Annotated in this window: 54 protein-coding genes, 1 tRNA gene and 1 riboswitch (1 of these 56 cut by a window edge); of the genes, 30 read left to right on the forward strand and 25 right to left on the reverse strand. The window is 68.8% G+C overall.

Translation table 11 applies throughout. The features are described 5' to 3' along the window. On the reverse strand, positions 1-134 hold the 5' end (the start) of the coding sequence (locus NF4_RS17595; protein WP_063128421.1) for an XdhC family protein. Its footprint begins 979 nt before the window's first position; the window shows 134 of its 1,113 coding nt (coding positions 1-134); the start codon lies at positions 132-134; the stop codon falls past the left edge of the window. Positions 135-626: 492 nt separating this feature from the next. Here NF4_RS17595 and NF4_RS37810 point away from each other — a divergent pair, with 492 nt between their 5' ends. The 4 genes from NF4_RS37810 to NF4_RS17610 all read left to right on the forward strand — a co-directional run bounded on the left by NF4_RS37810 (position 627) and on the right by NF4_RS17610 (position 3,491). Beyond that, positions 627-785 carry a hypothetical protein gene (locus NF4_RS37810; RefSeq protein ID WP_157120410.1) on the forward strand — a complete coding sequence of 53 codons (159 nt, stop codon included), beginning with the start codon at positions 627-629 and terminating at the stop codon, positions 783-785. Between the two features lie 151 nt (positions 786-936). Beyond that, positions 937-1,671, forward strand: coding sequence for a DUF7873 family protein (locus NF4_RS17600; RefSeq protein WP_063128422.1), 735 nt, complete (start codon positions 937-939; stop codon positions 1,669-1,671). A 280-nt stretch (positions 1,672-1,951) separates the two neighbouring features. Continuing rightward, positions 1,952-2,024, forward strand: a tRNA-Glu gene (locus NF4_RS17605). Positions 2,025-2,270: 246 nt separating this feature from the next. Then, positions 2,271-3,491 (forward strand): styrene monooxygenase/indole monooxygenase family protein, encoded by a 1,221-nt coding sequence (locus NF4_RS17610; RefSeq protein WP_063128423.1) that lies wholly within the window; start codon positions 2,271-2,273, stop codon positions 3,489-3,491. A 51-nt stretch (positions 3,492-3,542) separates the two neighbouring features. Here the strand turns inward: NF4_RS17610 and NF4_RS17615 are convergent, their stop codons facing one another. Next, positions 3,543-4,787 (reverse strand): cytochrome P450 family protein, encoded by a 1,245-nt coding sequence (locus NF4_RS17615; protein ID WP_063128631.1) that lies wholly within the window; start codon positions 4,785-4,787, stop codon positions 3,543-3,545. Positions 4,788-5,139: 352 nt separating this feature from the next. Beyond that, positions 5,140-6,054, reverse strand: coding sequence for a LysR family transcriptional regulator (locus NF4_RS17620; protein ID WP_232330528.1), 915 nt, complete (start codon positions 6,052-6,054; stop codon positions 5,140-5,142). A gap of 141 nt (positions 6,055-6,195) precedes the next feature. On the opposite strand from NF4_RS17620, the gene NF4_RS17625 reads away from it, so the two are divergent. Genes NF4_RS17625 through NF4_RS17635 form a run of 3 tightly spaced genes read left to right on the forward strand, consistent with a single transcriptional unit; the run spans position 6,196 to position 10,337 of the window. Further along, the gene (locus NF4_RS17625; protein ID WP_063128425.1) at positions 6,196-7,596 is read left to right on the forward strand and encodes an MFS transporter; all 1,401 of its coding nucleotides are present in this window, start codon (positions 6,196-6,198) and stop codon (positions 7,594-7,596) included. Beyond that, a complete protein-coding gene (locus tag NF4_RS17630; RefSeq protein WP_063128426.1) occupies positions 7,593-8,339 on the forward strand; it encodes a 3-hydroxybutyrate dehydrogenase in 747 nt (248 codons plus the stop codon). The genes NF4_RS17625 and NF4_RS17630 overlap by 4 nt, the downstream gene beginning before the upstream one ends. Before the next feature lie 39 nt (positions 8,340-8,378). Beyond that, positions 8,379-10,337, forward strand: coding sequence for an acetoacetate--CoA ligase (locus tag NF4_RS17635; RefSeq protein ID WP_063128427.1), 1,959 nt, complete (start codon positions 8,379-8,381; stop codon positions 10,335-10,337). 119 nt (positions 10,338-10,456) lie between these two features. Here NF4_RS17635 and NF4_RS17640 read toward each other — a convergent pair whose 3' ends face one another. Beyond that, positions 10,457-11,026 (reverse strand): YceI family protein, encoded by a 570-nt coding sequence (locus tag NF4_RS17640; RefSeq protein ID WP_063128428.1) that lies wholly within the window; start codon positions 11,024-11,026, stop codon positions 10,457-10,459. A gap of 89 nt (positions 11,027-11,115) precedes the next feature. On the opposite strand from NF4_RS17640, the gene NF4_RS17645 reads away from it, so the two are divergent. Beyond that, on the forward strand, positions 11,116-11,586 hold the full coding sequence (locus NF4_RS17645; RefSeq protein ID WP_063128429.1) for a MarR family winged helix-turn-helix transcriptional regulator: 471 nt from the start codon (positions 11,116-11,118) through the stop codon (positions 11,584-11,586). A gap of 162 nt (positions 11,587-11,748) precedes the next feature. Here NF4_RS17645 and NF4_RS17650 read toward each other — a convergent pair whose 3' ends face one another. From NF4_RS17650 to NF4_RS17660, 4 genes are all read right to left on the reverse strand, one after another. Next, the gene (locus tag NF4_RS17650; RefSeq protein WP_063128430.1) at positions 11,749-12,285 is read right to left on the reverse strand and encodes a 2-phosphosulfolactate phosphatase; all 537 of its coding nucleotides are present in this window, start codon (positions 12,283-12,285) and stop codon (positions 11,749-11,751) included. Positions 12,286-12,378: 93 nt separating this feature from the next. Further along, on the reverse strand, positions 12,379-13,374 hold the full coding sequence (locus NF4_RS17655) for an AraC family transcriptional regulator (protein ID WP_232330529.1): 996 nt from the start codon (positions 13,372-13,374) through the stop codon (positions 12,379-12,381). 185 nt (positions 13,375-13,559) lie between these two features. Next, positions 13,560-13,760 (reverse strand): hypothetical protein, encoded by a 201-nt coding sequence (locus NF4_RS37815; protein WP_157120414.1) that lies wholly within the window; start codon positions 13,758-13,760, stop codon positions 13,560-13,562. 135 nt (positions 13,761-13,895) lie between these two features. Further along, positions 13,896-14,318 carry an Hsp20/alpha crystallin family protein gene (locus NF4_RS17660; RefSeq protein ID WP_084533234.1) on the reverse strand — a complete coding sequence of 141 codons (423 nt, stop codon included), beginning with the start codon at positions 14,316-14,318 and terminating at the stop codon, positions 13,896-13,898. Positions 14,319-14,437: 119 nt separating this feature from the next. Between NF4_RS17660 and NF4_RS39800 the strand changes: the two genes are divergently transcribed. Continuing rightward, complete coding sequence (locus NF4_RS39800; RefSeq protein ID WP_269749639.1) at positions 14,438-14,569, forward strand: hypothetical protein; 132 nt, start codon at positions 14,438-14,440, stop codon at positions 14,567-14,569. Positions 14,570-14,840: 271 nt separating this feature from the next. Here NF4_RS39800 and NF4_RS17665 read toward each other — a convergent pair whose 3' ends face one another. Beyond that, on the reverse strand, positions 14,841-15,563 hold the full coding sequence (locus tag NF4_RS17665; protein WP_232330530.1) for a GNAT family N-acetyltransferase: 723 nt from the start codon (positions 15,561-15,563) through the stop codon (positions 14,841-14,843). Between the two features lie 163 nt (positions 15,564-15,726). Between NF4_RS17665 and NF4_RS17670 the strand changes: the two genes are divergently transcribed. The 5 genes from NF4_RS17670 to NF4_RS17690 all read left to right on the forward strand — a co-directional run bounded on the left by NF4_RS17670 (position 15,727) and on the right by NF4_RS17690 (position 21,959). Continuing rightward, entirely contained in the window at positions 15,727-17,043 is a 1,317-nt protein-coding gene (locus tag NF4_RS17670) for a ferredoxin reductase family protein (RefSeq protein ID WP_063128432.1), read from the forward strand. 212 nt (positions 17,044-17,255) lie between these two features. Further along, positions 17,256-18,791 carry an ABC transporter substrate-binding protein gene (locus NF4_RS17675; protein WP_063128433.1) on the forward strand — a complete coding sequence of 512 codons (1,536 nt, stop codon included), beginning with the start codon at positions 17,256-17,258 and terminating at the stop codon, positions 18,789-18,791. Next, positions 18,788-19,717, forward strand: a complete 930-nt coding sequence (locus tag NF4_RS17680) for an ABC transporter permease (RefSeq protein ID WP_063128634.1) — start codon at positions 18,788-18,790, stop codon at positions 19,715-19,717. Before NF4_RS17675 ends, NF4_RS17680 begins: the two co-directional genes overlap by 4 nt. 26 nt (positions 19,718-19,743) lie before the next feature. Beyond that, positions 19,744-20,517, forward strand: a complete 774-nt coding sequence (locus NF4_RS17685) for an ABC transporter permease (protein ID WP_232330531.1) — start codon at positions 19,744-19,746, stop codon at positions 20,515-20,517. Further along, positions 20,514-21,959 (forward strand): ABC transporter ATP-binding protein, encoded by a 1,446-nt coding sequence (locus NF4_RS17690; RefSeq protein WP_063128435.1) that lies wholly within the window; start codon positions 20,514-20,516, stop codon positions 21,957-21,959. Before NF4_RS17685 ends, NF4_RS17690 begins: the two co-directional genes overlap by 4 nt. A 22-nt stretch (positions 21,960-21,981) precedes the next feature. On the opposite strand, the gene NF4_RS17695 is transcribed toward NF4_RS17690, so the two are convergent. The 3 genes from NF4_RS17695 to NF4_RS17705 all read right to left on the reverse strand — a co-directional run bounded on the left by NF4_RS17695 (position 21,982) and on the right by NF4_RS17705 (position 26,047). Then, complete coding sequence (locus NF4_RS17695; protein WP_063128436.1) at positions 21,982-23,448, reverse strand: aldehyde dehydrogenase family protein; 1,467 nt, start codon at positions 23,446-23,448, stop codon at positions 21,982-21,984. A gap of 179 nt (positions 23,449-23,627) precedes the next feature. After that, on the reverse strand, positions 23,628-24,809 hold the full coding sequence (locus NF4_RS17700) for a 4-hydroxybenzoate 3-monooxygenase (protein WP_063128437.1): 1,182 nt from the start codon (positions 24,807-24,809) through the stop codon (positions 23,628-23,630). Then, the gene (locus NF4_RS17705) at positions 24,806-26,047 is read right to left on the reverse strand and encodes an MFS transporter (RefSeq protein ID WP_063128438.1); all 1,242 of its coding nucleotides are present in this window, start codon (positions 26,045-26,047) and stop codon (positions 24,806-24,808) included. Before NF4_RS17705 ends, NF4_RS17700 begins: the two co-directional genes overlap by 4 nt. Before the next feature lie 124 nt (positions 26,048-26,171). On the opposite strand from NF4_RS17705, the gene NF4_RS17710 reads away from it, so the two are divergent. Continuing rightward, a complete protein-coding gene (locus tag NF4_RS17710) occupies positions 26,172-27,080 on the forward strand; it encodes a LysR family transcriptional regulator (protein WP_063128439.1) in 909 nt (302 codons plus the stop codon). 25 nt (positions 27,081-27,105) lie between these two features. On the opposite strand, the gene NF4_RS17715 is transcribed toward NF4_RS17710, so the two are convergent. Together NF4_RS17715 and NF4_RS17720 are read right to left on the reverse strand one after the other, a co-directional pair. Further along, the gene (locus tag NF4_RS17715; protein ID WP_063128440.1) at positions 27,106-27,762 is read right to left on the reverse strand and encodes a CoA transferase subunit B; all 657 of its coding nucleotides are present in this window, start codon (positions 27,760-27,762) and stop codon (positions 27,106-27,108) included. Further along, positions 27,759-28,505, reverse strand: a complete 747-nt coding sequence (locus tag NF4_RS17720) for a CoA transferase subunit A (protein WP_063128441.1) — start codon at positions 28,503-28,505, stop codon at positions 27,759-27,761. Before NF4_RS17720 ends, NF4_RS17715 begins: the two co-directional genes overlap by 4 nt. A gap of 148 nt (positions 28,506-28,653) precedes the next feature. Between NF4_RS17720 and pcaH the strand changes: the two genes are divergently transcribed. From pcaH to NF4_RS17765, 9 genes are all read left to right on the forward strand, one after another. Then, entirely contained in the window at positions 28,654-29,376 is a 723-nt protein-coding gene (gene pcaH / locus NF4_RS17725; RefSeq protein ID WP_063128442.1) for a protocatechuate 3,4-dioxygenase subunit beta, read from the forward strand. Beyond that, the gene (gene pcaG, locus NF4_RS17730; protein WP_063128443.1) at positions 29,369-29,995 is read left to right on the forward strand and encodes a protocatechuate 3,4-dioxygenase subunit alpha; all 627 of its coding nucleotides are present in this window, start codon (positions 29,369-29,371) and stop codon (positions 29,993-29,995) included. Before pcaH ends, pcaG begins: the two co-directional genes overlap by 8 nt. Before the next feature lie 9 nt (positions 29,996-30,004). Then, on the forward strand, positions 30,005-31,357 hold the full coding sequence (locus NF4_RS17735) for a lyase family protein (protein ID WP_063128444.1): 1,353 nt from the start codon (positions 30,005-30,007) through the stop codon (positions 31,355-31,357). A gap of 42 nt (positions 31,358-31,399) precedes the next feature. Next, complete coding sequence (gene pcaDC / locus NF4_RS17740) at positions 31,400-32,632, forward strand: bifunctional 3-oxoadipate enol-lactonase/4-carboxymuconolactone decarboxylase PcaDC (RefSeq protein ID WP_063128445.1); 1,233 nt, start codon at positions 31,400-31,402, stop codon at positions 32,630-32,632. After that, on the forward strand, positions 32,629-33,408 hold the full coding sequence (locus NF4_RS17745; RefSeq protein ID WP_063128446.1) for an IclR family transcriptional regulator domain-containing protein: 780 nt from the start codon (positions 32,629-32,631) through the stop codon (positions 33,406-33,408). The genes pcaDC and NF4_RS17745 overlap by 4 nt, the downstream gene beginning before the upstream one ends. 18 nt (positions 33,409-33,426) lie before the next feature. Next, complete coding sequence (locus NF4_RS17750) at positions 33,427-34,638, forward strand: acetyl-CoA C-acetyltransferase (protein ID WP_063128447.1); 1,212 nt, start codon at positions 33,427-33,429, stop codon at positions 34,636-34,638. Between the two features lie 176 nt (positions 34,639-34,814). Beyond that, a complete protein-coding gene (gene ligD / locus NF4_RS17755) occupies positions 34,815-35,840 on the forward strand; it encodes a non-homologous end-joining DNA ligase (RefSeq protein ID WP_369690939.1) in 1,026 nt (341 codons plus the stop codon). Positions 35,841-35,932: 92 nt separating this feature from the next. Then, on the forward strand, positions 35,933-36,679 hold the full coding sequence (locus NF4_RS17760) for a histidine phosphatase family protein (RefSeq protein WP_198165362.1): 747 nt from the start codon (positions 35,933-35,935) through the stop codon (positions 36,677-36,679). A 68-nt stretch (positions 36,680-36,747) separates the two neighbouring features. Continuing rightward, positions 36,748-36,913: riboswitch (FMN riboswitch) on the forward strand. 77 nt (positions 36,914-36,990) lie between these two features. Further along, the gene (locus tag NF4_RS17765) at positions 36,991-37,437 is read left to right on the forward strand and encodes a 6,7-dimethyl-8-ribityllumazine synthase (RefSeq protein ID WP_063128449.1); all 447 of its coding nucleotides are present in this window, start codon (positions 36,991-36,993) and stop codon (positions 37,435-37,437) included. A 201-nt stretch (positions 37,438-37,638) separates the two neighbouring features. Here the strand turns inward: NF4_RS17765 and NF4_RS17770 are convergent, their stop codons facing one another. Further along, positions 37,639-38,742 (reverse strand): spore photoproduct lyase family protein, encoded by a 1,104-nt coding sequence (locus NF4_RS17770; protein WP_063128450.1) that lies wholly within the window; start codon positions 38,740-38,742, stop codon positions 37,639-37,641. 164 nt (positions 38,743-38,906) lie between these two features. Between NF4_RS17770 and NF4_RS17775 the strand changes: the two genes are divergently transcribed. Next, the gene (locus NF4_RS17775) at positions 38,907-39,365 is read left to right on the forward strand and encodes an SRPBCC family protein (RefSeq protein ID WP_063128451.1); all 459 of its coding nucleotides are present in this window, start codon (positions 38,907-38,909) and stop codon (positions 39,363-39,365) included. Between the two features lie 231 nt (positions 39,366-39,596). Here the strand turns inward: NF4_RS17775 and NF4_RS17785 are convergent, their stop codons facing one another. The 3 genes from NF4_RS17785 to NF4_RS17795 all read right to left on the reverse strand — a co-directional run bounded on the left by NF4_RS17785 (position 39,597) and on the right by NF4_RS17795 (position 42,537). Further along, a complete protein-coding gene (locus tag NF4_RS17785; protein WP_063128453.1) occupies positions 39,597-40,508 on the reverse strand; it encodes a D-alanyl-D-alanine carboxypeptidase family protein in 912 nt (303 codons plus the stop codon). Positions 40,509-40,628: 120 nt separating this feature from the next. Then, positions 40,629-40,994, reverse strand: a complete 366-nt coding sequence (locus NF4_RS17790; protein ID WP_063128454.1) for a hypothetical protein — start codon at positions 40,992-40,994, stop codon at positions 40,629-40,631. Between the two features lie 349 nt (positions 40,995-41,343). Continuing rightward, positions 41,344-42,537, reverse strand: a complete 1,194-nt coding sequence (locus NF4_RS17795; RefSeq protein WP_063128455.1) for a cytochrome P450 family protein — start codon at positions 42,535-42,537, stop codon at positions 41,344-41,346. Positions 42,538-42,844: 307 nt separating this feature from the next. On the opposite strand from NF4_RS17795, the gene NF4_RS17800 reads away from it, so the two are divergent. Then, positions 42,845-43,831, forward strand: a complete 987-nt coding sequence (locus NF4_RS17800) for an AraC family transcriptional regulator ligand-binding domain-containing protein (protein ID WP_063128456.1) — start codon at positions 42,845-42,847, stop codon at positions 43,829-43,831. Positions 43,832-44,123: 292 nt separating this feature from the next. After that, entirely contained in the window at positions 44,124-45,311 is a 1,188-nt protein-coding gene (locus tag NF4_RS17805; RefSeq protein ID WP_063814619.1) for a phosphotransferase, read from the forward strand. Positions 45,312-45,384: 73 nt separating this feature from the next. Here the strand turns inward: NF4_RS17805 and NF4_RS17810 are convergent, their stop codons facing one another. Further along, positions 45,385-46,389: a helix-turn-helix transcriptional regulator gene (locus NF4_RS17810; protein WP_084533235.1), complete on the reverse strand. Its 1,005-nt coding sequence runs from the start codon at positions 46,387-46,389 to the stop codon at positions 45,385-45,387. Between the two features lie 63 nt (positions 46,390-46,452). On the opposite strand from NF4_RS17810, the gene NF4_RS17815 reads away from it, so the two are divergent. Continuing rightward, a complete protein-coding gene (locus NF4_RS17815) occupies positions 46,453-48,699 on the forward strand; it encodes an ATP-binding cassette domain-containing protein (RefSeq protein ID WP_063128457.1) in 2,247 nt (748 codons plus the stop codon). Between the two features lie 86 nt (positions 48,700-48,785). Here the strand turns inward: NF4_RS17815 and NF4_RS17820 are convergent, their stop codons facing one another. The 3 genes from NF4_RS17820 to NF4_RS17830 form a co-directional block, all read right to left on the reverse strand. Continuing rightward, positions 48,786-50,150 (reverse strand): serine hydrolase domain-containing protein, encoded by a 1,365-nt coding sequence (locus NF4_RS17820; protein ID WP_063128458.1) that lies wholly within the window; start codon positions 50,148-50,150, stop codon positions 48,786-48,788. 111 nt (positions 50,151-50,261) lie between these two features. Further along, positions 50,262-50,765 (reverse strand): GbsR/MarR family transcriptional regulator, encoded by a 504-nt coding sequence (locus NF4_RS17825; protein WP_063128637.1) that lies wholly within the window; start codon positions 50,763-50,765, stop codon positions 50,262-50,264. Between the two features lie 344 nt (positions 50,766-51,109). Then, complete coding sequence (locus NF4_RS17830; RefSeq protein ID WP_063128459.1) at positions 51,110-51,718, reverse strand: TetR/AcrR family transcriptional regulator; 609 nt, start codon at positions 51,716-51,718, stop codon at positions 51,110-51,112. A gap of 96 nt (positions 51,719-51,814) precedes the next feature. Between NF4_RS17830 and NF4_RS17835 the strand changes: the two genes are divergently transcribed. Beyond that, positions 51,815-53,017 carry an MFS transporter gene (locus NF4_RS17835; RefSeq protein WP_063128638.1) on the forward strand — a complete coding sequence of 401 codons (1,203 nt, stop codon included), beginning with the start codon at positions 51,815-51,817 and terminating at the stop codon, positions 53,015-53,017. Positions 53,018-53,963: 946 nt separating this feature from the next. Here NF4_RS17835 and NF4_RS17840 read toward each other — a convergent pair. Together NF4_RS17840 and NF4_RS17845 are read right to left on the reverse strand one after the other, a co-directional pair. Beyond that, positions 53,964-54,272 carry a 4a-hydroxytetrahydrobiopterin dehydratase gene (locus NF4_RS17840; RefSeq protein WP_063128460.1) on the reverse strand — a complete coding sequence of 103 codons (309 nt, stop codon included), beginning with the start codon at positions 54,270-54,272 and terminating at the stop codon, positions 53,964-53,966. A gap of 16 nt (positions 54,273-54,288) precedes the next feature. Continuing rightward, positions 54,289-55,584 (reverse strand): NsdA family TPR-like regulatory protein, encoded by a 1,296-nt coding sequence (locus tag NF4_RS17845; RefSeq protein WP_157120418.1) that lies wholly within the window; start codon positions 55,582-55,584, stop codon positions 54,289-54,291. Between the two features lie 167 nt (positions 55,585-55,751). On the opposite strand from NF4_RS17845, the gene NF4_RS17850 reads away from it, so the two are divergent. Continuing rightward, positions 55,752-56,099, forward strand: coding sequence for a hypothetical protein (locus NF4_RS17850; RefSeq protein ID WP_063128462.1), 348 nt, complete (start codon positions 55,752-55,754; stop codon positions 56,097-56,099). Positions 56,100-56,242: 143 nt separating this feature from the next. Here the strand turns inward: NF4_RS17850 and NF4_RS17855 are convergent, their stop codons facing one another. Continuing rightward, a complete protein-coding gene (locus NF4_RS17855; protein WP_198165363.1) occupies positions 56,243-57,049 on the reverse strand; it encodes a DUF3048 domain-containing protein in 807 nt (268 codons plus the stop codon). Positions 57,050-57,054: the final 5 nt, after the last annotated feature.

Raw genomic sequence — 57,054 nt, forward strand, 5'->3', positions numbered from 1 at the left:
CGGCCCGCCGCGGAGACCGCCATCGCCGTTCCCGGCGCCCGGGGTCCCGCGGCGGAACTGTCCACCACGCGGGCCAGGGCGGCGCGGGTGCCGTCGGCCGACCACCGATGCACCGCCTCCCATACCGCGGTCATCGGGCGGGCCGCCGGGGTGCGGAAGCAGATCGCACTGGCTCGACTCCGATGGCCGATGCGGCGGGTTTCGCCTCGTCTGTCATGCGCTGCGCGTACCCGGCGGGGCCGCCGGTATGCGTCGCCCCGGCGGCGGGCCTTCTGGCGGTCACCACAGCTCGGGCCGCGCCCGCGAAGCCCACGAGCAGCCCGGCCGCGAATCGCGCGTCGCGAGCCCGGTCCTCTGCCAGGCACCGACCGGCCGGCAACCCGGCGGCCTCCCGGCCGATGCCTGTGGTGTTCGCTCGTTACCGGTTGCCCGTTCGGGAACCGCCGGGGTGAGTCCGGCCCGATTCCCGCACAGCCCGTTCGGCTTTCACGGCGAGTGGCGACCGTCACTGAGATCCGGCGTCCCGCGGACGTTTCGCCGCCCGGGCGTGGGTATGTCCCGGCAGGGCGGTGACGCAGTGCGGCGTACCGGCCCAGCAGTTCCCGTCGCGTGCTCCAGGAGGGCCTGTGTCTTCGTTCCTTTCGTTCCTTTCGCTGATGCTCGTCCTGCCGGGACTGGCGGCCGCCGCCGCGTACGGGGCCGTGGCGGTGAGTATGTGGCTCGAAAAGCGTCACGGCGCCGGTGATCCCGGCCCCGCCCCACACCGTGCCACCGGCCGGGCCTGACCGGACGCCGCCCGGCAGGGCGCGAGACCCACGGTCGCGACCGCCGCACGGCCCGGGGTGTGTCGCGCGCTGGATATTCGGTGGCATGCTCCGGCCTCGCTCGGTTACGGTTCTCCCCGGTCGCGACGAGGTGACCGGAGGAGGGAAAGCATTGTCCACCAAGCTGAATCAGCTCATCGCCATCGAGAAGGGCGCGAAGTCGCAGGCGAACGCGGATGTGACCGCCGCCTATCAGCGCGTGGGCAAGGCCGACCTGCTGGCCGGTATCTCGCGCACCTACCGTCCGCTCGACGATATGGGTGAAGAGCTGCCGTCGGAGTCCAAGCGGGTGCAGGTGCGAACGCGCGAGGTGATCGCGGATGTGAAGAGCACCCTGACACGGTTGTTCGACGTGACCGCGACGAAGGATACGGCCAACTGCTCGGCGAAGGCCGACGTGACCGTCGACGGCGTCACCGTCGCCCGGGACCTGCCGGTCACCTACCTGCTGTTCCTGGAGAAGCAGCTCAGCGAACTGAAGAAGTTCGTCGCCAAGCTGCCCACCCTGGATCCGGCGGAGTCGTGGTCGTTCGACGAGGTCAGCGATTGCTACGCCACCCAGCCGTCGCAGACGGTGCGGACCAAGAAGGTGCCGCGCAACCACGTGTTGGCCCCGGCCACCGATAAGCACCCGGCGCAGGTGGAGGTGTATCACGAGGACGTCGTGGTCGGCCGCTGGACCACCACGAAGTTCTCCGGCGCGCTGCCGGCGAAGGAAGTCGGTGATATCGACGACCGGCTCGGCAAGCTGCTCGACGCGGTGCGCGTCGCCCGGGAGACGGCGAACGCGACACCCGTGACCGATGTCGAGCCCGGCCGGGCCATTCTCGACTACCTGTTCGGATAGTCGGGACCACAGACTCCCCCTGCGGGGGGATGGAGCACAATCTGAGACTTAAATTCATACTCACACAGCGCAGGCGCTGCCAGGGCCTGCCGAGAAACTCAGCTTCTTGCTCCAAGCTCAACAATTTCATCGATCGCTCGACGGGCGGATGTGCGCGATGCACCCCCGAGATCCGGGTTCGATTCCCGGTGGCGGCTCTCCCTGCCGCTGTGGCGTAAAGGAAACGCGCGGGGTTACTCACCATGACCCACACCCGCGTATTCGGCGATCACAGGTGGAACGAACGATAGCTCATCCGGTAGAGCATCGGACTCTCATTCCGACGGTAGTGGGTTCGAATCCCACTCGTTTATCAGGAGGGGCCGGGAAGGGTATTCCCGGCCCCTCCGCCTGTCTCGACCACCCCGAGCCGGGCGCGCAGCTCGGCGGCGCCGCCGAGCGACCGGGCGATCTCGGTGGCACACTCCTCCCGGAGCCCGCCCGCCGTACGGGCGGAACCGTCGCGGATCCCCTCGCTGGTACCGATGCGCGACTCCCACCTATGCGCCGAGGATCGTCTGGTCGGAACCGGCCGAATCGGTCAGAGGAAAGGGCGCGCGATGGGACATATCCGGATTCTGGGGGCGGGCGAATGCGGGCTTCCGCTGGCGCATCGGCTGTTACGCGCGGGTCGCCCGGTCACGCTGGTGGCGGCCCGCGAGGCCGCCGACGTACTGAACGGCACAGTGACCAGCACCCAGGTCAAGTTCCCGGCGACACTGGACCTGGAAAGCGCGGCCGGACTGGGGCACTGGCGGTCGGTGGCGCCCGAGATACGCGGTATCCGGCTGGCCGCGGTGATGGACGGCCAGCGGATACTGGGCTGGACCGGCCGGTTCACCCGGCCGGCGCAGAGCGTCGATCAGCGCACCGTGTTCGCGCGCTGGCTCACCGAATACATCGACGCCGGTGGGGATCTGGAGATCGGCGATCCGCCGGTGGCCGAAGTCGACCGGCGGGCCGGCGAGTACGACCTGACCGTGGTCACCCGCGCCTCCGGTGAGCTGGCCGCCTGCTTCCCCGCCGATCCCGGCTGGCCGACGCCCGGCCGCCCCGCCCGGCAGCTGGCTGTGCTCTACCTCGAGGGTGCGACGCCGGACCCGGACGACCTCGGAATCTACGTATCGCTTCCCGGCCTGGGGGAAGTGATCTCCTACCCCGGGCTCACCGGTGCGCCGGGCGAGGAGCGGCGATGCGAGATGCTGCTGATCGAGGCGATCCCCGGCGGCCCCCTCGATGTCTTCGATCCGCACGACCCACCGTCCGAGCAGTTGCGCCGGGCCCGGCGTCTGCTGGAAACCCATCTGCCCGCCGATCTGGCGGACCGCTATCGCGCGGCCGAATTGACCGATGCCCGTGCCACGCTGACAGGCGCGGTGAAGCCGGCGGTACGCCGGCCGGTGGGGACACTTCCCTCCGGCCGGCCGGTGCTCGGGGGCGGTGATGTGGTGTGCCGGATGGACCCCGGTGGCGCCCAGGGCGCGAACAACGCCGCCCACTGCGCCCGGTCCTACGCTGCCGCGATCCTGGCCCGCCCGGACGGGCCGTTCGACCGGTCCTGGATGGAGTCCGCCGCCACGCCTTGGCTTACCGGCACCGCGCACCATGCCGCGCGGTGGACGGCGGCGGTACTCGACCCGCCGGCCGAGATGCAGCAGTTCATGCTGGCCGCACAGCACGACCCTGCGCTGGCGAACGCCTTCGCCGACACCTTCGCCCGGCCGGCCGATATGGTGCGCTTCACCGCCGCCCGCAACGCGGACACCGCACCGCTCGGGTGAGCGGGCCGGCGCCGGTGTCCCCGGCCGGGCCTGCTGGGGCCGGCGCGGGTCTCAGAGAATGCTCTGCTGTGGGCACGGCGGGAATTCCACCGGCAGATCGGCCAGGGCCCGGTGGAACGGCCCGGGCCGCCGCGTCAGCGCGTCCGCGGGTACGGCCAGTCGCAGATCGGGTAGGGCGTCCAGCAATTGATCGATGGCGCCCTGGGCGATCAGGTACGCCGCGGATCTGGCCGGACAGCCATGCGGGCCCGCGCCCCAGGCGAGATGGGACCGGTTGCCGGTATGGTCGCCGGTGCTGATCGCGGGGTCGTTGTTGCACCCGGCCAGGCTGATCACCACGGGTTGGTTCGCGGGCAGCCAGACGTCGTCGATCAGGATCGGCTGCCGCGGGTAGGTGACACTGAAATTCGCCATCGGCGGGTCCTCGAACAAGACCTCGTCCAGCGCGTCCCGGGTGGACAGCGCGCCGCCGAGGAGACTGCCCGCGAACCGGTCGTCGGTGAGTATCAGCAGCAGGGTGTTGATGATGAGGTTCTGCAGCGGCTCGATCCCGGCACCGTAGAGGACGACGATCTGATGGATGAGTTCGGCTTCGTCGAGATTCGCGGGATGCGCGAGCACCCGCGAGGTGATGTCGTCACCGGGTTCGGCCCGCTTCAACTCCACCAGTTCGAGCACCGCGGCGCTGAGCATCTGGTTGCCGCGTTCGGCGTCCACACCGTCGAAGACCGTGTGCGTGGCTTCCGCGACCTTCCGGCCGATCTCGGGTGGGCAGCCCAGCATCGCGTTGATCGCCTCGAACGCCAGCGGGAACGCGTACTGGGTGACGAGATCGGCGGCCCCCGTCTCACAGAAGGCATTGATCAACGGGACGGCGATCCGCCCGACGACACCGTGCAGGGCGTGCAGATCGACGCCGTCGATACCGGCGGTATTGACCCCGCGGTAGCGGGCGTGCTCGGCGCCCGCGCTGCGGATCGCGCTCGGCCGCCACTCCAGGACCGGCAGCACCGGGCAATCGGCGGGGATACTGCGCTGCCAGGCGCGCGGATCGGCGGGAAAGCGCTCGGGGTCGTTGAGAATACGCAGGGCGGCGCGATATCCGACCACCAGTGTGGCGGGCACCCCGGGCGCTAGTTCCACGGGAACCAGCGAGCCGTATCGGTCGCGCATCCGGCGGTAGGCGGCGTGCGGATCGGCCGCGAACTCGGCGGCGTACAGCGGGACGCGGGACTCGTCGCGACCGGCGGGCGAAGCGTGTTGGCCGGTGAGGGCCGAGGGTATGGGCAAGTGGATGACTCCAGCGACAGGACGGTGCTCATCGGTGCATGGCTGCGCCCGCGGCCGCCGGGCTGTCGCACGGTCGCGGGCGGACCAAGAATCGCCCAGTAGGTAGATCGACGACATCGGTAGGTCCGCCGGAGATTCGGCCTCGCGACAGCCGCAACGGCCGCCACCGCGCGCCGAGGTACCGGTCGCCGCTGTACCCACGGAATGGGAGCGGCCGACCGCCGCGCGCGAGCCGGTAGGTACCGCACGGCCGGCGAGCCCGGCCGACCGCGGACCGGATACGCCGTCCGCACAATCGGGCGGCACCCTGCATCGGCCGAGCGCGTTCCCCGGCACGCGCACCCCCCCGGGCATGATCTCACCCGGCGCCGAGAAGCGTGTCGCGCTGCTCGTCGAGCACGGACCGCATCGCGGCGACCACCGCGGCGACTTCCGGACGACGCAGGGTCTCGGTGCGGGCCACCAGCCAGTAACCGAGGGTCACCGCCACCGAATCGGCCAGGACCCGCACCAGGTCCGGGTGGCGATCGGCCATGAAACAGGGCAGCAGGCCCAGCCCGGCGGACGCGCGGGTGGCCTCCACGTGCACGAAGACGTTCGTGGAGGTCACCGATTCCCGCATGGTGGGGACATGACCGGAGGCCAGGTCGAGATCGTCGACCTGGAGCATGGAATCGATGAAGTACACCAGCGGATACCGGGCGAGATCATCGATTGTCGCCGGGGCGCCGTGTTCCCGCAGGTACGCGCGCGAACCGTAGAGGCCCAGGCGGTAGTCGGCCAGATGCGTCGCCGTGGCGCGGCGTACCCGCGGTTCGCCGACGACGACCTCCAGGTCGAGCCCGGAGCGCTGTTGCGACGCCCGCCTGGTGGTCGCCACGAGCTCGACCGCGATATCCGGATGCCGCCGGCGCACCGCCGCTGCGGCGGGGGCAGCGATATAGGCGCTGAAGCCGTCGGTCGCCGACAGCCGGACCACGCCTGCCAGCACCCGGTTTCCGCCCGCGTCCGCCGCGAGTGATTTCACCGCCGACTCCACCGCCTCGGCCGCGGCCAGGGCTTCTCTGCCGAGGTCGGTCAGTTCCCAGCCGCCGGTCACCCGCGTGAGCACTCGCCCGCCGAGAGTCTGCTCCAGTGCGGCGATCCGGCGGGAGATGGTGGTGTGGTTGAGGCCGAGTTGCTCGGCCGCGGTGACGAATCGTCCCGAACGACCGACGGCCAGTAGGACGAGAAGGTCGTCCGCGCTGGGACGACCTGGAAAGGCCGCACTCATATCTGCATTTTCGCACATCTGTACTGCAGTAATGGTCATTGCGGGGCGCTCGGTCTGCACCAATACTCGATGCAGCCGAGCAATGTGGGGCCCGTCACATCAGGAGAGGTGACGTGGCCCCGGGCACGAAGGAGAAGTGCGATGAGGGAGCACAGCGCCGGACCGGATCCGGCGGCATCGAAGGACGCCGGATCCGGTGGAACGGCCGCCGGCCTACGGCGCGTGGTGGCCGCGTCGATGGCGGGCACAGTCGTGGAGTGGTACGAATTCTTTCTCTACGGCACCGCCGCGACGCTGGTGTTCAGCAAGGTGTTCTTCGCTGCGGGCACCAGCGACCTGGACGCGATCCTCGCCGCGTTCGTCACCTACGCGGTCGGTTTCGCGGCCCGCCCACTGGGCGGCGTGGTCTTCGGACACTACGGCGACAAATACGGTCGCAAGAAACTGCTGCAGTTCAGCCTCGTCCTGGTCGGCAGCGCCACCTTCCTGATGGGCTGCCTGCCGACCTTCGGCCAGATCGGTTACTGGGCACCGGCCCTGCTGGTGGCGCTGCGCTTCATCCAGGGTTTCGCGGTCGGCGGCGAATGGGGTGGCGCGGTACTACTGGTCGCCGAGCACAGTCCGAGCAGCCGCCGCGGTTTCTGGGCGAGCTGGCCGCAGGCCGGCGTACCCGCGGGCAATCTGCTGGCCACGGTCGTCCTGCTGGTGCTGACCACGACCCTGTCCGACGAGGCGTTCCTCGGCTGGGGCTGGCGGGTGGCGTTCTGGCTGTCGGCGGTGGTGGTGCTGGTGGGGTACTACATCCGCACGAAGATCACCGACGCGCCCATCTTCGTCGCCGCACAGCAGGAGGCCGAGGAGATCAAGGCCACCTCGCTCAGCGTCGTCGAGGTGCTGCGCCGCTACCCCCGGGGTGTGCTCACCGCGATGGGGCTGCGGTTCGGCGAGAACATCATGTACTACCTGGTCGTCACCTTCACCATCACCTATCTGAAGGTCGAGGTGCACGCCGACACCTCGGTGATCCTGTGGTGGCTGCTCGCCGCGCACGCCGTGCACTTCGTCGTCGTTCCGCTGGTCGGCGGCCTGTCCGACCGTATCGGCCGCCGGCCCGTCTACATGATCGGCGCGCTGACGGCGGCCACCTGGGGTTTCTTCGCCTTCCCGATGATGGACAGCGGTAACAACCTGATCATCGTGTCCGCCATCATCATCGGGTTGGTCTTCCATGCCTTCATGTACGCCGGGCAGCCCGCGATCATGGCCGAGATGTTCCCGACGCGCATGCGCTATTCCGGTGTGTCCCTGGGCTATCAGGTGACCTCGATCGTGGCCGGATCCCTCGCGCCGATCATCGCGGTCCGGCTGCTCGATATCTACGGGTCCGCGGTGCCGATCGCCTGGTATCTGGCGGGTGCGGCGGCGGTCAGCGCGATCGCCGTCCTGGCCGCACGGGAGACCAAGGGGCTCGACCTGGAGAGCATCGATCGCGCCGACGCCGAGAGCCTGACCCCGCGCGCCGCCGAGGTGTCCGCGCGATGACCGATCTGGCGGGACGCAATGCCCTGGTCACCGGCGGCGCGAGCGGTATCGGCGCGGCATGCGCCCGGGCGCTCGCGGCGCGCGGCGCCACGGTGACGGTGGCCGATATCGACGCCGCCGGTGCCGCGGCTGTCGCCGGGGAACTCGGCGGCGAGTCCTGGGCGGTCGATCTGCTCGACGTCGCGGCGCTGGAGGGATTGGAACTGCGCACCGACATCCTGGTGAACAACGCCGGGGTGCAGCACATCTCCCCCATCCAGGAGTTCGCACCGCAGCGGTTCCGCGACCTGCTCGCGCTGATGGTCGAGGCGCCGTTCCTACTGGTGCGCGCGGCCCTGCCACATATGTACCGGCAGGGCTGGGGGCGGATCGTCAATATCTCCTCGGTACACGGTCTGCGCGCCTCTCCCTACAAGGTCGCCTATGTGACGGCCAAACACGGGCTGGAGGGGTTGTCGAAAGTGACCGCGCTGGAGGGCGGCCCGCACGGCGTGACGAGCAACTGCGTCAATCCCGGCTACGTACGCACTCCCCTGGTCGACGAGCAGATCGCGGATCAGGCCGCGGCACACGGCATACCCGAACAGGAAGTACTGGAGAAGGTTCTGCTCACCGAGAGTGCGATCAAACGCCTCGTCGAGCCGGACGAGGTCGCCGCACTGGTGAGCTGGCTGGCCGCCCCGGAAGCCGGGATGGTCACCGGTGCGGCATACACGATGGACGGCGGCTGGAGCGCGCGATGAGGGCGCGCTCCGGCCGACCGGCCCGGCAGGAGAAATAGGATGCAACCACTGTGGGTGCCGACCGAACAGGACGTCACCGAGGCCGCCCTCACCGACTTCGCGCGATTCGTCGCGGAACGTACCGGTGTGAACACCGCCGATTATCACGCCCTGTGGCGCTGGTCGGTCGAGGACCTCGAGGGGTTCTGGCACGCGCTCTGGGACTATTTCGCACTCGGGGACATCGCGGGCGAGGTGCTGGCGGATGCGCGGATGCCGGGCGCGCGGTGGTTCCCCGGAACCCGGCTCAACTATGTCGACCAGGTGATCCGCCGGGCGCGCGCCGACCGGCCCGCGATCAGAGCGGTCGGCGAGGACGCCCCGGTCCGCGATATCTCCTGGGCCGAACTGCTCGACCACACCGCCGCTTTCGCCCGGACGTTGCGTACCCTGGGCGTCCGGGCCGGTGACCGGGTGGCCGGATATCTGCCGAATATCCCGGAGACGATCGTCGCGTTCCTGGCCACCGCGAGTATCGGTGCGGTGTGGAGCGCGTGCGGACAGGACTACTCGCCGAAAGCCGCGCTGGACCGGCTCGGACAACTCGAACCCACCGTCCTGGTCACCGCCGACGGTTACCGATTCGGCGGCCGGGCCCACGACAAACGCGCCGATATCGCCGCGTTGCGCGCGGGCCTGGACTCGGTACGCGGCACGGTCGTGATCGGACGTCTCGGGCTCACGGTGCCGGATGCGATCTCCTGGGACGACGCGATCGGCGGCGCCGGGACACCGCCGCGGGAGCTCGCCACGGAACCCGTGGATTTCGACCATCCGTTGTGGATCGTGTTCTCTTCCGGCACGACCGGCCCGCCCAAGGGCATCGTGCACGGCCACGGGGGCGTAGTGCTGGAACACCTCAAAGCCGTGGCGCTGCAATCCGATATCGGCCCCGCCGATACGTTCTTCTGGTACACCAGCCCGAGCTGGATGATGTGGAATTTCCAGGTCGCCGGCCTGCTGACCGGGGCGACCATCGTCACGTACGAGGGCAGCCCCACCGCGCCGGCCCCGGACGCGCTGTGGCGGATCGCCGCCGACGTCGGCGCCACCGTCCTGGGTATCAGCCCCGGTTACGCGCTGGCCTGCATCAAGGCGGGCTCGGTTCCGCGCGCCGATCACGACCTGTCGGCACTGCGCACCGTCGGCGTGACCGGCTCCGCGCTACCGGCCTCGTCGGCGCGGTGGCTGAGCGAGCACGCCGGCGACCACGTCCGGGTGTCCTCGATCAGCGGCGGCACCGACGTGGTGTCGGCGTTCCTCGGCGGCGCGCGCACCGTACCGGTGTGGCCGGGCGAACTGTCGGCGCCCTTCCTCGGTGTCGCGCTGGACGCCTACGACCCGGCCGGACAACCGGTGCGCGGCGAGGTGGGTGAACTCGTGATCACCGCGCCGATGCCGTCGATGCCGGTCCGCTTCTGGCGGGACGACGACGGTAGGCGGTATCGCGACGCGTATTTCGACACCTTCCCCGGTGTCTGGCGGCACGGCGACTGGATCACCGTCACCGAGCGCCACAGCGTCATCGTGCACGGCCGCTCCGATTCCACCCTCAACCGGCACGGTATCCGGATGGGCAGCGCCGATATCTACCAGGCGGTCGAACGGTTACCGGAGATCGCCGAGGCGCTGGTGATCGGCGTCGAACAACCCGACGGCGGCTACTGGATGCCGCTGTTCGTGGTCCCGGCGCCCGGCGCCGAACTCACCGACGAGCTCGAGGCGCTCATCGCCACCACCATCCGCACCGAGGTCTCGCCCCGGCACGTGCCGGACGAGATCATTCCCGCCCCCGGCATCCCGCACACCCGCACCGGCAAGAAACTGGAGGTACCGATCAAGAAACTGTTCCAGGGCGCCGCCCCGGGCCGCGTCGTGGACCGCAACGCGGTGGACCGTCCGGAGCTACTCGACTGGTACCGCACGATCCGGCCGGGCGGTGGCCGCGACCCGAGGTGATCTGCCGGTTTCCCGCATCGTCCGACGGGCAAGGCGTTTGCGCAGAGGCCCGAGGGCCGTGTCGCGGTGGAGGCGTGGCCACGCCCCACCGCGCTCTGTCTGCTCCCCTCCGGCCGCGGTCAGTTCGTCGCGGCGTCCTGCTTGATCGCCGAGACCTCGAATTCCAGGACGACCTTGTCGGCGACCAGCACACCGCCGGTTTCCAGTGCCGCGTTCCAGGTGATGCCGAAATCCTTGCGGTTGATGGTGGCCGAACCTTCGAAACCGACCCGGACATTGCCGAACGGGTCGGTGGCCTGGCCTTCGAACGTGAAGGGGACGGTCACGGACCGGGTGATGCCCTTGATGGTGAGGTCGCCGGTGACGTCGAACGCGTCCGGACCGGTCGGCGTGATCGCCGTGGAGCGGAAGGTGATCTCGGGGTATTCGTCCAATCCCAGGAAGTCGAGTCCGCGCAGATGCTTGTCGCGGTCGGCATTGCGGGTGTCGATGCTGGCCACCTGGATCGTCACCTCCCCCGAGGAGTTGGCCGGGTTGTCGCCGTCGAAGTACGCGCTACCGGTGAATTCGTTGAACGCACCGCGCACCTTGGTCACCATCGCGTGCCTGGTGACGAAACCGACCCGGGTGTGGGTCGGGTCCAGTACGTAGGTTCCGCTCAGCTCGTTCACGTTCGTCGCGGTCGTCATCCTGTGCCTCCGAGTCCTTGTTGTTGATGTGTCATATAAATCCTGCGCCCTGATTGGTGATATGTCAACTACTGGGTTACGCTGGACATATGACCGAGACGCGATGGCTCGACGAGCGCGAGCGCCGGGCCTGGCGGGGCTACCTGACGATGCACGCCCGGTTGGTCGCGCACCTGCACCGGCAGCTACAGCAGGACTCGGGCCTGTCACTGGCCGATTTCGACGTCCTCGTCCAGCTCACCGACCGGCCCGAGCCGCGGATGCGGGTGGGCGAACTGGGGCAGGCCCTGCAATGGGAGAAGAGCCGGCTGTCCCACCACGTGGGCCGGATGCAGCGACGCGGCCTGGTACTGCGCGAAGACTGTCCGGACGACGCCCGCGGCGCCTACATCGTGCTCACCGAGCAGGGCCGCGCCGCGATCGAACAGGCCGCGCCGAGACATGTCGACACCGTGCGCGAGCTGGTCTTCGACGCACTCACCGACGACCAGGTGGACGCCCTGGCCTCGATCGCCGACCGCATCCTCGACAAACTCGACGACGCGGACCAAGGCAGATGATCCCTCGGCAGGGCACGCCCTCCACTCCCGGCAGGCGGGCGCCCAATACCTCGCCTCGCCTCGTCCGGCGGGTACGGCAGCCGCTGCCCTCAGAATTTCCCGGCACCGACCCGGGCCGACGCCCCCCGGGATTTCCTCCGGATGGACTGCCCACCGAAGGAATCATGCCCTCGGCGGCCGGAACTCGCCCCGCGCACCCTCTTCCGCCGCGGTGAAGACCCCGTCCGTCCGGACCGGAACCGCGGTGCCGGCGTCGATCTCCACGGCGATCGCCACATCTTCGGCGAACCCCGCCGCAGCCAGCTCCCGTCCCGACGCACAGTCGGTGACGTATCGCGCCACATCGCCGATGCCGTGGTGGAGTGCCGCCGCGGCCGCCGCTTCCGGCGACAGCGGTCCCGCGCCCGCCGCGGCCAGGGCGGAAACGACCGCACCGGCTCCGATCCAGTCCTCCGCCGCGGGCCGCAGGGTGTCCGCGCCGGGCCACCGCTCACCGGCGGCGATGATCGATATGGCCGGTCGGCCGACCCCCAGCCCTGCCGGGTGAGCCAGGCGGCCACCGCGGAGGCGTTGCGCAGGCACGCCGCCACCACCGGCGTCCCCGTGACCGATGCGGTGATCGCCGAGCCGTTCGGCGAGGGCAGTACCAGCCGCCGCGGCACCGGCGCCCGCCGCAATGCGGCCGAAGACAGCGACCACGGCCGCTCCGGTGATACCGCCCGCCGCCCCACCGCGAACACGGCGCCGTGCCGTGCCGCGAATGCCTGCACCGTTCGCATCCGGCGCCGCGACTCACCTGCTGTGGCGCAGGATCTCGGAGGGGGTGTGTCCGTAACAGCGGTGGTAGGCGGCGGCGAAGCGCCCGGGGTGGGCGAAGCCCCACGCACGGGCGACGGAGGCGACGGTCTGTCCGTCCCCGGGGGCCGCTGCGAGGAGTTGTTCGTGCGCGCCCGCCAGCCGTAGCCGCCGCAGGTAGCGCAGCGGGGTGGTGCCGAGGTGGCGGCGGAAGGCCAGTTGCAGGGCCCGCGGGGTGACGAAGGCCGCCGCCGCGACCGCCGCGACGGTGATGTCCTCGTGCACATGAGATTCCAGGTAGGCGATGGCGCGGCGCACCACGCCGGGGTGGGCGTCGCGGCGGTCGGCCGCGTCCGGTGCGGTGACCGCGGTGGTGGGCACGGTCGCCAGTACCGTCGCGGCCAGATAGTCCGTGGCGGTGGCGATCAGTAGTGGATTGCCCGCGGTGGTGGGGTCGGCGGCGAGATGCTTCAGATGTGTGACCGCCTCGGTGAGCCGCCGGGCCGCGGCCGGGGTACGCGGCCCGGACGCGGTGATCCGCACGGACGCTCCGCCCTCGCCGACGGCCAAGCGGTCCAGCAGTGCCGAATCGAACAGTGTGAGGTCGTAGCGTCCGGCGCGCACGATTCCCGACGACGGGAGCTCGTCGGCACCGAGCAACCCGACCCGGCCGGGCCTGAGGTCCTCGGTTCCACCGCCGGGACCGCTGTGCTCGATCACACCGGCGTGCACGCTCGCCACACACAGCGTGCCCGTCCGCTCGACGCCGTAGGAGAGGTCGAACCCGAGAGCGATCCGATCCAGGGTGACGGGGCCGAGCACATCGCGGCGCACGCCCACCGAGGTGTGCCGGGGGCCGGTATGGCCGATCAGCACCCCGGGGTAGGCGGTACGGAGAAATGCCTCGATCTCACCGAGGTTTTCACTGTGGAACACCGGATAGCGCACCGCCTCGAATTTCTGGGGACCCTCGGCCGCCGGTTCGGCGGACACCGACCGGGACACTGCGCTCTCGGTGAGGGACCCGGGTAATGGACTCGGGTAGTCGGATATGCGGATTCGATCCGGCACCGGCTGTCCGGTGGCCGGCCGCTGCCGCGGCGCCGGGCCCCGGACGACCCGGAGCGCCGTCATGCGCATATCGCCGCGGCTCGACCTGTCTTCGGGACAACAGCGGGTCAGGCGACCCTGCGCGAGTGGGGCATCGAGACGCCGTCCATGATCTCGGTCCACCAGCTCTGCAGCGGGCTGGGGTCGGGCCATTGCACGTCTGCGGCGCCCGGGACGACCTGAGCCGGCGACGAGTCGCCGGCGGTGACGGGCCCGGTGGTCACGGAAGCGGCAGCAGTGGTGGTCGTAACAACATTCCTGGCTGACATGCGGGTGACTCCTGGGTAGCGGGGCCGGGACCGGCACATTGCGGGGTCCGGTCGCCGGCGGGGGTAGGACAGTTCGGAGACGCGGCGCCGGCCGGACCCTCTCGCGCTCCTCGGCACGACGCTCGGGCCGGACTGTCAGGCGGTGATCGCCTGGGGCTCGCCGTCGTGGCGCGCGACCTCGATCTTGCGCGGTTTGGCCTTCTCCGAGACCGGGATCACCAACCGCAGGACGCCGTCGCGGTAGTCGGCCCGGATCGCCTCGGTATCGAGGTTCTCGCCGAGGAACAGCTGCCGGCTGAACACCCCGCGGGTACGTTCGGCCGCGATCATGGACCGGTTGGAGTTCAGCTCCGGCCGCGACGCGCGCACCGTCACCACGTTGCGTTCGACATCGAGGTCCAGTGAATCCGGGTCGATCCCGGGCAGGTCCAGTTCCACGAAGAATTCGTCGCCTTCACGCCAGGCGTCCATCGGCATCACTGCCGGGCGCGCGGGCGTACCGAACACCTGCTGGGTCAGGCGGTCCAGGTCGCGGAAGGGATCGGTGCGCATCAGCATGGTCGCCACCTCCAGTTCACTCCATTCACTGCCGAAGGGAAGCAGATTATCTGTGTCATCTGACAGAGATAATTTTTAGCACTCTCCACAGGACAGTGCAAGTGGTGTAGGTAGAAAATATGACGCTCAGAACAGCCGAAGCAGCCTGGCGGAACGGGCTGTGGCTCTGGTTCGGCGGGGCGCGCGACTGGAGGGCCGCCGCCTCCTCGAACACCGGCGGCTCCGCGAACGGGTTCGACGAGACCGGGTAGCTCTCGCCCGGCCGCGTAGCGCCGGCCGCGCGACCCTCCGGACGCCCATCACCGCGGCGGGGAACAACTCCTCGCCCGCCTCCGGACCGGACGGACGCACCGCGGGAACGCAGTGCCTCCGACGACGGTCGCGACGGACCGCGTTTCGATGGTGTCCCGCGCGGCCCCCTGGCGAGCAGCATGCCGCCGGATCGAACGACCGGGGCGGCGGCCCCGGCACGACCTACCCGAGCAACCCCGGCCAGGCACAACGCGCGCGGAGCTGCGGCGGCTACGGGATGCGATACCCCCGGAAAGTCACGGATACGCGGGTCCGGAAGCCGAGCCGCTCATAGAGGGCGATCGCGCCCGTATTCCCTTCCGCGACATGCAGAAAAGGACGTTCGCCGCGGTCCTCGATACGGGCGGCGAGCGCACGGACCAGGCGGGCCGCATGGCCCTGCCCCCGCGCCTCGGGGGCGGTACAGACGGCGCTGATCTCGGTCCATCCCGGCGGCCGGAGCCGTTCACCCGCCATGGCCACCAGCCGGCCGCTGTCGCGGATACCGAGATAGGTGCCGAGTTCCCGGGTGCGCGGGCGGAACGGACCGGGCCGGGTGCGCGCGACGAGGTCGAGCATGTCGGGCACGCTGTCCGCACCCAGTTCGACCATCCCGCGATCGGGCCCGGGCGCCGGCAGGCCGGCGCCGGAGAAGATCATCTGCCGGCCCGCCAGCGTGAAGACCTCTTCCCAGTCCGACGGCGGCGGTGCCGCACAGCTGAACATATCGGCGAGTTCGCCCGGCCCGAGCAGCCGCGCGAGATCCGCCCAATCCCCCGGTTCCGGATCCGCACCGACCGCGGCGAAGGTCGCGACTTCGGGCAGGTAGGTGCCGGCCCGGCCGATCCGGCGGGCCAGATGCGCATGGTGTCCGCGCAGCGATTCGCCCACCGGGTCGTCCAGTACCGCGCTGTCCGGGACCACCGCGGTACCGCAGATCTCGTCGTTCGCCACCTGCCGAGTATGCCGGGCGGCTCTCACCACGCCCGTGGGGTGCCCCGCCGGGCGTCCGGACACGCAGAGGAGCCGGAAGACCCGGGGTCGGTTCCCGAGCCGGGCTAGCGTGGGACGACGTGCCGGCCGGGCACAGCGAAGCGCCCTTCGACGGGAGGTAGCGGTGTCTGTGGTGGTTCGGGGGATCGGATGGATCGCGTTGTACGTGGCGGTGGCGGTGGTGCCGCTGGTGTTCGCCGTCATCGGACCCGTCGAGGGCGGCCGGGGATTCTGGGTGGAATTCTCGGTGGCACTGGGCTTCGTGGGAATGTCGATGCTCGGCGCGCAGTTCGCGTTGGTCGCCCGATTCCGGGCCGTCGCGGCACCTTTCGGCGAGGACGCCCTGGTGCAGTTCCACCGCCAGATCTCCTATGTGGCACTGGCGTTCGTTCTCGCCCACCCGATCCTGCTCCAGATCGGGGGCGTCGACATCGTGGCGCTGCTGAACCTCGCCGAGGCGCCGTGGCGGGCCCGCTGCGCGGTGGCTTCCACAGTGCTTCTGCTGATCGTGGTGGCGACTTCGGTGTGGCGGCGGCGCCTGCGGATCCGCTACGAGGTGTGGCACCTGCTGCACGGCGTGCTCTCGGTGGCGGTGGTGGCTCTGGCGCTGGCACATATGCTGCTGGTCGGCTACTACCTGGACGCCATCTGGAAGGTGTGGTTGTGGACGGTGATGACCGTCGCGCTGGTCGGGCTCCTGGTGTGGGTGCGGGTCGTCGCACCGATCCGGCGACTGTGGCGGCCGTGGCATGTCGAGCAGAACACCGCCGAACGTGGGGATGCCCGGACCCTCACTCTTGCCCCGGCCGGGCACGACGGTCTGCGGTTCCGGCCGGGGCAGTTCGGATGGCTGACCGTCGGTCGATCCCCCTTCGCCGTCACGGCCCACCCCTTCTCGTTCTCCTCCAGCGCCGAAGACCACGGCCGCGTCCGGATCACCATCAAAGCCCTCGGCGATTTCACCTCCGCCGCCGGCGACATCGCCCCGGGCACCCGCGCCTTCCTCGACGGCCCCCATGGCGTGTTCACCCCCGATCGCCACGAAGGCCCTGGGTTCGTGCTGATTGCGGGCGGCGTCGGCATCACGCCCATGATCTCGATTCTGCGCACCATGGTCGACCGCGGCGACCGTCGCCCGTTTCTGCTGATCTATGCGGTGCGGACCATGGACGAACAGACCTTCGACGACGAGATCGTCAGAGTGTCCCGACGCCTGGATCTGACCGTCGTGCCGGTTCCCCAGGACCCGCCACCGGATTGGGAAGGGGAGAGCGGGTTCGTCGACCGCGCACTGGTGCAGCGCCACCTGCCCGACCGATATCGACACCGGCAGTACTTCATCTGCGGACCCACACCCATGGTCACCGCCATGGAGGACGCCCTCGCCGCCCTGAACGTACCGGCCGACCGCGTCCATACCGAACGCTTCACCTTCGTCTGATCCGGAGGCCCGACTGTGCGACACACCTACACGACCCGCGCCGTATGGGCGATCACCCTAGTCCTGCTCGCCGCCTGCGCCTGGTTCGCTGTGGCACTCGCCTGAGTCCGCACCGACCGGCCACAGCTGTTGTCCCGATGTGCACAGCACGATAACCTCAATCGAGTTAGCAGAGGCTAACCTCTGATCGGGCAAGCGGACGAGGTCGGGTAGTGGATATCAACAGGCGCCGATTGCTCCGAGCCGGCCTCGGTGTGAGCGCGATACTGGCCCTCGCGGCGTGCGGAAACGGTTCTCCCGGTTCGAGTGACGGCGCCAGTGGCCCGCCCAGACCCGGCGGAACGCTGCGCGTCGGGGCGCTGGGTAAGTCGTCGAAGATCGAGCGCGACCCGCACGCCACGCTGAGCAACGACAGCGATTTCCTGATCATGTCGCTCCTCTACGATCCGCTGACCGTGCCCGGCGCCGACCCCAATGTGGCTCCACGACTCGCGGCGCGGTGGGAGGCGGACAAGGATCAGCGGAATTGGACCTTCACTCTCGCCGACGGTGCGAGTTTCCATGACGGCCGGCCGGTCACCTCGGCGGATGTGGTGTGGTCGCTTCGCCGGCTGCGCGAGATGGCCGGGGAAACCAAGGTTCCGGTGTCCTCGGTGGCCGATATCCGGCCGGCGGGCCCGAATGCGGTGGTGCTCACCTGCGCCGCGCCGAACAGTCAGCTGCCGTTGCTGCTCCGAATGATGACATTCGTGGTACCCGAGGGCACCACCGATTTCGCCGAAGGTGTGGGCAGCGGACCGTTCCGGCTCGAATCCTTCGACCGCGGCAACGCGCGGCTGGTGCGTAACGAGACCTGGCACGGCGGCCCGCCCCTGCTCGACGCGATCGAGGTCACCTTGTTCGAGAGCCCGGAATCCATGTCGAACGCGATCATGGCCGGTCAGATCGATCTGGCTTCCAGTGTCGGCGCGGTAGCCGGGCGCACCGCGGAAAGCCGGGGTGATCTGAAGGTCGTCCGGCGGCCCGACGATGTCGCGGTGGCCATCGCGATGCGTACTTCCGACGGGCCGTTCGCCGATCCGCGGGTGCGGGAGGCGCTGCGTCTCATCGTCGATCGTGACGCGATGGTGGCCCAGGTCCTGTCGGGTTACGGGACGGTCGCCAACGATGTTCTCGGTACCGCGGATCCGAGCTTCGACCGCTCCCTGCCGCAGCGCACGCGCGATATCGACCGGGCGAAGGCGCTACTGGCGGAGGCCGGATTCGACACGTCGAAGACCTACCAACTGGTGACCAAACAGGAGGCCGCCGGCGAAGTCGAGTCCGCCCGGGTTTTCGCCGCCCAGGCCGGAGATGCCGGTCTGAAGATCGAGGTCGTCGTCCAGGAGGCCAATGACTTCTACGACCGGACCTGGCTGCGGGCGCCCTTCTACACGGTCAACTGGGGTACCAACGACTCGGTGGTGTTCTTCGCCAGCAAGGTCATGACATCGCAGACCGCGTGGAACGAGACGGATTTCGCGGATCCTGCCTTCGACAAGGCCTACGCCCGGGCCCTCGCCGCGCCCGCCGGCGCCGAGTTCGTCGAGGCCAGCCGAGAGATCCAGCGGATCCAGTACGACCGCGGCGGTTACCTCGTGTGGGGCATGGCCGACGGTATCGATATCGCCGCCGCCTCGGTACAGGGGCTGCCCGACCTCGGCGGGTACGGCCGGGTGCAACTCGAACGAGCGTGGTTGTCGAGTTGAGGAAGGTCGCCGGTCTGGTGGCGCGCCGGCTCGCTCTGCTGTTCGTCCTGCTCGCCCTGGTCTTCCTGGTGGTCGATCTGCTGCCGGGCAATGCCGCACGCGCCGTGCTCGGGCGAGACGCGCCGGCGGATCGAATCGCCGCCAAGGAACACGAACTGGGTCTCGACCGCCCGCTACCGGAACGCTTCTGGTCCTGGTTCACCGGTGCCGTGACGGGTGATTTCGGTACCACCGCTCATGGGCAGTCGGTGAACGAGCTGCTGGCCGAGAACTTCCCCCAGACGCTGCTGCTGGCCTCGATCGCCATGCTGGTCACCGTGGCGGCCGCGCTGCTGTGCGGGATGTGGTGGGCGGCGCGGCCCTCCGGTCTCGCGGCCCGGGTACTGCAACCGGGTACGGCCTTCGCCACCGCGATTCCGGAGTTCGTCGTAGCGATCGTCCTGGTATTGGTGTTCTCGCTGTGGCTGGGTGTTCTTCCCTCGGTGACCTTCACCGATCGATCGGGCTATCCGGCGAGCCCGGAAATGCTGGTGCTGCCGGTCGTCGCGCTGGCGGTGCCGCAGGCAGCCTGGAACGCGCGCGTCGTCCGGGGCGCGGTGCTCGACGCGGCGACGGCTCCCCATGTCGACAACGCCCTCTTGAACGGACTACCGGAGCGGACGGTCCTGCTCCGGCATGTGGTTCCGTTCGCGCTCCCGGCCATCGCGGCGTCTTTCGCGACCTCGGTGGGCACCCTGTTCGGCGGTGCTCTCGTGGTGGAGACGATATTCAACTACCCGGGCGTGGGGGCGCTGATCGCCGGTTCCGTCTCCGACCGCGATACGGCGCTGGTCGCCGCGATCGTGGCGCTGACCGGCACCACGATCATGGGTGTCCTGCTGGCGGCCGACGGCATCCGCATCTGGGCGAACCGGGGCCGGCGATGACGCCCGTGCTCATTCACCGTCGCGTGGTGGCGACCGTGTCCCCCGCCGTCCTGATCGCCGCGGTCGCGGTGGCCGGTCCCTTCCTCGCGCCGCATCCGGTCGACTATCCCGTGGGCATCGCGTTCGAAAAGCCCAGCGGCAGAGCCTGGTTGGGTGGCGACCGGATCGGCCAGGATGTCACGAGTCAGCTGTTGCACGGCGGCTGGGGGTTGCTGGTGCTCGCCGCGGTCATCGCCGGGCTGGTCACCACCTGCGCGGCCCTCCTGGGTTCGACGGCAGCGTTGTACACACGAGCCGGCGCGTGGATCGAACGCGCCGCGGATCTGTGCATGCTGCTGCCGCCGGTGCTGGCGATTCTGCTGTTCATGCTGTCCTGGCCCGAGTCCGGTACCGCCGGCCTGATCACTGTCGCGGTCGTTGTGGGAACCCCGTATTCGGCACGCGTATTCGCCGCGGCCGCGAGTGGTGTCGCGCGAGCGGGCTTCGTCGAGGCCGCCCGCGCGCGTGGAGAACGACCGGGCTACCTGGTGTTCCGCGAATTGCTGCCGAATCTGCGTCACACCCTGCTCACCCAGCTCGGCCTGCGGTTCGTGGAAGCCATCTACATCGTCAGCACGGTGTCGTTTCTGCAGTTGCCCGCCTCGCTGGGCGCCGCCAACTGGGCGGTGATGGTCCGGGAGAACGCGTCGGGAATCCTGCTCAATCCGGCGGCGGTGCTGGCCCCGAGCCTGGCCATCGGCCTGCTGGCGGTGAGCGTCAACAGTGCCGTGACCGCCTTCGCCGGGGAACGGCCGATATGAGCGGCGGCGTAGTCGTCGACGAGCTGTCGATCCACGCACTGTCCGGTGCCGAACTACTGGCACCGATATCCCTGCGGGTACCGCCGGGAACCATGGTCGCGTTGACCGGGCCCTCCGGGACCGGCAAGACCACGCTGATGCGGGCGCTGCTCGGACACCTGTCGCCCGGTGCCACCCGAACGCGCGGCACCGTGCACGTCGCCGGACAGGATGTCTTCACCCTGAGTCCTGTCGCGCGGCAGGACTTCCGGCGGCGCAACATCGCATTCGTCGATCAGGACCCCGGCGCCGCACTCAACCCCGTCATGCGCGTACGCACCCTCCTCGAGGAAGCAGCGTCCCGGCCGAGCGACAGTATGCTCCGCGCCGCCCTCGCCCGGGTGGACCTGCCCGAATCCTTCCTGCGCCGGCGGTCCGGCGAATTGTCCGGCGGCGAACAGCGGCGCGTCGCGCTCGCTGTCGCCCTCGTGCGCGAGGTGGGCGTCCTGGTGGCCGATGAACCACTGGCCGGTCTGCACGGAAATCTGCGCAATACGATCGCCGACCTCCTGCGCTCGCTGGCCACCGAGGACAAGCTCGCGCTGGTGGTCTCCGGGCACCACACCGAAATCCTGCACGGCCTCGCCGACGAGGTCGTCGAACTGGGTGAATCACGGACCGCGCTGGCCCGGCTCGCCGCACGCGCCACGGAGCCACCGAGCACCGGGCGGCCCGCGTTGGACGCCGCCGCGATCTGCGCGACGGCCGGGCGCACCCGCCTGCTCCACTCCGTGGATCTCAGAGTCCCGGCCGGAGGCTCGGTGGCATTGGCCGGGCCGTCCGGGGCCGGAAAAACCACCCTGGCGCGGGTGCTCACCGGAATACACACCGAGGCCACCGGCACCCTCGTGGTCGACGGCCGTCCACTGGCCGTCGGCCGGGCCCGCCGAACCCGGCGCGACCGGCGCCGCGTCCAATTGATCCCGCAGAACCCGCTGTCCACGCTGAACCCGAAACATACGGTCCTGCAAGCCCTGTCGCGACCGCTACGCCTGGCCGGGAACACCCCCCGTTCCGAGGTCACCGAGCGCGCGGCCGACCTGCTACGCAGCGTCGACCTCGCGCCCGATCTACTGCACCGCTACCCCGGCGCGCTGTCCGGCGGCCAGCGCCAGCGCGTCGCCGTCGCGCGCGCACTCGGTGCCGAGCCCGACATCCTCATCTGCGACGAGATAACCTCGGCGCTCGACGACCGGACCGCCCGGTCGATCATGGACCTGATCGAGCGCACCCGGCACACCCGCGGTATCGGCACCCTCGTCATCAGCCACGATATGGCCGTGATCGCCGCCTACTGCCCGCAGATCGTGGTCCTCGGCAATGGCGCCGTCGTCGAACAGGGCCGCACCGCGGAGGTGTTGACCGCCCCGCACGCGGTGGAGACCAAGGCGCTGCTCGCCTGACCCCGCGGTGGGCGCGGCCGGGTCAGAACGGGTACCGCTGGATCTCGGATTGCACAGTGATCCACTGGGTTTCGGTGAACGTGTCGAGGTTGGCGGTCGGCCCGCCGAACCGGCCGCCGACTCCGGAGGCCTTCAGACCGCCGAACGGGATCGGCGCCTCGTCGTCCACGGTCTGATCGTTGATGTGCACGGCGCCCGAGACGATCCGGTCGGCGAGTTCGTAGGCCTTGAACGCGTCGCCGGTGAGGATGCCCACGGACAGGCCGTACTCGGAGGCGTTGATGATATCCACGGCCTCCTCGACCGTGTCGTAGACCAGGACCGGCGCCACCGGGCCGAAGATCTCCTCGGTCCAGGCGGGATTGTCGGGAGTGAGTCCGGTGAGAACGGTCGGCCGATAGAACAGATCCGTGAACTGCCCGCCCGCCGCCACCGTCGCGCCCGCCTCGACGGCCGCGGTGACCAATCCGTGGACCCGATCGCGCTGGCCGGCATCGATGATCGGACCCAGCGCGTTGCCCGGGTCGGTGGGATCGCCCACCGGAATGTGCCGCGCTGTGTCCGCCAGGGCGGCCACGTACTCCTCGGCGACGGACCGGTGCACGAGATGCCGGCCGGTGGTCATGCAGATCTGCCCCTGGTGCAGGAAAGATCCCCAGGCGCCCGCCGACGCGGCCGCCTGCACATCCGCATCGGGTAGTACCAGCAGTGCATTGTTACCGCCCAGCTCGAGATGCAGTTTCTTGAGCAGCGGCCCGGCCGCCGCGGCGATCCGCCGGCCGGCGGCCGTGGAGCCGGTGAACGACAGGCACGGGATCCGCGGGTGTTCGACCATCGCCGCACCCAGTTCACCGCCGCCGGGCAGCACGTGCAGCACCCCGGCGGGCAGCCCCGCCTCCCGCAGCAATTCGGCCAGGGCCAGACCACCCGAGATCGGGGTCCGCGGATCCGGTTTGAGGATGACCGCGTTACCCAGGGCGAGTGCCGGGGCGACCGACCGCATCGACAGAATGGCGGGGAAGTTGAACGGCGAGATCACACCCACGACCCCCACCGGAACCCGGCGGGCCATCGACAGGCGCGGTTTCCCGGAGCGGAGCATCTCCCCGTACGGGTGTGCGGCCAGGGCCGCGGACTCCTGCAGTTCACTCTTCACCAGGCCGACTTCGAAGGCCGCCTTACCCTGCCCCGAACCCGCTTCCGCGACCAGCCAGGAACCGAGCCGGTCCGGGTTCTCGCCCAGCAGCTGGGCCGCGCGCAGCAGGACGGCCACTCGTTCGTCGTAGGTACGGGCCGCCCAGTCCTGTTGCGCCGCCGTCGCCGAGCGCACCGCTGTCTCCAGTTCGGCGGTCCCGGCTTCGCCCACGGTGTCGAGCACCGCGCCGGTGGCCGGCGAGACCACGGTCAGGGTGCGGGAGACGCCACGGAAGGCGCCGTCGAACAGTGCGTCGCGCCAAGCGGTGGTGGCCGAATCGGCGGTGGTGGTCATCGGGGAACTCCTGACGTGCGGTGTGGTGCGTAGAAGGGAGGGAGGGGCCGCGAGGACGAGTATCCTCGCCGCACCCGCCGGCTGTGTCGTTTGCGCCGCATCCGGCGGCGCGGATCGGGACCGGCCCTGCCCTCGCGCGGATATCCGGCAGCCGCGGCCGGGTGGGCGAGCGGTCGCGGTCAGGCCGCCTGCTGCCATCCGGTATAGGCCTCCGCCAGATAGGCGGCGCCGTGCCGGGAACCGGTGACCAGCGCCAGTTCGCCGCGCTGCCGTGCGATATCGAACGGAGACGCTCCCTCCACGGAGTGGAGCATGGTGGTCATCCAGTAGGAGAAGTGCTGGGCCTTCCACACCCGGTCGAGAGCCCGGTCGGTGTATCGCTCCAAGGCCTCGTCCCCGGCGCCGGCGAGGAAGTCGGTAATCGCCTCGTGCAGTACGCGGACATCGGCGAGCGCCAGGTTGAGCCCTTTGGCGCCGGTCGGCGGTACGGTGTGCGCGGCATCGCCGGCGAGCAGCAACCGGCCGTAACGCATCGGGGCGGTGACGAAGGAGCGGAACGGCAGCACCATCTTCGCGCTGATCGGCCCCTCCTGGATCTCGAAACCGTTCCCGTTCACCCGGCGGCGCATCTCCGCCCAGATGCGGTCGTCGTCCCAGTCCTCGGGCCGCTCGCCGGGTGAGCACTGGAAATACATCCGCTGCATCGTGGGCGTGCGCTGGCTCACCAGCGCGAAGCCGTGCTCGGATTGCGCGTAGATCAGTTCCGGATGCGAGGGCGGCGCCTCGGCGAGGAACCCGAACCAGGCGAACGGGTATTCGCGGAACCATTCACCGCGGGTCCCGGCCGGGAAGGCTTTGCGGCAGATGGACCGGGAGCCGTCGGAACCGACGACCAGTTCCGCCTCGATCCGGCCGGGGCGGCCGTCGGAATCGATGAAGGACACCACGGGCCGTCCGCCGGAGGTGTCGACCGCGGTATCGGAGACGCCGTAGCGCACATCGCCCCCGTCTGTCTCCCGGCGGGCCGCCAGGTCGACGAAGACATCGTTCTGCGGGTACAGCCAGACGGATTCGCCGACCAGTTCCTGGAAATCGATGCGGTGATTCTCGCCGCCGAACCGGAACACCACACCGTCGTGCCGGTCGCCGTCGGTGATCACCCGATCGGACACTCCGGTGTCGACCAGGGTCCGCACCGATCCCGCTTCGAGGATTCCGGCGCGGATCGTGGTGGCGATCTCGTGCCGGCTGCGGATATCGAGGACCACCGAGTCGATTCCGCAGCGATGCAGCAGGTGGGAGAGCAGCAGCCCGGCCGGGCCCGCCCCGACAATCGCTACCTGGGTCCGAGTGGTGGTCACCGTGCGTACTCCTTCGTATCGTCGGGTCCGGTGATCGGTGCCGGCGCCGTGGGTTCCGCGTGCCGGGCGGCCAGACGTGGAACCGTCGCCAGCGCGAGCAACCCGACCGCGGCGACCACCGCGAAGAAGTAGAAGCCCCACGGATGGGCGGAACCGGCCACGATGAGCGCACCGGTGATACTCGGCCCGAAGATGGCGCCGAGGCGGCCGACCGCGGAGGCGAGGCCGAGCGCGGTGGCGCGGACCTCGGCCGGGTAGGCCTGGGTCACATAGGCGTAGACGAGCACTTGGGCCGAGAAGACGAAGATGCCGGTCACCAGCACCAGGGCATTGAGCAGGAATGTGTTGGGCACCTTGATGCTCAGCAGAGCGAGCAGCACCGCGGCCGCGCCGAACCAGACCAGGATGGTCGGTTTGGTGCCGCGTCGGTCGGCCAGGGTCCCCGCGACGATCAGGCCGATGATGGCGCCGACGTTCAGCACCAGCAGCAGGGTCAGCGAGGTCGACATGTTGTATCCGGCGTCGCGCATCAGTTTCGGCAGCCAGGTGTTGAGTCCGTAGACCAGCAGCAGTCCCATGAACGAGCCGACCCACACGCCGAGTGTCGTGCGCAGGTACTGCGGCTGCAGGACCACGGTGGGGCCGACGCGTTCGGTTGTGCCCTGGACCGCCAGATAGGCATCCGATTCGGGCAGCTTCCACCACATCAGCGGTAGCAGCAGGAATCCGGCGATACCGCCGGCATAGAACAGGATCTCCCAGTTCGGCACGAGCCAGAGCGCGAACAGCGAGGCCAGGACCGCGCCGAAGTGGTAGCCGGTCATGGTGAAGGTGCTGGCGAAGGCCCGGCGCGAGGCGGGCATGTGCTCGGCCATGAAGGTGAGCGCGGTCGGCATACAGGCGCCGAGGCCGAGCCCCGCGAGCAACCGGAAGGCGCCGAACACGGCCACCGATCCGGCCCACGGCACCGCGATGGTGAACACCGAGAACAGCGCGATCGAGGCCAGCAGGACCGAGCGGCGGCCGTAGCGGTCGGCGAGCGGACCGACTCCGGCGGCGCCGATGGCGACGCCGACCAGAGAGATGGTCGCGGCGAAGGTCGCGCCCGACGCGGTGAACCCGGCGTGGTTCTCGTCGATCAGGGTCGGAATGACCGCGCCGAGGACGACGAGGTCGTACCCGTCGAGAAGCACGGTGAGCCAGCACAGCGCGGCCGGCCACGACAGCAGTTTGTTCATGATGGGGGTTCTCTTCTGATCTTCGGGTCGGACGACGCGACCCGGTCTGTGACGGCACTCACGCTAAGCTCCACTTCATCAGAAATCCAATAGATGATTTTCTGAAGTGGAATAGAGGAGATCTATGGCATCCGAGGTGGACCTCAACCTGGTCCGGACATTCGTCCTGCTCTACGAGACGCGCAGTGTCACCGCCGCGGCCGATCTGCTGGGCGTCACTCAGCCGACCGTCAGCTACGGGCTGGGCAAATTGCGTAGGCGGCTCGACGACGAACTGTTCGTCCGCGGGCCCGGCGGCCTGGTTCCGACCTCGGAATCCGAACGGCTGTACCCACCGCTGCGCGCCGCACTGGCGGAGGTCACCGAAACACTGGGCGCGACCACGGACTTCGATCCGGACCGGCCCACCCGCTTCACCCTCGGCCTCTCGGATCTGGGTGAGGTGACGGTACTGCCGCTGGTCCTGGCCGAACTGGCGGCCCAGGCGCCGCAGGCGGGTCTGCGGGTCCAGGCGTTCGACCTGGACACCGCGACCGATCGGCTGGCACGCGGCGAGATGGACGCCATCGTGGCCAGCCCGGTCCTCGATTCGCCCCGGCTGCGCCGGACCCCTTTGTTCACCGAGGGGTACGCGGGGATGGTCGCCGCCGACCATCCGCGGCTGGGCACCCGCACCCCGACGCACGCCGAGCTCGAGCGGGAGCGGCATGTGGTGGTGGACGGCGGCAGCGGCCATCTGGGTCCACGCCGGGCCCTGATCGAACATCGGCTGGAAAGCCGCATCGCGGTCCGGGTCACCCGGTTCGCGACACTGCCGTACGTGGTGCAGGACAGCGAGCTCGTCGCGATCGTCCCGGAGCGGGTCGCCCGCGCGCTGGCCCGGACCCATTCCGTGCGGATCTTCGCGCTGCCCTGGCCCATCGAACCGGTCGAGGTGGCCGCCTATACCCGGCACGCGCCCGGACGCAGCGCGGCGCAGCGTTTCTTCCTGGAGGTGATCCGGACGGCCATGGACAAGCTGCCGGTCCTGTGAACAGGCCGAATTCACGGCATCGCCCTCAGCCGACCCGTTCGGCCAGGGCGTCGTAGACCTCGACGGCAGCCCCCGTGGCCGCCCGGACCTCGGCGACAGTCACAGCGGGAGCAGTTTCCACCAGCACCAGTCCTCGCTCGGTCACGTCGAGCACGGCCATATCGGTGATGATCCGGTCCACACAGCCCAGGCCGGTCAGCGGCAGGGTGCACTCTCCGACGATCTTGGGCTCCCCCGACCGCGAGACGTGGTCCATCATCACGATCACCCGCCGGGCGCCGTGCACCAGGTCCATGGCGCCGCCCATCCCCTTGACCATCTTGCCCGGAATCATCCAATTGGCCAGATCGCCGCGAGCGCTGACCTGCATCGCGCCCAGCACCGCCACATCGACCTGGCCGCCGCGGATCATGCCGAAGGACTGCGCGGAATCGAAGAATGAGGCGCCGGGCAGCACGGTGATGGTTTCCTTGCCGGCATTGATCAGTTCGGGATCGAGTTCGTCCTCGGTCGGATACGGGCCCACCCCGAGGACACCGTTCTCCGAATGCAGCACGACAGTGATGTCACCGGGCAGATAGTTGGGCACCAGCGTCGGCATCCCGATGCCGAGGTTGACGTACTGGCCGTCTTCGAGTTCGGCGGCGACCCGGGCCGCCATCTGTTCGCGGGTCAGCGTCATGCGCGCACCATCCTGTTCTCGATTCCTACTTCGACCTTGCCGACGGGTATGACCCGCTGGACCTGGATCCCCGGGGTGTGCACCTGATCGGGGTCCAGTTCGCCGGGTTCCACCAGGTGTTCGACCTGGGCGATGGTGATCCGGCCCGCCGCGGCCGCGGGCGGGTTGAAGTTGCGGGCGCTGGCGCGATAGACGAGGTTGCCGTGCCGGTCGCCCTTCCAGGCGTGGACCAGCGCGTAGTCGGTGACGATCCCCCGCTCGAGCACATAGGTGACACCGTCGAACACCCGGGTCTCCTTCGGCGGGGAGGCCACCGCGATCCCACCCGCGCCGTCGTAGCGCAGCGGAAGTCCGCCCTCGGCGACCTGGGTTCCGACGCCGGCCGGGGTGAAGAAGGCCGGAATCCCGGCACCCCCGGCCCGCATCCGCTCGGCGAGGGTGCCCTGCGGAGTCAGCTCGACTTCGAGTTCGCCGGACAGGTACTGGCGGGCGAATTCCTCGTTGGCGCCGACGTAGGAGCTGATGGTGCGGCGGATCCGGTGGGCCGCGAGCAGCACACCGAGACCGAAGCCATTGGTGCCGCAGTTGTTGCTGACGACCTCCAGTTCGGTGGCGCCCTGTTCGAGCAGCGCGTTGATCAGTAGTTCCGGGATCCCGACCAGCCCGAATCCGCCGACGGCCAGGGACGCGCCGTCGGGGATATCGGCGACCGCTTCGGCGGCTGTGGCAATGACTTTGTCCATCACGCGCTCCACAGTAACCAGATTTGTGCGGAATGTGAACTCATGTGCGTATAGTGAACCGCGCGCACGGCGATTGATCCGGCCCGAGTCGGGTCCTATGCTGTTCGCATCCCGTAGCAATGTCCACATCCCGAACCTGAGGTCGCGCATGCTCCAACTGCCCCCGCGGTACCGCAGTATCGACAAGGACGAGGAAGCACCGCTCGACTTCGCCGATTACCGCACCACCGCCCTCCGCCACCCGAAACAGCCGCTGATCCTGCTCCCCCAGCGACTCGGCGAACTCACCGGTCCGGTGCTCGGCGAAGGCCGGATCACCGAGGCGGACGCCGACCTGACACTGGCCCGCGGTGGCGAGGCGGCCGGACAGCGCATCGTCGTGCACGGCCGGGTCCTCGACAGCGATCGCAAACCGGTACCGAACACACTGGTCGAGGTCTGGCAGGCCAATGCCGCCGGGCGCTACCGGCACCAGGGCGATCAGTGGCCGGCCCCGCTGGACCCGCATTTCGACGGCGTCGGCCGGGTACTCACCGACCGCGACGGACACTACTCGTTCACCACGATCAAGCCGGGCATCTATCCGTGGCGCAACCACCACAATGCGTGGCGCCCCGCCCATATCCATTTCTCGCTGTTCGGGCGTGCCTTCACCCAGCGCCTGGTGACCCAGATGTATTTTCCGGACGACCCGATGTTCTTCCAGGACCCGATCTACAACTCGGTCCCCGACGGCGCCCGCCAGCGCATGGTGAGCGCATTCGACTACGAGGCCACCACCGACAACTGGGCGGTGGGCTTCCGGTTCGACATCGTGCTGCGCGGCCGCGACGCGACCCCGTTCGAGGAGGACGACGACCACGATGAATGACACCGATTTCGCCCCCCGCTATCCGCTGACCAGCGGCGATTTCACCACGGTGGAGTTCGGCCCCACCCCGTCGCAGACCGTGGGCCCCTTCCTCCACATCGGACTGCCCTGGCCGGACGGCCCCGACGTGGTGGCCCCGGGCACGGACGACGCCATCACCGTCACAGTGACGGTGAGCGACGGAGCCCGGACCCCGATCGCGGACGCGCTCGTCGAGGTCTGGCAGGCCAATCGTGACGGCGTATTCGAGCATCCGGACGACCCGCGACCGCAGACCGACCCCGCTTTCCGCGGTTTCGGCCGGTGCCCCGCCGACGCGACCGGCACCGTCCGGTTCACCACGGTGAAACCCGGGGCCCTGGTCGGTGGCGATGGAGAAACCGAAGCACCGCATCTGAACGTGTCGATCTTCGCGCGCGGCATGCTCAACCGGCTGGTCACCCGGCTCTACTTCGCCGACGAAGAGTCCGCCAACGCCGCCGATCCCGTCCTGGCCGCACTGCCGGCGGCCCAGCGGCACAAGCTGATCGCCACCGCCACCGCCGAGGGCTACCACCTCGACATAGTCGTACAGGACGCCGACCCGGACGGCGCCGAGACGCCGTTCTTCCACTTCTAGGAGATCCGAGTGCCGCGTGGAGAGCTGTTCGATCCGCTTTTCGGGGCGGCCGAACTCGGCGCCACCCTGTCCGACCGTGCCTGGATCACCGCACTGATCCAGGTCGAGTGCGCGCTGGCCCGCGCCCAGGCCGCCACCGGGGTACTCGACGAGGAATACGCGAACGCCATCGACGCGGCCGGACCGGAGCTGGCCCGGCGACTGGACCCCGAGCAGCTCGGCGGTGCCGCGGTGGCCGGCGGTAACCCGGTCATCCCGCTCGTCGGCGAATTGCGTCGGGCCTGCGCCGCGGCGAATGTGCCACCGGCAGCCGTCCACAAGGGCGCCACCAGCCAGGACATCCTCGACAATGCCCTGTCGCTGCTGGCCCAGCGGGCCGGCGCGCTGGTCGTCGACGACCTGCGCGCCGCGGCGGACTCCGCCGCGGCGCTGGCCCGAGACCACCGGAACACCCCGATGGCCGCCCGCACCCTCGGTCAGCAGGCACTGCCCACCACCTTCGGTGCGCTGGCGGCCGGCTGGTGCGTCGCACTCGACCGGGCGGCGGGCTCGGTCACCGCCGCGCTGGCCGACCTCCCGGTCCAGTTCGGCGGTGCCGCGGGGACCCTCGCGGCGCTGTACCCGCACGGCCCGGCGGTCGCCGACGCGCTCGCGGCGGAACTCGGGCTGGCTCCGCAGCGGGTGCCGTGGCACACCGACCGCACACCCGTCGCCGAACTCACCGCCGCCCTGGGCGTGGCCGCCGGCGCGGTAAGCAAGATCGCCACCGATATCGTGGCGCTGTCCGCGACCGAAATCGGTGAGGTGAGCGAGGATTCGCCCGGCGGTTCGTCGGCGATGCCCCATAAACGGAACTCGGTGGCGGCGATCACCGCGCGCGCCGCGGCCCGGCGCGTCCCCGGGCTGGTCGCGACCGCGCTCGGCGCGATGGACCACGAAATGCAGCGTGCCGCCGGAGCCTGGCACGCCGAATGGGAAACCGTCACCGAACTACTCCGCCTCAGCGGCGGCGCCGCCCACCGGCTGGCCCAGAGCCTGGCCGGGCTGCGGGTCGATCCCGCGGCGATGTCACGCAATCTCGCGGTCACCGGCGGGTTGCTGCTGGCCGAGCGGGTGACCGCGGCACTGTCCGAACATACCGAGCGGGCGCGCCAGATCGTCACCGCCGCGGCCACCGCCGACCCGCCGGCGTTGGACAGCGACCCCGAGATCGTCGAATACCTGGGCGTGGACCGGGTCCGGGAACTGCTGGACCCGGCCGGATATCTGGGCCACGCGGCCGATTTCGTCACGCGGGTCCTCGACGAACGCGGTGACGAGGTCGGCGGTCCGGCCACCCACGAAACCGCCGGGCCACAGTGACCCGGCGACACGACCGAGAACGAACCGAACGGAACAGGTGATATGGCGTCGACCGCAGCGGATCCGACCACGAGCGTCGAGCTCTCCTACCGGGCTTTCGGCCCCACCGGTGACGCGCCGACCGTCGTCCTGCTGGGCTCGCTCGGTTCGGACCGGTCGATGTGGGACCCGCAGATCGCCGCGCTGGCCACCGGCCATGAGGTACTCGCCGTCGAGCTACGCGGCCACGGCGAATCCCCCGCTCCAGCAGGGGATTACACCATCGCCGAACTCGCCGGTGATGTACTCGCGCTGCTGGACCGGCTGGGCCGCGACGCGGTGCACCTGGTCGGGTTGTCGCTCGGCGGTGCGGTCGCCCAGCGGATCGCCGCCTACCATCCCACCCGGGTCCACACTCTGACCCTGCTCTGCACCGCCGCGAAATTCGGTACCCCGCAGACCTGGCTCGACCGGGCCGCCACGGTACGCGCCGAGGGCACCGGTTCTCTCGCCGAAGCCGTGGTGGGCCGCTGGTTCACCGCCGGCCTCGCCGCCCGTGACCCCGAGCTCGCCGCCCGCAGCCGGGCCATGGTCACCGCCACACCGGACGCGGGCTATGCCGCCTGCTGTGTCGCCCTCGCGCACTGGGACGGGCGCCCCGATCTCGCCCGGATCACCGCACCCACCCTGGTGATCGCCGGTGCCCAGGACCCGGCCACCACACCCGACGATATGCGGCGCCTCGCCGCGGGGATCGCGAATTCTGTACTGCACGTGCTCGATCCCGCCGCCCACCTGGCCAATGTCGAACAGGCCGGGCAGGTGTCGGCGCTGATCACCGCGCATATCGCCGGCCGGCGCGAACGCGCCGCGGCATTCGAGCAGGGGATGCGGATGCGGCGCGCGGTACTCGGGGACGCCCATGTCGACCGCGCCGTGGCCGGGACCACCGAATTCACCGAGCCGTTCCAGGATTTCATCACCCGCACCGCCTGGGGCGATGTCTGGAGCCGGCCCGGCCTGGATCAGCACACCCGGCGGCTGCTCACCCTGGCCGTGCTCACCGCCGTGGGCAACACCCACGAGCTCGATATGCATATCCGCGCGGCACTGCGGGCCGGGCTCGAGCCGGCCGAGCTCGCCGAGGTGTTCCTGCACACCGCGGTCTACGCGGGTGTGCCTAACAGTAACCTCGCCTTCGGACTCGGCAAGGCGGCACTGGCCGACGGTGTCGGGTCCCGCCCGGCCGACGATACCGCGGCCGGACCCGCCGACGAGGAAATACATCGACCATGACCGAACCCTCACCGGACTACGTGCAGTCGCTGGGCCGCGGCCTCGCCGTGATCCGCTCCTTCGACGCCGGCCACCCCCGGCGCACCCTCAGCGAGGTGGCCAAGGCCACCGACCTGACCCGGGCGACCGCGCGCCGCTTCCTGCTGACCCTGGTGGAACTGGGATACGTGCGCACCGACGGCTCGCTGTTCTGGCTCACCCCCCGCGTACTGGAACTCGGCTACAGCTATCTGTCGAGTCTGAGCCTGCCCGAGGTCGCGGGACCCCATCTGGAAAGCCTCGCCAACCAGGTACACGAATCGACCTCGGTCTCCATCCTCGACGGCGAGGACATCGTCTACGTGGCCCGCGTACCGGTGAGCCGCATCATGACCGTCTCGATCACCATCGGAACCCGCTTCCCCGCCTACAGCACCTCGATGGGCCGGGTACTGCTGGCCGGGCTCTCCGAGGCGGCATTCGAGGAGTACCTCGCGAAAGTCGCTCTCACCCCGCTCACCGACCGCACCGTCCTCACCGCCGACGAACTGCGCGAACAGGTACACCACACCCGGGAATCCGGCTACTGCCTGGTCGATCAGGAACTCGAGCAGGGGTTGCGCTCGATGGCCGCCCCTATCCGCGACCACACCGGCACGGTGTGCGCCGCGGTGAACATCTCCACCCATGCCGCCCGCTACACCGCCGAGAGCGTACGGGCCGACCTGCTGCCCCCGCTGCTGGCCACGGCCGCGGCCATCAGCACCGATCTCGCGCAGGTACAGAACCGCGCCTGAGTACGACGAAGGAATGCCATGATCGACGCCGTCATCTGCGAACCCCTGCGCACCCCGGTGGGCCGGTTCGGTGGGGTGTTCAAAGACGTCGCCCCGGAAACCCTGGCCGCCGGCCTGATCACCGAACTCCTCGACCGCACCGGCCTGGCCGCCGACCACATCGACGACGTCGTCCTCGGCCAGGCCTCCCCCAACGGCGAGGCACCAGCGATCGGCCGGATCGCGGCACTGGACGCCGGACTCGGCGTCGAGGTACCCGGCCTGCAGGTCGATCGACGCTGCGGCTCGGGACTACAGGCCGTCCTGCAGGCGTGTATGCAGGTCGCCACCGGCGGCAGCGACCTGGTGCTGGCCGGCGGTACGGAATCCATGAGCCGGGCGGAGTTCTACGCCACCGATATGCGCTGGGGCGTCAAAGGCGACGGTATCGCCCTCAACGACCGGCTGGCCCGCGCCCGGGTCAGCGCGGGAGGCAGCAATTTCCCCGTCCCGGGCGGCATGATCGAAACCGCGGAGAACCTGCGCGCCGAATACTCCATCACCCGCCCGGAGCAGGACGCGCTCGCGGTGCAGTCGCACCAGCGGGCCGTCGCCGCCCAGCGGGCCGGCCGGTTCGCCGACGAAATCGTCGGAGTCGCGGTACCCCAGCGGAAATCGGACCCGATCCTCATCGACACCGACGAACACCCCCGGGCCGACACCACCGTGGAAGCCCTGGCGAAACTACGCCCGATCCGCGGCGGTCTCGATCCCGACGCCACGGTGACCGCCGGTAACGCCAGCGGTCAGAACGACGGCGCCGCGCTCTGCATCGTCACCACCCCCGCCCGCGCCCGCACCCTGGGCCTGCGCCCCCTCGCCCGCCTCGCCTCCTGGGCCGTCGCCGGAGTACCGCCGCGCACCATGGGCATCGGACCGGTACCCGCGACCGAAAAGGCCTTGGCGCGACTGGATCTCACGCTCGACGACATGTCGGTCATCGAACTCAACGAAGCCTTCGCCGCACAGACCCTCGCGGTCCTGCGCAACTGGAAGATCGAACCCGACGACGAACGCCTCAACCCCAACGGTTCGGGAATCTCACTGGGCCACCCGGTCGGCGCCACCGGGGCCCGCATCCTCGCCACCCTGCTACGCGAACTGGACCGCCGCGAAGGCCGCTACGGCCTGGAAACCATGTGTATCGGCGGTGGCCAGGGACTGGCGGCGGTTTTCGAACGAATCGCTTAGAAGAACCCGCACAGGCAGCACCGGAGGGATCGCGACCGAAGCCCCGCGTGTCTGCCCGGCCACCGCGTGAACACGCCGTATTCTGCGCCCTACCAGGCTTTATCCGGCTTCGTCGAGCGGGAGGTAGGCATGGCAGGCGAGTTCGAAGGCGGCCGGGACAGGGCCGCGGCATTCCGGTGGCGCCCGACCGCGCCCGCGGCCGCGGTCGCCTGCCGGAGCACCGGCCACTGAGCCCCGCGGACCGGGCGGCGGTCCCGGCGCCGATGCTCGCCACCTCGGGCCGCCCGCCGGATGCACCGGACTGGGCGGTGGAGATGAAATGGGACGGGGTCCGCGCCATCGTGATCTGCTCGGGCGCGGACTGCCGCCTCTACAGCCGCAACCGCCGCGAGATCACCGGCTCCTATCCCGACCTGGTCATCGCTCTGACCGGCCACCTCGGTGGCCGGGATCTGATGCTCGACGGCGAGATCATCGCGCAGACCCCCGCCGGGGCGCCGTCGTTCCGCCTGCTGCAGCGCCGGATGCACGTGGCGCGGCCCGGCCGCGCGCTGATCGGTGCGGTGCCGGTGCAGTTGTTCCTGTTCGACATCCTCACCGACGCCGGTGCCGACGTAACCGGGCTGACCTACCTCGACCGGCGCGACCGCCTGCAGGCCCTCGCATTGGACACCGCTCCGGTGCAGACCCCGCCGTACTGGGTGGGCGCATCCGCCGACCGGTTGCTCACCGCGGCGCGGGACAACGGGCTAGAAGGCATCGTCTCCAAACGCCTCGACTCCACCTACCACCCCGGCCGCCGCTCCAGGTCCTGGATCAAGACCCCGATCCGCAAGACCACCGAGGCAGTCGTGGCCGGCTGGACCGCCGGCACCGGATCGGCGGGCGCGACATTCGGATCGCTGATCCTCGCCGCCCACGACGCCGACGGGCGGCTGGTGCACATCGGCAATGTGGGTACCGGGTTCACGACGGCCGCGCGCCGGGCGCTGCGGGCCCGGCTCGACGAGATCCCCCGCTCCGAGGCGCTGTTCCCCTTGACCCCGGGACGCTTCGGCCGGCCCGGGACCCCGCACTGGGTGGATCCGGTACTCGTCGGCGATATCGAATACCGCGAGTACACCGGGGAGGTGCTGCGGCATCCGTCCTGGCGGGGGCTGCGCAACGACAAGACCCCGGACGAGGTGGGTATGCCCGCGTAATGCCGGATCCCGGGTTTCGTGATCTGCCCGGACCTCCGCCGCGGTATCCGGAATTCCCGGCACCACGGCGTCTCCCGGTACATCCTCTGGGTATGAGTACACAGCCGCCCGCCGACCACGAAACGTCCGGCGCGCCCGAATATTCCGCTACCCATCACGACAACCCGGGCCCCCGCCTGCTCTACGCGGTCCGGCACGGCCAGAGCACCATCAATGCCGGTATCCGGCCCGCGAGCCCCGCCGAGGCCGACGATATGGTCATCGAGCTGACCGATCTCGGAAAACGCCAGGCCGCCGCCCTGGGGCGATGGGCTGCCGCGCTGTCGCCCGAGCAGCTTCCGGAGATCGTCCTGTGCTCCCCGTATCGCCGGGCGGTGCAGACCTGGCAACTCGCGGAAGCCGAACTCCGGGCGGCGGGCGTGGCGCTGCCCTGCCGGGTGACCGACCCGCGTCTGTACGATCGGTTCCGCGGCACGCTGGCACATATTCCCGTTTCGGAAGTGCGGGAGCGCTACCCCGAGCTGTACGCGGCCGAACAGGCCGACCCGCTCGGCTACCGGCCGCCCGGCGGCGAATCCTTCCACGATGTCGCCGCCCGGGTGGCGGGGGTGCTCGACCGCATTGCCGCCGATACCCGGCACCGCCGGGTACTCATCGTCGCGCACGATGCGGTGATCCTGCTGCTGCGCCGCCTGCTCGAGCACCTCGACGACGCCGGGACGCTCGCCGTCGCCGCGCAGGGACTGGCCGGAAACGCCTCGGTCACCGCGTGGGCGGAGGAGGCCGGCGACTACCGTCTGCTGTATTACGACCACCGCGCGCACCTCCCGCGAACATGATCGTCCGGGGCCGGGCGGACGGCTGCCGGGTTGTCCCGGGGTCGCGGCATTGTTACTGTCCGTTTCGTACACGTTCTCAGGGCGGGGTGGAATTCCCCACCGGCGGTCATGGCATCCGGTCGGATCCGGTGCACGAGCCCGCGAGCGCCACAGTGTCCTCGGACACGGTGGGTCGAGCAGATTCCGGTGTGATCCCGGAGCCGACGGTCACAGTCCGGATGGAAGAGAACGCGGCACCGGAGTGCCCGCCCGCGGGTGGCTCCTGTTCGCGTCGTCATGCCCTGGGTGACACAGCGAGCAGGAGGAACAGAATGTCACCCACACCGAATCGCATCGCACTCGTCGCCGCCCGGTGGCACGCCGAGATCGTCGATCGGGCCGTCGCGGCCTGCCGAGCCGGGCTCACCGAGCGCGGTATCGTCGATATCGAGGTGTTCGAAGTCCCCGGCGCCTTCGAGATCCCGTTGCGGATCAAACAATTGGCCACCACCGGTCGTTACGCGGGTCTCGCGGGCTGTGCCCTGGTGGTGGACGGCGGTATCTACCGGCACGACTTCGTGGCGGCGACCGTGGTGGACGCCTTGATGCGGATACAGCTCGACACCGGGGTACCGGTCTTCTCGGCGGTCCTGACCCCGCATCACTTCCACGAACACGCCGAGCATCTGGAGTACTTCACCCGCCATTTCGAGATCAAGGGTGCGGAACTGGCCGCCGCCATCGCGGCCACGGTGACCGCGGCCCCGATCCCTGCCTGACCCCGCATGCCGGATGCCGCCGGGTGGGCTGTCCCCCGGCGGCGTTCCGGTCATCGGAATCGGCACCTCTCCGAGCGGCGAACCACCGCCGTCCACGACGAGTCCGGCACCGGTCGGGTAGGTGGCGTCGAACGCGAGGAACAGCACCGCGCGGGCGACTTCGGCCGGGGGCCCATGCGGCCCCGGCCGGCACCGGGCACCTCAGAACGCGTAACGCACCGTCAGCCAGGGCGTCCGCTCGGCGATGAGACCGGTGAGGGAAGCGACCCCGGCGGCTTTCACGGTGTTGCGGTAGCGCACGTTCCACATCCCCGAACCGGAGCGTTTGGCCTGCTGGACGACCGGCTGCCACAGCAGGTCCTCGGCCCTGGGATGCCAGCCGAGATTGACCTCGTGCAACTGTTCGTTGTGGGTGAGCATGATGATCTCTGCGGCCGCCTGGGCCCGGAAAGCTGCGCCGGTCCCGTCCGAGAGCTGTTCGAGCAGTTCCGCCCATTCCCGCTCCCAGCCCGGGCGGAGGACGACTGGCGAAAAGTTGACGTGCACCTCGTAGCCCGCCGCCACGAAGTCGTCGATCGCGGCGATCCGCTGCCGGATCGGCGTGGTACGCAGGTCGAGCAGCCGAGAGTCGGCCTCGGGCATGAGCGAGAACCGGACCCGGGTCCGGCCACGGGGGTCCAGGTCGAGCAGACCGCGGTTGACGTATTTGGTGGCAAACGAGGCCTTCGCGGTGGGCCAGGCACGGAACGCCGTGATCAGGTCGGCGACATTGTCGCTGACCAGTGCGTCGATCGAGCAGTCGCTGTTCTCCCCCAGGTCGTAGACCCACGCCTGGGGATCGCACTGGTTCGGCACGGTCTTGGGTCCCTGCCTGCGCACATGACGGGCGAGGTAGCCGACGATCTTGTCGATATTGGTGAACACCGTGATCGGGTTGGCGTACCCCTTGCGGCGGGGAACGTAGCAGTAGGCACACGCCATCGCGCAGCCGTTGGAGGTCGAGGGGGCGATCCAGTCGGCCGAGCGCCCGTTCTCCCGCGCCGTCAGCGATTTCTTGACCCCGAGCACCAGGTCCTCGGTCTTGACCCGGATCCAGCGGTCGATATTGCCCGCGTTGCCGTGCAACCGGTCGATCTGCCAGTGGGACGAGACGGGGATGATCTCGGCGTCGGGGAATCGCGCCCGCACCTGCTGCCCGCGCGGGCTCGCCAGCGCGTCCGGTTCGGCCCACAGGCGACGGACATCCAGCAAGCGTGGTCCCGGTGTGGGCCGGACCGGGCCCGGTGCCGCGGCGGAGGCTGTCATGCCCCCTGCCTACTGCACACCCCCGACATCCCGGCGCGAATCGGCGGCCCGTGTGTCCGGCGACACCGCCGGCGCTCCCCGGACCCCGCTCGCTTCCTATCCTGGATAGGACACGCGTAGTTCCTGGTCACCGAGACGAAGCCACCGCCAACACAGGAGCACCCATGGCCACTCTCCATTTCACGGAAACGACCGACGCGACACCCGAACAGTTCGTCGCCGCGCTCACCGATTTCGGGCCGGGCCGCGCGGAACTGTTCGGGAACAGCACGGACAAATACCTGGAGCTGCACACCCGCGGTCCCACCGACGCCGACGTCACGGAGGGGTCGCGCGGAATCTGGGAACGCCTGCACTACGACTGGTCGAACCCGCACCGGGTGGTCATGACGACCACCGACTCCAACCTGTGGGGTGGCCGTTCCGGCCACACCTACCAGTTCACACCCCGCCCGGACGGGAAGACCGACGTGGATGTCGTCGTGGTCCGTGAGGGCAAGAACGCGACGGGCCGGGTGCTCGGGGCCGTGGTGGGATCTGTCGGCCGAGGCATCCTGCGGAATGCGTTCCGGAAGACGGTCGCGGCCGTCGAGGCCCGCAACAGCGGAACACCACAGAGCTGAATCCGGTGGACCGGCCGGGCGAGGCACCGGACGGTTCGGCGTCCGCCTCGCACCGGCCGGCCTGCTGTGCCACGGTGACCGGAGTGCAGAATCCTGTCCCGGATACCAGCCGACCGGAAACCGGCCGCCCGGAGCTGCTACGCGTCGCGGCCGTGGACGCCGGTGGCCTGGTACTCCTGGCAGGTCCCGCGGCCCTCCTTCTCCGGAACCGGCGCGCGGAGGACTGCCCGGTCAGCCGACCGGCAGCCCACTGAGGATCGGGACGAAAGCCCAATCCATGATGCGCGCGGCGTCGCCCGCCGCGGCGGCGAGATCGTCGGGTGAGCTGTTCAAAACCACACCGATCAGCCGCTGCGCACCCCGGGAGGCTTCGAACAACAGGCAGGTGCCGGCAGCGTTCGTCGACCCGGTTTTGATTCCGGCGGTGCCCGGATAATCACGGAGCAGCCCGTTGGTGGTCTCCCAGACGTGGTCCCGGTTCGCGGGACCGGCGGGCAGGTGGTGGACCTGCGATCCGACGATCTCGCGGAAGACCGGGTCGGCCATCGCGTGCCGGCCGAGCCGCACCAGCTCCGCCGGAGTGGAGTACGTGGCGAAATCGTCGGGGGCCGGCAGGCCGCTGGGATCGCTGAAATGCGTGTTCGGCATCCCCAGCCGCTGCGCGGTGGCATTCATCCGGGCGATGAAAGCGTCCTGACCCGGCCCGAATGCCTCGGCCAGGGCATAGGCGGCGTCGCAGCCCGAAGGCAGCATCATCGCGTACAGCAACTGGCGCGCGGTGAGCACCTCGCCGGGAACCAGACCGGCGGTACTGCCGCCGTAGGCGGCCGCATAGTCGACGGCCGCGCGCGGCACCGTGACCGGGCGGTCGAGATCGCCCGATTCGAGCACGACCACCGCCGTCATCACCTTGGTGATACTGGCGATCGGAACGCGGATATCCGGCTGCCGAGACCACACGATCAGTCCGGTACCGGCCTCCGCCAGCGCCGCCGCCGGCGCCCGTACTCCTTCCGGTTGCAGTGTCAGCGGAAACGGAAGCTGAGCCGAGCCGCCGGGGATCGGGGCCGCCGCGGCGGTGGGCGCGAAGACGACGAGTATTGCGGCGACGGCCGCCGTCAGTACACGGACATAGGTTCGCATCGCCACATTGTGGCGGCTGACCTCCTCGAACAGCGGGATTTGCGATCGGAGTCGCGGTGGCTCACCCGGCCGGCCGGGCCCGGCTCCGGCAGCCCCCGTCCGCGGCGGGGCGCGGAGCCGTCAGGCGTCCTGCCTGATCTCCGCGAAGCTCGCCCACTGGACCTCGGCGATATCGTTCGCCTCGTCGTTGAAGGTCGTATCGATCCACTCGAGGATCTGGTCCTCCGCTTTCCGCAATACGGACTCCGGCGCATCGACCGGGGAGGTCATCTCGAGCGAGAAGTAGGTGCGGTCACCCGGATCCTGGCCGGGGTGCTCCTCGGCCCACTCCAGGCGCATCCGGTGCTCGCCCTCGGCCTTCGGCGCCAGTTCTGTTCTCGCCCCCGCTAATTCGGGGAACTTCGCCAGTTCACCGGCCGCGGCCGACCGCACGGAATCGGCTTGCGCGGGGGTGCAGTACAGCTGGACAACCAGATAGCTACTCACGCTACCGGCCACATCCTCTCGGTTGATCGCATGGGAGTGCCGCCTGTTGCCCGAAGACCGGTGAACTCGCGGCCGTGGCAGCATATCTCGGCATCCGCCCACCGTCGGCGTCGGCTTCGACGACGGCCTGCCACCTCTACTCCCGGCACCCTCATCAGACTCGATGCGCACCAAGGGCTTCCGTTCCGATCCGGCCGCCGAAGTCGATTCGCCGCAGGCATCGATCATCCAGCGATCGGAGTGAGGTGGTTGCATCGCTGACGAACTCGGCGTTTCCGTAGGCGCCATTTCGGCGATATCGCGGACCAGCTCGCCGAACCGCTCGGTTCGGCGAGCGGCAGCTGATGAACTACAGGTTCAACCTGGCGGAGGGGGTGAAGCGGACGGGTAGTTCGGCCAGGGCGCGGTGGAAGGGGCCCGGTCGCCAGGTGGGCTGTCCGCCGGGTAGCGCGGGCTCCATTTCCGGGAGCGCGTCGAGGAGCTGGTCGATGGCGTTCTGGGCGATCAGATATGACAGCGACTGTGCGGGGCAGGCGTGGCGGCCGATGCCCCAGGCCAGGTGGGAGCGGTTGCCGACGTGGTCGTCGGAGCGGACGGCCGGGTCGTTGTTACAGGCGGCCATGCTGATCAGGACCGGTTCGTCGGCGGGGAGCCAGGCGTCGTCGACGAGGATGGGGTGGCGGGGGTAGGTGATGAGGAAATTGGCCAGGGGCGGGTCGTTGAACAAGACCTCGTCGAGAGCGTCGAGGGTAGACAGGCTGCCGCCGAGGACACCGCTGCTCATACGGTCGTCGGTGAGGATGAACAGCAGGGTGTTGGCGATCAGGTTCTGCTGGAACTCGATACCGGCGCCATAGTGGCCGGCGACCTGGTGAACCATTTCCTCCTGGTTCAGTTCGGCGGGATGGCGCAGCAGCTCGGAGGTTATGTCGTTACCGGGTTCGGTTCGTTTGAGATCGACGAGTTCCAGCATCGCCGCGCTGATCATCTGGTTGCCGTTCTCGGCGTCGACGCCTTCGACGAGGGCGGCCATCCCGGCGGCCACCCGCTGGCCGATTTCCGCGGGGCAGCCCAGCAGGGTGTTGACGATGGTGAAGGTGAGCGGAAAAACGTACTGGGTGATGAGGTCGGCGCTACCGGATTCGCAGAACTCGTTGATCAGCGAGATGGCGACCTGTTCGACCGTGGTGTGCAGGGTGCGCAGGTCCACGTTGCCGATGCTGGTGGTGATGGCTTCCCGGTAGCGATGGAAATCCGCGCCGGTGTTGCGGCTCGCGGTGGGACGCCACTGCATGATCGGGAGCACGGGGCAGTGGGCGGGGACGGTGCGCTGCCAGGTGCGGGGGTCGGCGGGGAAACGGTCCGGGTCGTTGAGGATGCGCAGCGCGGTGCTGTACCCGACGACCAGGGTCGCGGGGACGCCGGGCGCGAGCTCCACGGGCACCAGCGAACCCGAGCGGCGACGCATCTCCCGGTAGGCGCGGTGTGGGTCGGTGGCGAATTCGGGGGCGTGCAGGGGAACTCGGTCCTCGGGATAGCTCATCCGCGCAGGGCGGGATTCCGCTGGAGCCGGGAGAGGCGCTGGATCGCGCTGTGTCAATCGTTCGTCCTCACCGCTTGTCTCCACACTCCGCGCCGGAAGCACCGGCACAGCGATGGTGCCACCGGCGCGGCGCGGGCCGACAGTGCCGCGGGCGCCAGGATGGGGGCGGAACGCGCCAGGCTTGTTCATCCGGGGGACGGGCGGGGTTCGTCGCAAAGCCGGAGAGGGCGAGCCGGGATATGGTCGGCAGGCAGCGGTCCGTGCGCGGACCGGGGAGGTACTCGTTCTGATTAGGTGTGTTTCGCAGGTGGATACGGTTGAGCATGTTGCATTTTCGAACTTCATCCTGGACAGCGCCGGTCTGAACGGGCCTGCCCGGCGGCAGCTCGCGCGGGCCGCGGAACTACCGGACTGGGTGCTGGAAACCGGTGACACGATGGTGTCGAGCAACTACCAGCTGAATCTGTGGGAACTGGTGGAGCACGAACTGGAAGACCCCCATGTGGCATTGCGGGTCGGGAAAACGAACACGCTGGGCAACTTCGGTTTACACGATTACCTGTTCAGCACGGCACCGACGCTCGCCGACGGACTGGCGCGGTCGGAACAGCACGCGAACATGATTACCACCAATATCGGATTCGCGGTATCGGGAGACTCGGAGGAAGAAGCGAACGCGGATGTCCGATTGCTGAACGGGCACGGGCGGGGAGGGGAACTCGCCACCCAGTTCGCGCTCGCGGCGGTGGTGACCCGAGCACGCAGTGCCACCGGGCGGGATGTGCATCCGGTGCGGATCCGGTTCCGGCAGGCGGCGCCGCGACGCCATCAGCCGTTTGTCGAGATGTTCGGGACACGGCAGGTCGAATTCGGGGCGCCGACGGACCAGATCACCTTCCGGGCAGCAGATCTGACGCTGCCGTTACGCACCGCAGACCCCGCGCTCGCCCAGATTCTCGCGCAGTGCGCGGCCGCGCTACCGCCACCGCAGCGCCTGGAAACCACCTGGGCCGGTCAGGTGCAGCAGGCACTGCTGGTGCTGCTCGGGGACGGGCGGGTCACGATCGAGCGGGTCGCGCGGTACCTGGCCACGAGCAGTCGCAGTCTGCAACGGCGCCTCGCCGACGAAGGGACAACCTGGACAGGGGAACTCGATCGGGCGCGCAGTGCAGTGGTCGAACGGGGCTCCCGGGCACAGCCGGACGCCACGCAGGCGGCGCTGGCCAGGAGGGCCGGATACTCCGACGCGGGGGCGCTGCGGCGGGCGCGGCAGCGCTGGACCGGACGGAAATAGCGCCGATCGGACCGTGGCGGCAACCGCGACACCATCCGGCCGGCACGGCGTCCGCCGTCGTCCACAGCGAGTAGCCGCGGGCCGAACGCGCCGGACAGGGTTCCGTTCGCGCCGATTTCCCCTCCGCACCGGCACCGCCCCGCCGCACTGAAACGCGGGTCACCCTGGTAGTTCAGCCCCATACACCGAGCGCATGCGCCGTCTGCGAACGCTGCGGGATTCTCGACCCCGAGCCCATACTTTCGATCCGCCGGGCAGTTGCGCGGCGGAACGAGCCGAGGAAGGCAATCGGATGGGTGACACGAACACCGGCACTCCCGAAGACAGCGTGCTGTCGGGAGTGCTGAAGCTCGGCGGACATGTGCTGGCGGAGAGAATGCTTCGTCGCCGGGACGGCGGGATCCCGATGAAGAAGAACGAGGTCGACGCGGAATGGCTCGACCGAGTACTGACGGACCGACACCCCGGTGCGGCGGTGGAATCGTTCGATATCGTTGACGCCGAAGGCGGTACGACCAGCCGCTGGAAGGCCACGATCCGCTACAACGAGGCCGGTCGGCAGGCGGGGTTGCCCGAACATCTCTTCGCCAAAACCACCCTCACCTTCACTCAGCGTTTGACGCAGTATCTGGCGCATGCCCTCCCCGGCGAACCCGGATTCTTCCAGCAGCTGCGCCCGGAACTCGATATCGAGGCGCCACGTGGGTATTTCGGGGCCGCCGACCTGCGGACCGGCCGATCGCTGACACTGCTCGAGGATGTGAGCGTCACCCGGGGCGCACGATTCTGCACACCGCTCGAACGAGTCACCCGGGAACAGATGGAAGACCTGCTGGCGAATATGGCGCGCTGGCACGGCCGCTACTGGGAATCACCGGAATTGACGACCCGGGACTGGCTGAAGACGCCCAGCGCGCATTTCCGCAACTTCGACCGGCTGCTCGGAATGCGCAAACGTGCCGAGGTCGGGCTGAAGCGCGCCCCCGACCTCGTCCCCGAAACGCTGCCACCGGTACAGGGCGAACTCTACGAAGCCTGCGGCCGAGCCCTGCAGATCGCCGAACAGAGCCCGCAGACCTTGCTGCATGGTGACCCGCACATCGGCAACGCGTACGTATGCGCCGACGGCAGTATGGGTTTCACCGACTGGCAGCTGGTGATGCGCGGCAGCTGGGCATTCGACGTGGCGTACACGATCACCTCCGGCCTGGAAGTCGAAGACCGGCGGTCCTGGGAGTCCGACCTCATCGCGCTCTATATCGACGCCCTGCACGCGGCAGGTGGGCCCGCGCTGTCCTTCGCGTCCGCCTGGCTCGCCTACCGGCAGCAGGCACTCTACCCGTATTTCGCCTGGATGATCACTATCGGCCGCGGCGCGCTGATGCCGGAATTCCAGCCAGCCGATATCTGCCGCGCGATCGTGCACCGCACCGCCCACGCCATCATGGACCTGGACGCGCTGGGGGCGGTCGGCGACTGAAACCGGATCCCCTCCGCGCACAGAGTCGGGGTTCGGTCGAGAAACTCGCTCCTCCCCATCATCGCCATATCGCTCAGCCGGACCGATGGGGCCGGTTGTCGTCGGGCCGGGTGCCCGGCCGGTCGGTGACCGCCGCGAGCAGGCGCCGCGCGAAGGTCTCGAACCCGGCCAGGAAGCCGGCGGACGCCGTCACGGTGAAACCGGTGTCGAGGAAGGCGAGTGCGCCGACCAGCCATTGCCAGGTGTCCAGCCGGACCGTGACAGCGGTGTGCCGGTCGTCGTGCGCGGCGATCTCGGCATGCTGATAGGCCAGCACATCCGCGACCCGCTCCGGCGGGGCCGCGACCAGCAGATCGACGCGTTGTTTGCCGGCATCCAGCCCACGCTGGAGGTAGTCGACGGCGGAATCGGCCGGGAGCGGCCGCGGCTCGTACCGGGCACCGGTACGCAGCAGCTCGCCGACACGGTCCACCCGGAACACCCGCCAATCCGCGCGACCGGGATCCCAGGCGAGCAGGTACCAGCGCAGGTGCTGATGGATCTGCCGGTAGGGATGGACCCGCCGCGGGCTCGTCACACCACGGACGTCGGTGTAGGTGAAGGTCACGATCTCACGGTCCGCGCTCGCGGCGGCCAGGGTCGCGAGGTGTTCCGGCGACACCCCGGGTGCGACCCGCCGGCCCGTGTCCAGACCGGCGCGGATCGCCGCCACCCGGGGCCGCAGCCGGGCGGGCAGGAACTGGTCGATCTTGCCGTAGGCGCGGGTCGCGGCGTCGTCGAGCCCGCCGGCGGTCGCGGGGCCGGTGGCGCCGAGCGCGGCCAGGCCGAGCAGGGTGGCGATCGCCTCGTCGTCGTCGAGGAGCAGAGGCGGCATCGTGCGCCCGGCCCGGAGCCGGTAATAGCCGCCCGGGCCCGGACGGGTCTCGACGGGATAGCCGTAACCGCGCAGCCGCTCGATATCCCGGCGCAGCGTCCGGGGGCTGCTACCGAGCCGGCGGGCCAGGTCCTCGCCCGAGTAGGCGCTCCCGGTCTGCAGTGTCGACAACAGTGCCAGCATTCGTTCGGTCACATCCGCCACCGGTCCGATTCTTCCGTGAATCGCGGTCAGGAACCGGCCACATCTGTCCATAGCGTCGAATCCATGGCTACGAGCAGCATCACCATTCGCGGCGCGCGCACCCACAATCTGGCCGGTCTCGACCTCGATATCCCCCGCCACCGGCTGGTCGTCTTCGTCGGCCGCTCCGGCTCCGGTAAATCGTCACTGGTATTCGACACCGTGGCGGCTGAGGCCGGCTACCAGCTCAACGAGACCTATCCGCCGTTCGTACGCAACCGGTTGCCGAAGTGGGCGCGGCCGCCCGTCGACCGGATCGACGGGGTGTCCCCGGTGGTGGTGATCGATCAGCGGCGCATCGGCGGCAACGCCCGCTCGACGGTCGGCACGATCACCGACACCTGGACCTATCTGCGTCTGCTGTACTCCCGGATCGGAGAACCCTGGGTCGGGGAATCCGATCACTTCTCCTTCAACGAACCGGCGGGTATGTGCCGGGCCTGCGCCGGATTGGGCGAGGTCGTGGTGAGCGCGACCGAACGGTTCCTCGACCTCGACAAAAGCCTTGCCGACGGCGCGATTCTGCTGCCCGGATTCGGCCACGGCGGCTACTGGTACGACCAGTACGCCGGTATCGGCGTCTTCGACCCCGACATCCCGCTGCGGGAGTGGGGCCAGACCGAGCGCGACGCGCTGCTGTACGGAGGCGCCGCCGCGGCCCGGCTCGGCCGCCGCCCGCCCAAGGACTACGAGGGGATCGTCGCACGATTCGAACGCATTCATCTGCACACCTCCGACAACCTGTCCGAGCGTAAACAGGAGACGATCCGCCGGTTCACCCGCGCCGAATGCTGCCCCGAATGCGGCGGTGACCGGCTGAACGAGGCGTCACGCGCCGTGACCGTGCTGGGCCACACGATCGGCGAGATGGCCCGCAGGGAGGTCGGCGAGCTCGCCGGACTCGTCGCGACCATCAGGGCGCCGCGGGTCGCGCCGGTGGTCGAGGCACTACACGCCCGGCTGGACGCGATGATCACCATCGGCCTCGGCTACCTCACCCTCGGCCGGGCCACCACGACACTGTCCGGGGGCGAATCCCAGCGGATCAAAACGGTGAAACACCTGGGTTCCAGCCTCATCGAAATGACCTATGTGGTCGACGAACCGACCGTCGGCCTGCATCCCACGGATGTGGAATCGATGACCCGGCTGCTCGCCCGGCTCCGCGACAGCGGTAACAGCGTGCTGGTCGTCGAACACGATCCCGCCGTGATGGCGTGCGCCGATCAGATCGTGGAACTCGGTCCCGGCGCCGGCTCCCAGGGGGGCCGGCTGGTTTTCCAGGGCACGTTCACCGACCTGCGCGCCGCCGACACACCCACAGCGCGCGCACTGGCGCGGCAGCACAACACCGCACGCCGGCATCCACGGCAGGCGAGCGGCAAACTCACCGTGGCCGAGGCGTCCCGCAACAACCTGCGCGGCGTCACCGTCGATATCCCGACCGGCGTACTGACCGTGCTCACCGGGGTCGCGGGCTCCGGGAAATCCAGCCTGGCCGCCGAATTCGCTGCCCGGCACCGGGCGATAGCGCTCGACCAGAAACCGGTGAGCGCCACGCGCCGCTCCACTCCGCTCACCTATACCGGCATCGCTCCCGCCATCCGCAAACTCTTCGCCCGGCGCAACCGGGTACCCGCCGCACTGTTCAGCGCCAACTCCGCGGGGGGTTGCCCGGACTGCGCCGGACTCGGCGTCATCTACACCGATCTCGCGTTCCTCGACGGCCAGGAGACGGTCTGCGGCACTTGCCACGGCCGTCGCTTCACCCCGGAGGCCCTCTCCCACACCGTCGACGGCCTGTCCATCGCCGATATCGACGAGCTCACCGTGGCCGAGGCCCTCGAGCGCCTGCCCGAGCCGGCGATCACCCGGGCTCTGGCACGACTCGCCGAAGTCGGCCTGGGCTACCTACGACTGGGCGAGCCGCTGAGCGGACTGTCCGGCGGCGAATGCCAGCGGGTCAAGATCGCCCGGGAACTCCGGGAAGCCACCGAACCCGCGGTGTATCTGCTGGATGAACCGACCACCGGCCTGCACCCGGCCGATATCGAGACACTGTTGCGGGTGCTCGACGCCCTCGTGGACGCCGGCCACACCGTAGTCGTCATCGAGCACAATCTCGAGGTGATCCGGCACGCGGACTGGCTGATCGACCTCGGCCCGGGCCCGGGCAGACACGGCGGGACGGTGCTCTTCGAAGGACCCGTGGCCCACTACACCGGTCACGCGACGCCCACCTCGCGGGCGCTCGATGCTCTCGCCCGGTGACCGGCCGGTCACGCGATACGAGACCGGACCGGCGACCACGGCCCCATCAGGGTGTAGAAGCCGGCCCGGATGAAGTGCATCGCCGGTCAGCCGACCTTGGGAGTGGCGCGCATGCTGACGTAGACGCACGGGGTGCCGTCGGCCAGCGACCCGAAGACGACGGGTGTGTAATCCTCGCCGGAGGGGCCGCCGGTGGCGGCGAAAACCGACGGCGAAACCGCGGTCAGATCGGTTTCGATGGGCGGCGAATAGTGTTTCATACCATCGATGAACTCGTAGCGGATCCGTGCGCGGCCATCGCTTTCGCTGATGGTGATCTCGACACCGCCGCGTCGGTACGTGCCCACCAGAGCCGTCATATCCACAGCAGGTGGGCTCGTGGCAGGCGCGAACGGCGGCGGCATCTGCACACCGGCGGTCTCGGCCAGGAGTTCGCCCACCAGATCGGCGTACAGCTTGCCGAATTCGCCACCGTTGCACAACAGTACGATGACCACACCGGCGCTCGGGACGACCCGAAGGTAGGAGTGCTGAGTAACGGCGCTCCCGTCGTGGCCGAAACCGGTGACGCCGTTCCAATCGTAGAGAGCCGGCCCCAGACCCCAGCTGTCGGCGGACATCGTCCATTTGTCCGGACTCGCAACCTGCGGCCGTTGCATAGTGGCCACTGCTTCTTCCGACAGCAGGCGGATACCGTCGGGAGTGACACCGCCGTCCAGGAACATCGTCGCCAGCCTGGCTACATCTCCCGCGGAGGTGATGATGCGGCCGTAGGGGCCCGCGGATCGGGGCATCATGTCCCACACCGGCGCCGGTTCGGGGTTACGACCGGCGGTATGCCCCATGGCGACCCGAAAGCGCAGCGCCTGTTCCGGCAAGGTCATAGAGCGTTCGAGCCCGAGCGGCTGAAAGAGCATCTCGTCGAGGGCCTGGTCCCAGGTGGTCCCGGTCAGTGTTTCGACGAGGCGGCCGAGAACGACGTAACCCAGGCTTCCGTAGGAATAGGAGGTGCCGGGCGGGCAGTCGAGCGGTACGCCGCGAGCGGCCTCGACGTACCGGGCGAGGCAATCGTCGCCACGACCGGAATCGTGGTTGAAATCGTTGGTGACGCCACCCGTATGACTGAGCAGCTGACGGACGGTGATCTGCCGAGTGGCTTCCGGGTCGGGGGTGGCGAATTCGGGCAGCACGCCCACCACCGGCGTATCCAGGTCCAGTTTTCCGGCGTCGACCAGCTGCATGATCAGGCTCGCCGTGTAGATCTTCGCCGTCGAGCCGGAAAGAAATACCGAATCCGGCGTGACCTCGACGCCGGTCGCCGTGTTCAGCATTCCGCTGGCCATTTCGTGCAGGGCGCCGCCGGCCAGCACGGCCAGCGACGCTCCGGGCACATGGTACTCGGCACGCAGTTCGTCGAGCCGGTGCTGCCAGTGTCGGGCGTGGAAACTCATGAGGGGATGCTCGATTCGATAGTTGACCTGATCGGCGGGCGACCGATTCCGGACAGGAGTGATCGCGCACCCGCCGTGCGGGCACGTGGTCGGAATGCCGGTGAAGGTGATCTAGATATGCCCGTCCGGCGCGTTGTCGGCCGACGCCCGGAGCTCGGCGCGGCGAGCGCGCCATTCAGCGGCGATGGTGGGCATCCGCTGGGTGAGGAAATCGGCGAAGGCCGCGGCTTCGCCGAGGCGAGACCGGCGGGTATCCGGTGCACCGTCGAGCAATTCGAGCCCTCGCTGGGCGAGCACGCCCAGCGAGGTGTATTCCTCGGTCTTGTCGAGAAGCCGCACCCAGATCGCCGGATCGAGCTCCACCCGGTCGACTCGTTCTCCGGCCGCCCGGCTGCGCCGGATCCACGACCAATCCTCCAGCTGTGCGACAGCGCCGGAGATGGCGCTACGACTGGCGCGTAGCCCTTCACTGACCTCGGCAATGGTCTGCTGCGCCGGGTCGCAGATCAGCAACCACCCGACCACGCGGCCGGTAACCGGTGGCAGGCCGTTCTGGCGCGCGAAGTGCCGACCCACCGCGTCGGCGAAACTCAGTTCCACATCAGCCGAGGTCATACAGTGGATGATACACACAGATGATTGAAATGTCAGGTATTCCTGTCATTTCAATCATCTCGCAGGCCGCCTCTGTCGAATCTGCCGGTACCAGTGCGGCGGGATACTCGGCACACCGTCGATCACGACCGGTTCGTCGAGCTCGCTGATCTACCGGCCGGTTGATTCGTCGCCCCTTGGGCAGTGGCGAACTCGACCATCCACGGACTCGCTCCGCCCGAACCGGTTCCCCACTACGGGCCCCAGCCCGGCTGCGCAATGCCAGGAATCGAGCGAGCGTTGCGACTGCGCCGAAGTAGTCCGCCTCGAGGAGTCCGGCCCGGCCACCGCCGATCGGAAGATGCCTAGTCGTTGTTTGCGCAGACCGTGGGCCCCAGGGCCCGAATCGCGACATCTATCGCGGCGGTCAGACGGTCGAGGTCGTGGCCGGCACGCTCCCGCACGCGGAGGCCGAGGACTGTGGTGAACAGCAACTCCACTGCATCGTCGAGGCCGGGCCCGCCGGACAGTTCCCCACGAGCGCGCCCCTCCACCAGGACCGAGCGCAGGGCCCGCCGGGTGACCTCGAATGCGGCTTCGGTCCGCTGATGGATCTGGTCGTCGGTGGTACCGAGCTCGGTGGCGGTGTTGACCACGAAGCATCCGCGACCGGGCTCGCCGCCGGCCGGGCAGGTGATCAGCCACAGCATCCATTCCCTTAGCACCTCACACACCGGGCGGCCGCCGGTGTCCAGCCGCTGCTCGGCTTGGGCGGAGTCGGTGGACCGGTAATGGTCGAGTGCACGCAGGAACAGCGTGTGCTTATCCGTGAACGTCCGATACAGGCTGCTGGGTGTGAGTTTCAGGGCGTCACCCAGATCACGCACCGAAGTGGCGTAGTAACCGCGTCGCCAGAACAGCTCCGTCGCCGAGTTGACCGCATCCTGCTCATCGAACTGCCGAGGGCGTCCCATGCGTTCATGCTACGCCACTTGTGGAGCAATCGCTCCCATATTAAGGTCTTTTTGCGCTATGGGAGCGTTTGATCCCAAACTATGAAGGAGGCCCCGGTGACGACCGCAGAACAGACACCCGCTCAGGCGCGGGAACCGGAAGCCCCGGAGAGAAGTCGCTGGACAGCGGTCGCTGCGGTGGCGCTGGGCACTTTCCTGCTGGTGACCGCCGAGCAATTGCCGATTGGTTTGCTCACCTCGGTGGGGTCCGCACTGACGGTCTCCGAGGGGGCGGCGGGGCTGATGGTGACGGTGCCCAGTATCGTCGCCGCGTTCGCGGCACTGCTCGTCCCGATGCTCGTCGGCTCGCTGAACCGGCGCATCTTGCTGCTCGGTCTCATGGCCTTGATGACCGTCGCCAGCCTGGGCTCGGCCCTGGCCCCGAACTTCGCCGTCCTCGTGGGGTCTCGGGTGCTCGTCGGAATCGCGATCGGTGGATTCTGGGCCGTCGCCGGCGGCCTCGCCGTACGCCTCGTGGTCCCCGAAGACGTACCACGGGCAACCGCGGTCATTTTCGGTGGCGTCGGAGCCGCAAACGTCTTCGGCGTCCCGCTCGGCACCCTGATCGGTGACCTCACGGACTGGCGGATCGCGTTCTCCTCGCTGAGCGTCCTGGCCCTGGTCACCCTGATCACCCTGCTGGCGGTGCTGCCGGGGCTGACCGCCGCGGCGGCTGTCCGGCCGAAGCTGCTATGGACGCAGTTCCGCGGCCGAGGAGTGCGCATCGGCATCATTGCGACGGTGCTCATCGTGTTCGGGCACTTCGCCGCCTACACGTTCGTGAGCCCGGCACTCCAGCAGCTGTCGGGTATCGACGAGCGCTATATCGGCCCGCTGCTGTTCGCATTCGGTGTGGCCGGCATGATCGGCAACTTCGTCGCCGGCTCGGCGCTCTCCCGCAGCACGTACCGAACCGTGCTGACCATCGCCGTGGCCTTGGCGGTCGCGATGCCGCTCTTCCAGCTTCTGGGCGGCACTACGGTCGGCGGTATCGTCCTGCTGATCGCCTGGGGCCTTTCCTACGGCGGCGCGTCCGTGGGTCTGCAAACTTGGATGATCAAGGCCGCGCCCCGCGCCGTGGAAGCGGCGTCGTCGCTGTGGGTGGCGGTTTTCAATCTGTCGATCGGTCTCGGCGCGCTGGTCGGCGGCGTTATCGTCGATACGCTCACCCTCCCGGGTGTGCTGTGGCTCGGCGGTGCCTGCGCCCTTCTCGCCGCCGTGGCGATCTGGACCGCCCGTACCGACGATGCCCTGCGATAACCGGGCCCTGCATGGGCACGCCCCACGCGGCGGGCGTCCTCGCAGCATTGTCGATCGGGTGCCTGACCTGCCCCGGGGGCGACGTAGTTCTCATAGTCGTGGGAGTCACGCCCCACCAGGGAGGACGGGAAGGCCATCCACAGGCGAAGGAGATGGCCCGCGGCGTGGCCACTTCACCCCACTTCGAGCCGAACGGGCAATCGGAAGCGGATTCGGCTCGCGAATGACGAGCCGAATCCGCGAGGCTCACAAGCCGGAGCCCGAACCACCCGATCCGGTATTGGCAAGGATGGTGCCGATAACCATCTGCAAGATCCCGGCGACAGAGCCTAGATATTCCACGGTGTTCCTCCGACTTCTCAGCGCCGACTGTCCGGCGTAGCAGGAAATCTAGCCCGCATAACATGCGAAATGTTGTTGTTTCATTAGAATTGCAGGTCACCAGCTATCGCTTGGAGACCTCTTCGCAGCGCGGCAGCCTTCACGCCACCGCCCACTTCGATAGTCGATATACCCGATACTTCCGCGGACCAGCTGATACATCCGCCCGGGGCGCTCGAGGCCAGTGACCATTCGGACGAAGAGCTGTTCGGTCCGATGCTCCGCCGAGAAGATCGCGCCGCTGAATCCGGTGGTGCGGCAACTGCACAGCAGCAGTTGCGCCGGCGCGCTGTGTTGACAAAGACGAAAGCCCTGGCTGGAAATTGCGAATCAGCGCCCTGCCAGGAAATGAACACCTCCACAATGTCCCGACCTGTAGAAATGCCAGGAATGATACATAGAGATTGCGTATAGCAGCAGTTCAGGCTGGAACAAAATAGCGAATCGAACCGCATGGCGCGGGGTCACACGCTCGTAGAAATCCGGTACGAGACAAATCGACCCCGCTGCTCGAGAGAACGATCGGCTTCCCCGGGCGGGCCGAGAATACGGCGTAACCTTCGATCTACCTCACTCCGTACGATCCGGCAATCCTCTCGATCCGAGCGATGAGCAGGAAGTCGAGTTCGGTCACCACGTCTCCGGCTGTATGCGTCGTCATGGAGACTCGCAGCCGATCCCACCTGATGTCGATGTCCGGACGATGTTCCAGATCGACCGCCGCCTTGCCGATCTCGGCGACGATCACGATTGCAGTGTCGTAGTCGACCTCAAAGTCTTTGGTGACGACAGAGGTATCTCCACGCCAGCCCTCCAGAGCAGCGAGCCTTTCGCTCACCTGCTCTGCCGTCAGTACCTCATCCCGTGGTGCCACGTTGCTACCTCCTCGACTACTTTTCTGCGAAGTCGGACAGCAGTTCTTCAAGCTCACGGCCCGCCGCCTCATGGCTCCAAGGTTCCATGCGCTTCCGTAACGTGAAGAGTTCCGAGAGCATCCGCGCCGATCCCGTCTTGACCGCCAGTGGCGGAATCGCGGCAACTATGGCCACGGCTTGGTCCGGCTCCCCAGCGGCGGCCAGTGCCTGCGCGTACCGTGCACTGAAGACTCCCCGATCACGGCTCTCCGAAGCCGGGATATCGGGAATGATTTCCTCCCACAGCTTCATCGCATCGCGCGTTCGCCCCAGACGGGTCCAGACGGTGGCCCGCTGGACGTCGATATACCTGGGCGATCGGCAGGCACCCCACGGGTACTCGTCATCGACAGCCTCGAGCAGCGCGGCGGCCGTGTCGAGCAGCCGGCCACACTCGTCGGCCGCATTATCGCCACCGATCAAAGATGTGCCGTGGGCAGCCTGCTGGAGCAGAAGAACCTCTACCTTGGGGCATAGGCGCGTGCGCTGCAGCAACGCCGCGCCGGTCAGGTCCAAGACTCCCCGCCCGTCTCGCTTATCCGCCTCGAGCATGGCCTTGTTGTGAAGCGCGAAGCCCACGAGCTGCACATCCTGTGAGCGATGTGCACGCTCGAGCATCTGGTCGAGCCAATAGGCCGACCTGCGCAGGTCTCCAGCGTCCGGATAAAGCCATCCGATTAATGCCGCATAGCCTGTCGCAACGCTCCAGAAATCGCCGCGCAGTCTTCCGCTCGCCGCACCGGCCAGGCTGCACAGCAACTCGTACTGCGGGATGGCTATCGGTATCAACTGCAAGGAACCCAGAAAACGGTCCGCCGAGTAGTGCCCCGCCAATTGGCTTCGGAAGTAGTCCACGAGTTCAGGCGCGACTGGCGGCGTTGCGTCAAAGGGCTTGGCGGCGAGTGCGGTCAGTCTCGAAAGCGCGGTCCCGAACTGTCGACGGTTCACATCATCGACCTCGGCTTCCTGCTCATCATGCACAACTTGGGGGCTGCCCGGGTTTGGTTGTGGGCCCCGATCGGGTCGAACAGGAGCGTCCGGATCCTGTCGTGCAGCATCGAAGCGCGCCCGCTGCTCATCGTCGAGCCTCCTGCGGGCGGTGTCCATGCATTCGGAGTACTTCGCACCCAGGGTGATGTCGGCACCTCTGCGCTCCCATTTGCCGACCGCCTCAATCGAACAACCGATCCGGTAGGCGAACTGAACCTGCGTGTCCCGCAATGCGATACGCAGCGCGGTGACCTCGAGCCCGGTCCACTTGATGATTGTCATCTCTCGGCGTTCTCCCCTCCGCTGTAATACCGCCAGGGTACGGACTCCGTACGGGTTCAGTGTGTCCTTATGCCGCAGGAACACAGCAATGCTGGAACCAATCATTACCGCAATCCGCAGAGGCGCACGCTCGACTTTCGCCCCGACAGAACCCGGAGCCAGCCGCTATGCCCGTACCCTCAGCCGAAACCAGCGTCCACGAGTCGGCCAGCGTGGATCCGATCCCGGCCGATACCGCCCCGATCGACAACCACCTGGGTCAGAAACGTCCGAAACTTCCCACCAGAGGCACGCACAACCAGTCGATGGCAGCCACCCTCCGACTCTGGCACACCCGCAACCGCGACCTCCTCGAGCGCGTCGCCGCCGGCCTCCGCCACCTCGACCACCCGGCAGCCTGCAAAGAGCACCGACCCCATCCGCGGGCGCACGCCATCCACCTGATGACCGACCACACCAAACACAACTGCCCCCGGTTCCGGCTCGCGGCACAGTACATCGAGGCCCAACAGTGACCGCCGGACCGAGGGCATACGGCTCGGTCTCGGTACGTCCATATCGAATCGCGGAGGGGCAAGCACTGTGACGGAACCGGACCCACCGACACGGGCGGTTGCCCTCCTGCACAGCACCCACGGTGGAGGCAGCGCGGTCCCGGTTACCAGAGCTGCGCTGGAACCAGGACTGTCCAGACCTGCCCCGGCGCGAAGGGGATGGTTGTAGCGGTGGGGGTTGTATAGGTTGTGCCTGCCTGTGGGGAGGGCCGGGACCACACGGCCGGGAACGCTTGACCGTCGCGAAGTACGAGTGCCCGACCGCTACCAGTCGTCTGGGCCAGGGGTGAGACGCTGCCCGCGATGTCGCTGACGGCCGAGTCGTGCACCTGCACACTCTGCAGCACGACCGTACTTGCCATGAGCTGTCCGGTATCGGCAACGGTGTAGGCAGCACCGTCCATCGACACCAGCCACCGGTGGTGACCGGGTGACCAGTCGAAACCGATCACCGTGTCCTGATACCGCGCTTCCTGATGTTGCGTGGGCCGGCCGCCGGCAGGCGTAGGACCGAAGTGCAGTTGCGAAGCCGGCGGCCAGCCGCCGCCTACGGGCAACTGATCCGAGCGGACGAACAGGTTGTGCGGAGCGTCGCGACTGTAGTCGCGGTAGTACGCCGCAGGTTGCCGATCGGCCGAGGCGTTCTGGAGCGAGGACTGATCGACGGAGCCAACCAGCTCAGGTGCGGCACCAGAGGATGCCAACGTCGGGTTGCCGAACTGGTCCAACAGCGTCAGATCGGTTTCCCGCGCGCTTCGGACAGGTCCGATCACCGGGGGTTTGTGGGTCGAGAACACGGCGGCCAACCTGCTCAAACCACCCTCGACCGGCTCGACGTAGACCAAATCGGCGGCTCCGAGCCCTACCGGTGGCCGTGCCTGCGGACTGTTGTCTATCTTCGCGACCAGCACGGGCG

This window comes from Nocardia fusca NBRC 14340 (assembly GCF_001618425.1).
GTDB classification, from domain to species: domain Bacteria; phylum Actinomycetota; class Actinomycetes; order Mycobacteriales; family Mycobacteriaceae; genus Nocardia; species Nocardia fusca.

What these genes read in the sequence shown, in the direction of transcription:
- NF4_RS17610 (WP_063128423.1), top strand. Translation starts at nt 2,271, where the DNA reads ATGGGACATATCCGGATTCTGGGGGCGGGCGAATGCGGGCTTCCGCTG.
- NF4_RS17620 (WP_232330528.1), bottom strand. Translation starts at nt 6,054, where the DNA reads ATGAGTGCGGCCTTTCCAGGTCGTCCCAGCGCGGACGACCTTCTCGTC.
- NF4_RS17625 (WP_063128425.1), top strand. Translation starts at nt 6,196, where the DNA reads ATGAGGGAGCACAGCGCCGGACCGGATCCGGCGGCATCGAAGGACGCC.
- NF4_RS17630 (WP_063128426.1), top strand. Translation starts at nt 7,593, where the DNA reads ATGACCGATCTGGCGGGACGCAATGCCCTGGTCACCGGCGGCGCGAGC.
- NF4_RS17635 (WP_063128427.1), top strand. Translation starts at nt 8,379, where the DNA reads ATGCAACCACTGTGGGTGCCGACCGAACAGGACGTCACCGAGGCCGCC.
- NF4_RS17640 (WP_063128428.1), bottom strand. Translation starts at nt 11,026, where the DNA reads ATGACGACCGCGACGAACGTGAACGAGCTGAGCGGAACCTACGTACTG.
- NF4_RS17645 (WP_063128429.1), top strand. Translation starts at nt 11,116, where the DNA reads ATGACCGAGACGCGATGGCTCGACGAGCGCGAGCGCCGGGCCTGGCGG.
- NF4_RS37815 (WP_157120414.1), bottom strand. Translation starts at nt 13,760, where the DNA reads ATGTCAGCCAGGAATGTTGTTACGACCACCACTGCTGCCGCTTCCGTG.
- NF4_RS17660 (WP_084533234.1), bottom strand. Translation starts at nt 14,318, where the DNA reads ATGCTGATGCGCACCGATCCCTTCCGCGACCTGGACCGCCTGACCCAG.
- NF4_RS39800 (WP_269749639.1), top strand. Translation starts at nt 14,438, where the DNA reads ATGACGCTCAGAACAGCCGAAGCAGCCTGGCGGAACGGGCTGTGGCTC.
- NF4_RS17690 (WP_063128435.1), top strand. Translation starts at nt 20,514, where the DNA reads ATGAGCGGCGGCGTAGTCGTCGACGAGCTGTCGATCCACGCACTGTCC.
- NF4_RS17695 (WP_063128436.1), bottom strand. Translation starts at nt 23,448, where the DNA reads ATGACCACCACCGCCGATTCGGCCACCACCGCTTGGCGCGACGCACTG.
- NF4_RS17705 (WP_063128438.1), bottom strand. Translation starts at nt 26,047, where the DNA reads ATGAACAAACTGCTGTCGTGGCCGGCCGCGCTGTGCTGGCTCACCGTG.
- NF4_RS17710 (WP_063128439.1), top strand. Translation starts at nt 26,172, where the DNA reads ATGGCATCCGAGGTGGACCTCAACCTGGTCCGGACATTCGTCCTGCTC.
- NF4_RS17715 (WP_063128440.1), bottom strand. Translation starts at nt 27,762, where the DNA reads ATGACGCTGACCCGCGAACAGATGGCGGCCCGGGTCGCCGCCGAACTC.
- NF4_RS17720 (WP_063128441.1), bottom strand. Translation starts at nt 28,505, where the DNA reads ATGGACAAAGTCATTGCCACAGCCGCCGAAGCGGTCGCCGATATCCCC.
- pcaH (WP_063128442.1), top strand. Translation starts at nt 28,654, where the DNA reads ATGCTCCAACTGCCCCCGCGGTACCGCAGTATCGACAAGGACGAGGAA.
- pcaG (WP_063128443.1), top strand. Translation starts at nt 29,369, where the DNA reads ATGAATGACACCGATTTCGCCCCCCGCTATCCGCTGACCAGCGGCGAT.
- pcaDC (WP_063128445.1), top strand. Translation starts at nt 31,400, where the DNA reads ATGGCGTCGACCGCAGCGGATCCGACCACGAGCGTCGAGCTCTCCTAC.
- NF4_RS17745 (WP_063128446.1), top strand. Translation starts at nt 32,629, where the DNA reads ATGACCGAACCCTCACCGGACTACGTGCAGTCGCTGGGCCGCGGCCTC.
- NF4_RS17750 (WP_063128447.1), top strand. Translation starts at nt 33,427, where the DNA reads ATGATCGACGCCGTCATCTGCGAACCCCTGCGCACCCCGGTGGGCCGG.
- NF4_RS17760 (WP_198165362.1), top strand. Translation starts at nt 35,933, where the DNA reads ATGAGTACACAGCCGCCCGCCGACCACGAAACGTCCGGCGCGCCCGAA.
- NF4_RS17765 (WP_063128449.1), top strand. Translation starts at nt 36,991, where the DNA reads ATGTCACCCACACCGAATCGCATCGCACTCGTCGCCGCCCGGTGGCAC.
- NF4_RS17770 (WP_063128450.1), bottom strand. Translation starts at nt 38,742, where the DNA reads ATGACAGCCTCCGCCGCGGCACCGGGCCCGGTCCGGCCCACACCGGGA.
- NF4_RS17775 (WP_063128451.1), top strand. Translation starts at nt 38,907, where the DNA reads ATGGCCACTCTCCATTTCACGGAAACGACCGACGCGACACCCGAACAG.
- NF4_RS17785 (WP_063128453.1), bottom strand. Translation starts at nt 40,508, where the DNA reads ATGCGAACCTATGTCCGTGTACTGACGGCGGCCGTCGCCGCAATACTC.
- NF4_RS17795 (WP_063128455.1), bottom strand. Translation starts at nt 42,537, where the DNA reads ATGAGCTATCCCGAGGACCGAGTTCCCCTGCACGCCCCCGAATTCGCC.
- NF4_RS17805 (WP_063814619.1), top strand. Translation starts at nt 44,124, where the DNA reads ATGGGTGACACGAACACCGGCACTCCCGAAGACAGCGTGCTGTCGGGA.
- NF4_RS17815 (WP_063128457.1), top strand. Translation starts at nt 46,453, where the DNA reads ATGGCTACGAGCAGCATCACCATTCGCGGCGCGCGCACCCACAATCTG.
- NF4_RS17820 (WP_063128458.1), bottom strand. Translation starts at nt 50,150, where the DNA reads ATGAGTTTCCACGCCCGACACTGGCAGCACCGGCTCGACGAACTGCGT.
- NF4_RS17825 (WP_063128637.1), bottom strand. Translation starts at nt 50,765, where the DNA reads ATGACCTCGGCTGATGTGGAACTGAGTTTCGCCGACGCGGTGGGTCGG.
- NF4_RS17830 (WP_063128459.1), bottom strand. Translation starts at nt 51,718, where the DNA reads ATGGGACGCCCTCGGCAGTTCGATGAGCAGGATGCGGTCAACTCGGCG.
- NF4_RS17845 (WP_157120418.1), bottom strand. Translation starts at nt 55,584, where the DNA reads ATGACAATCATCAAGTGGACCGGGCTCGAGGTCACCGCGCTGCGTATC.
- NF4_RS17850 (WP_063128462.1), top strand. Translation starts at nt 55,752, where the DNA reads ATGCCCGTACCCTCAGCCGAAACCAGCGTCCACGAGTCGGCCAGCGTG.